Consider the following 57,671-nt stretch of genomic DNA (forward strand, 5'->3'; position numbering starts at 1 on the left):
AATCTTTCTCTTTCAAAAGAAATTAATAAAATACTTCTACCATATTAACTTTCTCAGGAGAATTTAGGTACATAGGATGCGATTATTGTACCCTGCTTTATTTGTCAAGAAACGTAAGGACCTTATTTGTTAATGAAACTCTTTTATTAGTAAAGGAATGGTCAGTTTGCCAAACATCATATTCGAAGTATATAGGATTTAGATTTCTAATAGCTTCAGCAATTTTTTTATTTCTATCATGCTCGTCAAGCATAATGATTTGTTTTTCTTTTAATGAGCTTATATTCTTTTCCAAATTAAAATATTCGTCTCTTTCCAATACTGGCTTAAATCTATCATTCAGGGATCCGTTTAAAACAAAAAATTTACCCAGTGTATCGGCGTTCATGTTAAAAGCATTTAGCTCTGTTCCGGTAAGCTGCCTTTTGTATTGATTATATATATCCCATGCTGACAAAATAAAAGCCTTCTTTACAGTGGGCAATTGTTGAATTGCTTTTAAAGCTACCCATCCTCCCATACTGTGTCCAAAAAGCACAATATTTGAAGTGTCAATTTTTAATGAGTCTTGATACTTGTCACAAAATGCTACAACGTTAATTACATCCTTTACACAATTTTTAAAAGTAAACTTGCCTTGGCTTCCCCATGAACCTCTGTAATCAAAATAAATTACATTCCATCCATGCGCTCTTACTACTTGAGCAATGTCAAGATTGCGTTCATAGCCAGGATAACCATGTAAAAGCAACAATGTGGGATGTTTTCCAATTCCATTGGCGCTATACATAAGCCCTGCTAAAAGGGCATTATCAGACGGTATAAATAATATTTCAGAACCTGCCGGAGAGTTTTTGTCCCATGATATGTCTTTTAATACAATGCTGTCCGATTGTGCAAAAACGTAAGTTGATATAAAAAGAGTAAGCAAAAATAAAATATGTCTAATCAATCTGGTCATGCTGATAGTTTTAGATATCCGTGAAAAAGTAGCGTACGTCCAGGGCTTTGTGCAGGTGGGAAATTCAACGCCCGTCTGCCCGAACCCTCAGCCGAAGCTAAATGAAAAAGTTGATTATTTATTCGTTTGCTGATAGCATTCGGTCAGCCCGAACTGCTGATGATAGCAGCACAAATGCTGATGTTTATTCCGTATGCCCCACTTGCACAAAACCCCTTGTAAGCTGCAGTATGGTCAACATAATATTTTGTCAAATGAAATTCCTCCACGTTCAGTCAATTCAAAATATTGTCCTGCAGTATATTTTGGATATTGTCTTACATATTGCTTGTATCCTATTGATTTAAAAAAAATCGCCCCTTGTTGCGTGTCAATTGTCCAATCAAATTCTGTGTCAACTTTTATAAAGTCAGCGTTCTTGGGTTTTTGAGGATTGTCACGACTAATTCCATCAATTTCAATACCATCTGATATCCCGTCCATTTGAAATTCCAGGTCATACACATTTTCAAAAACAAGTGTGCATGGCGATACCCAAAACTTAAAAGTTTTTCCAGTCTGAACCCATTTAAAAATATAGTCAATGTCAAACAGTAATTGAAAATTGTCGCCAAAAGAAATTGCAAAAAGCTTACTGTCATGCCAGCCCATCTTTTCAAAGTCTTGGTCAGTCCAAAGAGATTTTTCTAATTGATATGATTTTGAAGATTGTGTCATTTAAATATTGCAGCTTACGTTTGTATTTACGCTATTAGACGCTACTCCCATTTTTACAATTGCTTCATTACCAACATTCACCTTTTAAGTTTTTTTTATTGTCGGGGTGCGTCAATGCAAATACCAAACTAAAGTAAAGCTTTTATTAAGTTCATCCAAAACGTTTGGATGAGTGATCTGATTTTAAAGTTTATTACGGGTACAAGCATTAAATTTTTAATGGTGCGTCTCCAGGAACCGAATGAGGTGGTACCCGCTTATACGCACTATCTTGCCTACGGTGAAACACTTCAGCGGATTGGGGAGGTTGCGCCATTCTCTAAGCGTCGTTTCGCTTATTCTCAATTTGGTTAACACTTCCGGGATGGTGTACATTTTGTTGGGATCAAGCCCATACGTAGGGAATTGCTCTTGATTCATGCTTTCATAATTAATTAGTTCATCCGCAACGCATAGGGTGGGCGTTTTGGCAACGGATGTTGATTTACAACTATAAACTTATGAAACACACTTGAAAAAATCAAATATATTGTCATGAAATTGTATTGCAGTTCCCATATTCAACTTACAAAAGGAGTTTTTGATTTACGCCCACTACCTCTAAAAGGGGAATTCTGCAGACCTTACGGGGCATTGCTGCCCGCCGTTAGTGAGCCTAAATAAATGATTATGAACGAAATAGGCCGCTGATAGGCTGATTTTGTTCCCCTGTTTATGGCAAAAGTATCGGGTTCAATAGCCATTGTTTGCTACATTATGGCAAAAGTATCGGGTTCAATAGCCATTGTTTGCTGTCTTATTGCAAAAGTATCGGGTTCAATAGCTATTGTTTGCTGTCTTATTGCAAAAGTATCGGGTTCAATAGCCATTGTTTGCTACATTATCCCTGCCGGCTAAGTCTCAACGCACATTGTTCCCGCGATTTTTGGTAAAGTTGCGGGTGCAATTGCGTGTGCAGTGGTAGTCATAACGCTTGTGGAATGGCGGCCCAGGTGTTCTCATAACTTTATCCGGTGGCTCAGTTGCCGGCCCCGGCAAAAGCCGGTTGATGCCTCAACCCGTGGGAATGGTGCAATCCACGCGGTGCAGGCCTGCAACCACCCGCATTATTGTTGCCTTCCATCTTTGCAACAATTATTTTGCCCCGCAAGGCAGGTTTATTTCACCTTATAATCTCCTGCACCGTTCACAACGGCAAACCGTATTTAGCCGCGGGTAACATTGCAAAACCACGGGAAACCCCGGGAAGCACCAGGGATTGCGGGCATTTTGAAATAATTTTTGGGGGTGCGTTGTTTTAGGAGTATTAAAACATTAATCACTAAAAAAATTTTTTATGAAAACAGCAAAAGTTCTGCTCGATTTTTCACGCTACACTGACGCTAACTTTCTGCAGAAGTCGCTTTACATTATTACCTGCATGACGGGCAACCCTAACTTTCCCACGCCGGTGCCACCGCTTACCGATGTGCAGGCTGCCTATGACACTTACGGCAATGCACTGGCTGCCGCGGCGGCGCTGGGCAGGCAGGCGGTGCTGGATAAGAATATAGCACGCGAGGCGCTGGAGGGTGTGCTGGCCCAGCTTGGCCGCTATGTAATGTACGTTGCCAACGGCAACGAGAGCATATTAGGCAGCAGCGGCTTTACGCTTGCAAAGATGCCGCAGCCCATGGTGCTCGACAACCCCGGTAATGTAATACTCGAGCATGGTGATAACCCCGGTGAACTGATAAGCCAGGTGCCCAAGCAGAATGGTATGTCTTTCAGCCACCAGATTACCGATGCAGCCCCTACAGAGGACACGGTATGGACAAGCCATACGGTAAGTACGGCAAAGTACACCTTTACCGGCCTGGTGCCAGGAAAGCAGTACTGGGTGCGTGTGGCAGTGCTTGGGAGCCGCAAGCAAATTAAATATAGCACGGTGGCTACGCAGTTTGCCAGCTTATAATATTTACCCGGCAATTGCATCCCGAATGAGAGCCTCCGCGAAAGCGGGGGCTTTTTTATTGGGGGGTGCCAAGAGCATTGTTCACTCATTGGCTCCCGCGGTAAAAGCGCCCTTGAAACTTTTATGAAGCTGGACGCTGTTGTGAGGGGCGAAGAATATAAATGTATATATTTGAAACGCTGATTGCAGAACTAACGGTAGAGTTTAAAAACCACCCCTTATTTAAACTGAATGATTTTTAATATAGAAAATTGTTGGATAACATATAAGCATACACGAAGTTATACAATTGTTTGTATTTGTTTGAGTTGATATTCAATTATGACTCGTTGTCCACTATGAAAATTTATGATTAAGGATTGTCGGGTTAATACATCCGCCAAGAAATGGCGCAGCAATAAGAGGATCGCTCTCATGGACATAAGAAATCAATAATGAAAACTCAGGAGAAAATTGAAAATAACAGAAACAGAAATGCCCTAGTTATTGCGATAATAGGAGGTTTTGCTATAATAGTTGCAGCAATTATTCCCCTATTTAAGAATTCATCTGCTCCCCCTAAACAAAAAGTAGAAATAAAAGCTAACCATAACAGTCCCGTTTCCGGGGATATTCAGACACAGAACAATTATTTTTTGAATGGTTCGATCGATTCAAATAAAAGAAATACCTCACGATCAAAAGGAACTAATATAAAAGCAGAAAAAACATTTCACGTATCTCCGAGTAATTCTGAACTTGAAAAGCTGATATCAGCAAATAATTACATTTTGGCAAAAAGAGAGATTAGGTATTCCATTGAAATTACTTTCAATGGTGAGATTGAAAATGTTCAGAATGATTTATACCGATATAATGGAGGCAATCTTTTAATTAAAATCAATGGAGAAACATGCTCTGTAATGAATGACCTTATGATTACCCCAACGTTTAATGGGGGTAATAGCAAACAAATTGTTCTGAATGAAGTCAATAAAAAAATAAATGAATTAATTTCAGAACATACACCGGCTGTTTACAAGAAAATTATGCAATGCTTAAAGTAACATTTAAATCATCGATTTTATTAATTGTTTTCTTAATTACAAGTAACTGTTATTGTCAGGAAGGTAACCGTATCTTAATCTACTCAAACAAAACAGATTTTTTAGTTCCTTTTATTAAGAGCACTTTAGAAGAAATGGTTAGCAATGAAACAGGTAAAAAGTTATTTTCAAGAGCAGACAATTTAAATTTACTTTTTGTCAATACGGATGCGGACAAACTTCTTCGTAATAATCTAAATTATAATTTTCCCGATCAGTCCTTCCAATCAACAAGAAATACCACTTTACAGGATTCCATCTTTAATGCTTTCGTAAGTAACGATTACTTCCTTCTGGTTAATGAGAATACCTTACAAGATAAGATTGAATTTCAAATCACATTGTACAAAGTAATAAAAGATACACCGAACGAACGGGAGAAACGGAACTATTTTCCGATAAAAAATATTATTACACCTCTTTCCGAAAATGATTTTTTTATCGACATTACTGCGAATAATTATCCAACAATTTTAAAGAATGGTGTTAAGAGGCTCTTTCCTGAATCGAATTTTAATACTCAGTTTAACCTTGATGTTAGCGGAAATGTATATCCTACTTCGTTAGCCAACTATAGCGTTAGCAGAAATGATACGATAACGCTTAATGTTTCAGATATTTATGATGAAGATACACCCGTTGATCAAATTAAATTTTTAATTGAGGTTAAAGATGAACTAACAAATAACAACACTTCATCTTTTTATATTAAAACAACGGGAAAACAATCGAAAATAGTCTTTAGAAATTCTGGACATTATAAAATTTTAGTTTTTGCAGATGATGGCTCAAATAAAACCAAAACTGGTAAAATAATTGATATTAGCGTAGTTGAGACGCCTCAACTTATTGCTATTAAAAATCAGTTCAACTTTGTCTATCCTATGTCCGTTGTTGAAAATAATTCAATTAGAATTAGGGTGCCGGTTGTTGTTAAAAATTCTAATTCAGTTTATCCATTAAATTTTGTGGTTTTAAACCAAAACAAAGTTGAAGTATCAAAAAAGGCGTTTGTTGATTCTATTTTTAATCTGCTAAAGAAAGATAAATCTCGTAGAATCAATTCGAATTCCCGATTTCGAGGACACGATAGTATTTACATTGCTAAAGTTCAAAGATTTGATTCAAACATTTATTTAATTGATATAGTCTTAAACTCATCTAACAGTGATAATCTCCTTTATATTTATGCAATCGCCAATAATCTAAAAACAAACTATGAAATTATAAATGTCAAAATAATTAAAGAAAGTTTTTTCAGTAATGAAGTTGGCATTCAGCATGGTTCTCTTAAAATGGGAAATACTAATTGTTTATGCGGCAATGATAGCACTGAAGAAATTAATTATATACAGTTATATCCTTTAAGTTTCTATGTCAATTTGTATTCTTACAAAGCTTTGTCAGTGGGTTGTTGGCAAAAAGGAGCTTTCACTTTGTCACAAAACATAACCTATGGAAAAAATCCTATTCTGAGAAGTAAGAATCTGTTCGCTACTATCGATGTAGGATTTTTTGCGTCCGCAAGCTTTATGGTCAAATCTTGGTATTCAAATATTCGCTTAAAATATTATGTAAGAACCACCTTTAACGGTTTCGATTCTACTTACAAAGATTTAAAACTTTATAATTTAGGTTATAAGGGGATTTCTTTGGAAGCAGATTTTTTCCCAATAAAACATTCAATTTTTGGGATTTCATTTGGTGTTAATGTAGTTAAAGATAAGTTTAAATACCTCTTATTTAATGAGTTTGGATACCATGCCGGCTTAGTTATGCACCTTCAGGATTTATAATCGAACCCGTACGCTGTGCTTAGAAAGTGCCATCTCAGCGGAGTTTTAATTTCCATCCTAAATAAAACTAACAGTTATGGATAGCCGGAAATGAAACGCCGCTGCATGAAAATTCTTCAAATTAGAAAAAGCTTCTTTCCTAAACATTATAAAGATTTGTAAATTAGCTTCACACTAATTCAGTGTTAATGCGTACATCGGGGTTTCACGCGAAAAATATTATGGTTAAAAGTTTATGCCGTGAAAACCCGCTGGGAAAGTAAATAATCCGCCGATCATTCGCTGCGGAGGGATTTTACGGGGTTAGCGAGGGCCGCCCGGATGGTCTGAATACTGACCGTCAGCAGGGCAATGGCGAGGGTAACGGCGCCGGCCACGAGGAATATCCACCAACTGATCTCCGTGCGATAGGCAAACGTCTCGAGCCATTTGTACATAGCCCACCACGCGACGGGGAAGGCGATGAGCGCAGCGATGCCGACAAGCATCGTGAAGTCTCTGCTGAGCAGACCGACGATACCACTGACGCCGGCGCCGAGGACCTTGCGAATCCCGATCTCCTTGGTGCGTTGTTCGGCAGCATAGGTAACCAGGCCGAACAGGCCGAGGCAGGCAATGAGGATGGCGAAGACGGCGAAGCTGATGAAGATCTGCCCGGTCTGCCGCTCGGCGTGATACAATTTATCAAAGTCGTTATCCATGAAGGTGTAGCTGAAAGGCACTCCCTGCTTAACGGCATGGAACTTACTTTCCACCTGCCGGACGAGACTGAAGACGTCATTCGTGTGGAAGCGGACGGCCATGGTGCTCCAGTTATACGTGTTGACCACCATAACAAGGGGATGGATCTTGTCATGCATGGAGTTATAGTTGAAATCCTTTACGACGCCGACGACATGATAGGTGATAGTATTGAACAGATCATCATGATTGTAGAGGACCAGATTGAGCGGGTCCTTCACGCCGAGCGTCGCTACGGCGGCTTCATTGAGGATGATGGCGGTGGAGTCGGTAGGAAATTGCGCGAGGTCGATGTTGCGGCCTTTGACGATCTGCATGCCGAGGGTGGGAATATAATGGTCGTCGACCCTGAGCGTGGTCATGAGGATCGATTTCCTGGCGTCAAGCGAGGCATCCCGGAACCAGCCTTCCTGCCAGTACAGGTCCTGGACGGTGAGGATGTCGGGGGTGGCGGTTGCATCGGTGACCCCGGCAAGGGTGAGCAGGTTCTTGCGAAGATTGGTCGTACCCTCCCGGCCGAGCGACCAGGTATCATGGATAACGAGTACCTGATCCCGATTGAAGCCAACTTCCTTATTTCGAATATAATGCAGCTGGCGATAGATGACGAGGGTGCTGACGATGAGGCCAATGGAAATAAAAAATTGAAAGACCACCAGGCTGCTTCGGAGCCAGCTGCTCTTGAAGCCCGCGGCTATCTTTCCTTTCAATACATCAATCGGCTGAAAAGAGGAAAGGTAGAAGGCTGGGTAACTTCCCGCGAGACAACCCACCACCAACACCAGGAGGATGAGGATGGGCAGGAACCGGCCGCTGAAAAGCGCGTCGGCATGGAGCGATTTGCCGGCAAGCTGATTGAACATCGGTAGCAGCAGGACAGCGATTACAAGGGCGAGGACGAGAGAGAAGAGGCTGAGAAGGATGGACTCGGTGAGGAACTGGATGATGAGGTGTCCTTTTGTAGAGCCGGCGACCTTGCGGATGCCCACTTCCCTGGCGCGGTTGGCGCTGCGGGCGGTGCTGAGGTTCATGAAATTGACGCAGGCGATCAGGAGGATGAGCACGGCGATGACGGAAAAGATGTATACATACTGAATATTGCTGTTGGCTTCCAGCTCACCAGACTTATTGGAATGGAGGTGCACGTCGGTGAGGGGGAAGATGCGGCACCGAAAATGATTACCCGCTTTCTCGAGGTCGGCGCCCGAAGTGTGGAACATTGCCTGGAGGGCCGGGCTGATATGGAAGTTGACGACTTCGTCTACATCCTTCTGGACCTCGGCTCGCGTGGTGCCGGGTTGGGCAAGGATATAGGTATAATAAGAATTGCTTATCCAGTCGTTGTCACTGGGGTCATTAAAGGAGTAGGCTTCGCGGATGGGCCGAATGAAGCTGAAATGGAACTGCGACTGTTCCGGCATGTTCCGGATGACCCCGGTGATTTGGAGAGGTGTATTATTAGTACCTATCTCCAGCGTCCGGCCGACGACGTCGGTGCTGTTGAAATAGCGGCGGGCGGCACTTTCGTCGATCACGATGGAATGAGGGTTGTTGAGGGCGGTATTGGGGTCGCCGGCGATCATGGGCAGGGTGAAGACCTTGAAGAGCGTGGAGTCGGCGAAGGTGAAGTGATGCTCAAGGATGTGGTCGTTGCCCTTCCTTACCAGCTGGTCGCCGGGGTTGCGGAACCTGACCATCTGCTGGATCTTCGGATAGGAAGCGACCAGCGTCGGGCCGAAAAATTTGGAAGTGGTGACAGCGTCGTACTGGGTGTTATTTAAGTAGATATCCTCATCGATCCGATAGATGCGGTCGGCGTTGACGTTGTAGCGGTCGTAACTGAGCTCATCGGTGACGTACAGGACGATCAGCAGACAGACCCCGAGGCCGGCAGCGAGGCCAATAATGTTGAGGGCGGTAAAGCCCTTGCTTTTCCTGAGGCTGCGGAAGGCGATCTTGAGATAGTTGCGGAACATGGGATGGTCGGTATTATATGACGAATAAGGCGGCCAAATCATTAGGGATGATCCCAAAAGAGTGCCGGGTTTATAAAGTTTTGAAAATCATTCTTCTGTCAAAGTCCGGCAGAGACAGTGATGTTCGGTTTCGATACAGTAATTGTGCAGCAATGAACATCGGCGGGGGTATTTGGGGCATTTGTAAATCCGCGTTCTCTTGTTGTCACTTTACAGATTGAACAAGATTGTGTCTCTACTCCAGGCCTTGTGCTGGTGCAGGACACGGCTGTGCAGAGTTACGGTTCTTGCATCAAATATATTGCTGTCTCAGCGGGGATTTCATTTCCATCCGAAATAAGGCTAACAGTTATGGATAGCCGGAAATGAAACCCCGCTGCTTGAAAATTCTTCAAATAGAAAAAGGCTTCTTTCCTAAACCTTATAAAGATTTGTAAATTAGCTTTACAATAATTCAGTGTTAATGCGTACATCGGGGTTTCACGGGAAATTATTATGGTTAAAAGTTTATGCCGTGAAAATCCCACTGGGAAAGTGATGGCATCGCCAATGCTTCAATAACTTTCATTAATCATCTTTTGTGCATATCTTCATCAATAGTTTTTCAATTGGGCTAACGGTTTGGGCTGAACGATATAAAATTCCAGCACGGCAGCAAGTCCTCACGTTGTGCGTCATGCTATTTGGCACCCTGATAAATTGAGCGTTTAATAATTTTAATAATGAAAAATAAAATCTTAATAGTCTTTTTCAGTTTCTTCTTTTCTTCTGTTGCTGATGCCCAAACAATTTATTTTCCTGATACAATATGGCAGGTTAAAACACCGGCAGAAATGAAGATGAATCAGGTATTGTTAGACAGTGCAGTGAAATTTGCACAAGCAAATGAAAACAAAAAATTTGATAGGGATATGCGTATTGGCACTTTAAAAGCTTACGCTGATGAACCCGACTTTAAGATAATTGGTCCGACTAAAGAAAGAGGTGGTCCTGCGGGTTTAATAATAAAAAATGGTTACATCGTAGCACAATGGGGTGACATTAACCGGGTAGATATGACCAACAGTGTAACCAAAAGCTTTCTTTCAACTGTTGCAGGCTTAGCCGTTGACGAAAGGCTCATAAAAAACGTTACAGATAAAGTAAATACCTACGTTTGGGACGGCACTTTTGAAGGGCCACACAATTCAAAAATCACCTGGGATAATTTACTCACTCAATCTTCTGATTGGAGTGGAACACAATTCGGCCTGCCCGATTGGGCAGACAGGCCACCAAAAGAAGGTAGTATTGATGATTGGAAAAACAGGAAGCTTAACGAACCAGGTACTGTTTTTAAATACAATGATGTAAGAGTAAATGTACTGGCTTATTCTTTATTGCAGGTTTGGCGAAAACCTCTGCCAATGATACTCAAAAAAAAGATTATGGATCCCATTGGTGCATCTACAACCTGGCGTTGGTATGGATACGACAACTCATTTGTGAATATAGACGGGATAATGATGCAATCGGTAAGTGGTGGCGGTCACCATGGCGGAGGTCTTTTTATTAGTGCTTCAGACCAGGCCAGATTTGGATTGCTCTTCCTGAGAAAGGGGAAATGGAAAACTCAACAATTAATATCAGAAAAATGGGTCAAAGCTGTACATCAATCTTCATCTGCAAATAAAGCCTACGGTTATATGTGGTGGATTAATTCCAGTAAAAAATGGAAAGATATTTCACCTGAAATTTATTATGCTGATGGAGCTGGTGGTAATTATATTGTTATTGATAACGAGCATGACCTAGTCGTAGTTACCCGATGGATAGATGAAAGTAAAATGGACGAGTTCATGAATCTGGTTGAACAATCAATAACAAATCAGTCCAACCGCAACTAAGCCCCACTGTTAGCCCACGGATAGCGCAACTAACGGTTATGAGCACACTAAGTGTAGCGGGGGGTTGGATAAACAGGAAGAAATCGGGGGCGTTATGAGCAGGAATGCTTATTAGATTTGGAACTGGAACACCTGCAGAGGCAAAAGCAGCAATTCATGCCAGCATCTTTTCGGACTAGAGTTATTCGTTGCCTGAAAAAATGGTTTTACAGCCTTTACAATTTATTTTTACTAACGGACGATAAAAATTATTACCAGTACCGAAACGTTATCGACAACTTTTAACATCTCTAATTAAATAAACTCTTATGGCTTCTCGCAGACAATTTTTCAAACAAGGAAGTTTAGGATTACTTTCCTCTTTAATACTTCCGCTTCCGGTTTTTGCAAAAGACATGTCAGACTTCAATGGAGTAGTAATTAATGAGGGTGAAGGTGAAGCATTTCAAATGAGAGACGGAACGGCAATCGTAAAAATAAAAATAGCGAAAGCCCAAGGTGCAGAATCAATCTCTTTTCTTTCTGAATCTTTCAAACCCGGTGACGGTTTACCTGTGCATAAACATTTAAACGAAGATGAGCTTATTTTCCTGCATAAAGGTTCTGGTTTATTTACGCTTGGCGACAAGCAATATCAAATTAAAGAAGGCGCTGTGGCTCTCGTACCTAAAGGAGTTTGGCACGGTTTACAAAATACAGGTAGTGAAAATATTGAAATGAGGTTTGGTTATACTCCATCCGGATTCGAAGGTTTTTTCAGGGAAGTAGGAACCCCTGTGGGACAAGCCTTCATACAAAAGACTATGAATGAAAGAAGAGCAATAGCAAAAAAATGGGGTATGATTTATAGAGACTAAAGTTTGCAGATAAGCTATAGAATCCAACATACAGTGGGTGCCAGACTCATGGCGGTGAAAATCTTGATATGGATATAACGGTCCGGCACAATCGAATACATACAATCCCGGCCTTAAAGAGTCTTTCTATAAAATAAAGCGATACTTTGAACTATTTGATTTATTTTATACACTTGGTTTTGTGGGGGCGTTGCAAATTTGCCTATGGAGGTAGACTTCCGTTTTACGTGCGCAACTTATAAACAAAAAAGGCAGATCGCGAAACCTGCCTTTCGACAACTGGTACAGTTGAGAAATCTTTTAAAATTTAATATTCTGCACCAATTTATTCTAATCCGCCCATCGTCCTGGTTATCTTAACAGTTTTTATGCTGCGTTTCAGTCAGTCAGTTTACTGTCTTTTAAACAGCTATATCTGTCCTCCTTTTATAACCGACCTAACCCGGATTAATTTGATGTAAAGATATATCGACACCTAAAGATGAAGTATGCCTGTTGTCAGTACAAGTAATGATTGTGGTCAGGGAGATTACATTTCGATTAAATGGGTCAAGGGACATCAGCGGCCGGCAGGCCCCGCCGCGGGGAGATTCTTCAAATTGGCAAAAGACTTTCTTCGTAAACATTATAGAGATTTATAAATTAACTTCACAACAATTCAGTGTTAAGCGTACGCCAGGGTTTCACGGGAAGAATATTATGGTTAAAAGATTATGCCTTTGAAACCCCGGGGCGAATGAAAGAAATGTTGATTTGCGAGCGAAGGCGTGGATAGCCGAAAGTAGACATAAACTTCTACCTTCAATAACTGATTATAAATATTATACAATGCCTGACAAAAACCAACAAATACAAAAACTTACCGAACACAATGATGAGTTAGAAAACTATTTTAGGAATACAATAATTCCGCAACTGTTTGTAGATGGAAAATTAAAGCTGCAGAAATTTACTCCTCCTGCTATGAAACAGTTTACGCTATCAGCCAGGGATGTGGGAAAACCCATAGATGACATAAAAGATAATTTCCGTTATCCCACCATTGTAGAGGATATTGAGCAGGTTATTAAGAGCAATGAAATTCTGGAAAAAGAAATACAAACTACTGACCTTCGCTGGTACCAAATGAATATTATTCCCTATGTAAAAAAGGAGAATAATAAGACGGATGGCGTGATTATAACTTTTGTTGAAATCACCACGCGAATAATGGATTTGAAGGAACTGGAAAAATTAGTTGCTGACCACGAAATTTTATTGGATACCATTTCCCATGACATAAAAAATCCACTTGCGAATTTAGCAATCGCGATAGAGTTGTTTAAAGATGCACCTCTGCATGATGAAAAAGAATTTTACTCCCTGCTTAAAATTGTTGACAATGCATTAATAAAGATGCACAAGCTCATTAAAGAGTTGACCGAAGTAAGAAAAGGTGACCATAAATATAAAGCGGAAGAAGAACTGCTGCGTTTTGAGGATATACTGGAAGATGTCAGGCTTACATTGAGCGATAATATTAATTCCGCAAATGCAATAATTACAAGTAAAATTAATATCTCAGCAATTACTTTTAGTAAGAGAAAATTAAGGACCATTGTGTATAACCTGGTTAACAATGCAATAAAATTCAGGGCTGCAAAAAGACAACCTAAAATTGTAGTTACTACTAAAAAACAAAAGAATTTTATGATCATATCTGTAAAAGATAATGGCATAGGTATTAAGAAGAAAAATTTAGAATCAATTTTTTCAAAGTATTACAGGTTAGAAAATGCTATTGAAGGATCAGGCATAGGATTATATTTAGTAAAAGAAATCGTAACTAACGCAGGAGGGAAGATTTTGGTAAAGAGCCAGGTAGGTAAGGGCACAGAGTTCCAGGTTTACTTAAAGAACTGAATGTCTTAAAATCGTGGCTGTCAAAAGATGCTAACTTTCTTCCCGCTCTCCCTTCCGGACGTTTAGAAAGTACGGTGAGCATTTCAACCTCCGTGGGTGTTCCGTCTTTCGCAAGCTCACATCAACCGCCCGTAAGAGCCGCCAATCTCCCGACCAACGGCCAACCTTTGTAGCGCTTCTGCTCTTGTTTAATTGAGATTAAATCATTAATTTTTAGCTTATTAAAATGAAAGAGGAATAGAACGTATGTCCAATAAAATATCCTATAAACGCTTCGATTTCCTTCAATCCTGGTTCAGTATAGTTATTGCTTTTATAGTTACCATCTGCCTTGTAAGAATATTTGAATACACTGCCGTAGCCTCTAAGTTTTTTATTGCGAATGCTTTTCGATACGAATTGGTGGGCTTATTGTATGATGTATGGGCCTGCTTAATTTATAGTGGCGTATTACTCTTTCCCTTTCTGCTTTTATACTATATAAATAAACGTTCCGCAGCTTTTGCGTTTCATTTTGTAAATGTGTTATTTATTATCATGTACCTGGCTTTGCTGGTTGTTTTTTCTGAACGAACCCGCCCATTTGATCATGAATTTTTTACAAGAAATGCAGCTGATTCATGGCTTACCAGCAAGCAAATGCTTACCAGCGGATTCAAACTATACATTCCTTTCATTATTTATATTGCTTTGTATTTTGTATTGTATTACCGGGTTTTTAAAAGAACAGGTGTTAAGAGATACCTGCCGGTTTCTTTAATTTTTCTTTGTCTGGTTTCTATTTTTCTTATACAGTTTGCGATGCCTTCACAAAACAATTTTATTAAGGCAGGTGGCTATTATCTCGAATGTAATAAGTTTAGCTTTTGGATAAAAGATAGCTACAACTATTTCAAAACAAAAGATAAAAATACCGTTAGTAAGCTGGACAATAAACAACTTGAAAGCGAAATAAACTTTTATCAAAAAGAACATCCTTTTCAATTTACAAGTACAGAGTATCCTTTGTTGCACTTAAACAATAGCAAAGACGTACTGGGTAGTTTTTTTAATCTCAATAAAACACCTCCTAACATTGTGATCCTTGTAGTAGAAGGACTATCACGCGATTTCAGCGGTGACAAAGCTTATGCTACCAGCTTCACTCCTTTTTTGGATTCGTTATCTACTAAAAGCCTTGTATGGGATAATTTTTTAAGCACGGCGCCAGGTACGTTTGCAGCACATCCTGCCATCTCAGGCTCGTTACCTTATGGCAGGCGTGGGTTTTCATTAATGAGTGTAATGCCCAATCATTTATCATTGATTAAAATACTACGGTTAAATGGTTATCGTACCAGTTTCATGATTGGCTTTAACCCCGACTTCGATAATATGGGAGGTTACATCCGCCTGCAGGGAACTGATTTTATTCTTTCTCACTATGGTCCGAAGTATAAAGAAATGGGAGTTGGCTCTGGAGGATGGTCAATGGGCTATCCCGACGATGCCTTATTCAGCCGGAGTTTTGAGGTGATGGACTCTGTTCCAAAAACACCTTATTTAAATATTTATCATACCGCCACTTCTCACGAACCTTATTTGTTTGAGCAAAAACCAAAGTATGAAAAGTTATTTGATGAAAAGTTGAAAACGATTGTAGTTTCAAGAGATATAAGAAGAACGTTGAAAGCTACCAAATATGTGCTGGTAACTTTTATGTTTGCAGATGATTGCATAAAAAAATTCTTTGCTGATTATGCAAAGCGGCCCGAATATTCCAACACCATCTTTTTTATTACCGGCGATCATCATATTGGTTCGTTCCCTTCAACCGGTAACATTGACGATTATCATGTGCCTTTAATTATTTACTCACCCATGCTGAAAGCTGCAAAGAAATTTTATTCTGTTAATTCACATAATAACCTGGCGCCTACCATTACTTCTCTTGTGTTAAATAATTATAAGCTGCCTTATAATCCTAAGGAAGTACATTGGTTGGCGAATGTTTTGGATACATGCGCCTCATTCAGGAACATACAATCCATGCCCTTTATGGCATGGAGCCGGGAGATCAATGATTATATTTATAAAGACTATATGCTTTCTGAAGGCCAGTTATATAAGCTAACTCCTGAATTATTGGAGGAGCCATATACGAATGATTCCATTAAAAAACATATCACGCATTTGCTGGAAAATTTTAAGATCATCAATTCCTATGTGTGTGACAGCAATAAAATTTACCCCCCGGAACAGAACCTGATGCCGGGAACGAAAGAACTGCTTGTCTCTTTTAACGACTCTGTTCCAAAAACTATTTTTACAAACAAACACGATACCAGTTTGATGCCTGACTTTGTTATTTCAAGGCAATATAAATACCTATATGTTGAAACATCTGCCGATGTATATCTCGCATCACCGGGCACAGAAAATCAACCTGATTTTCGTTTAGCCCTTGTCGATAGAAGCGGCTTAAATAAAAAATATCTCTATTGGAGTAAGCGGGATATTGTTTTGATGACCAAAAACGATTACCAGCCTAAAAAGTGGAACCATGTTTCCACGAACGATATGTTTACACTTGATGATTACAGGAATTACAATAACGTGGTTTTTGAATTGGCATTATTCAATGTAAGAACGCCGATCAATTTAAAGATGAAAGGATTGAAAGTTAATATTTATGGAATAAAGTAAAGCTGTTTTCAACCCATGTTACTTCAAATGTTCATTGAAAAAATCAATGGTACGCTTCCGGGCAAGTTCTGCGTATTGTGATAATAAATTATGCTGAGACCGGCAACTGAATCACAAACTCTGTAAATTCTCCTTCAATTGTATTCACCTTAATCTCCCCACCATGTGCTTTTACAATATCATAGCTTAAACTCAACCCCAAACCTGTTCCTTCACCCGTTGGCTTTGTTGTAAAGAAAGGCTGGAATATTTTATCAACTACTTTTTGCGGGATACCATTGCCGTTATCCTTCACCGTTAGTAATACTTTGTCACTAATTTTTTTTGTACTTACCCATACCGTCGGTACGTACCGCGTTGCCAACCGTTGTTCAGCTGCTTCTTTTTGCTTCTGCTGAACAGCATAAAAAGCATTGTTGTATAAATTTAATAGCACTCTTCCAATATCCTGCGGAATGATATTAACTTTTTCTAACGTTTCATCAAAATCAGTTTGCATCTCCGAATTAAAACTTTTGTCTTTTGCCCGTAACCCGTGATAACTTAACCGTAAATATTCATCAGCCAAAGCATTAATATCTGTTGGCTCTTTTACACCTGTGCTTACCCGTGAGTGTTGCAGCATTCCTTTTACAATTGCATCTGCACGTTTGCCATGATGATTTATTTTTTCTAAGTTCTGAATTACATCATTGGCAATTTCTTTTGCATCGTCTGCATTACCATTATCCAATTCTGTTTTCATTTCGTCAAGCAACTCTTTACTTACTTCAGAAAAATTATTCACGAAATTTAAGGGGTTTTGTATTTCATGAGCAATGCCTGCTGTGAGTTCACCGAGACTTGCCATTTTTTCAGATTGAATCAGTTGTTTTTGCATAGCCCGAAGTTCATTAAGTGCATCCTCTGTACGTTTTTTTTCTTCTTTTAATTTTATCAAATCAAGCTCTACCTGTTCTGCATGATGCTCCGCTATTTGTAAATCATTAAACCGGGTATAAGTAAGATTGAATACTGCAGCAAACCGTTCCAGTAAAAAAACCGTTTCTTCCGGCTGGGGATCTGGCGAAGCCATACCTATAAATCCTTTGGCGAAGTAAGCAATGTTTTGTACCCTGCGTTTTTGTGAAAGCCCAAGCTTAAAAGGCACTTTAAGGTCTTCACTCAGGTAATGAAAATAATCGGTTAATTCCTTTCCCTGCATATCAATGGTAATTGATTTTTTCTGCTCCATCCATCCATCATACATTTTTTGAATGGTAATATTCTTCCTGATATTTCCGGTAAACTGTGTGTTTACCTTACTTCCATCTTCATCGGTTGCCCATAATGCAATATCCCCGCTATCATCTCTTATAACGCCAATGTATAAACGATTGGGAGCAATACCAAGGTTTATCAATTGCCTGAAAACAACTGCAGCAGTCTCGGCCAGTTCATTACTTTTCTGCATGGCGAGAGTGCGGCTTCTTACTTTTTCCAAAGCATTCTCAATCTGCGCTTCTCTTACCTGTGCTTCCGCCTTTTGTAGATCGAGAAAACGGGTATAGGTTTGTTCAAATACTTTGGCAAATCTTTCCAGAAGTCGAATGCTTTCACCAGACGTTGATTCAGTGGATTGCACATTTAGAAGACCTTTTGAAAAGAAAGCGACATTGATAATACGCCTTTTCTCAGCTTTATTATAAACTGCGCCTCCCATGCTGGCCCGATATGTAGAAAAATCGTACAGTTCTTTCCCGCTAAGATCTATGACCAATGAAGTTTTCTGTTTTTTCCACCCTTTATATATTTTGTTGGTTACATTCGGTTCATCAATAGAGAATTTATAAACCTTTTTATTTAAATTCCCGTACATAGTAACCCAATATTCGATTACCCATTCCTTTTCATTTATGATACCAATGGTGGCCTGATCAGGATTTTCGCCCAGTCCCTTAAATTGCTGAAAAAGGATATGTACCGTTTCTGCCAACTCATCACTATGTTGCATAGCCATGGTTCTTGCACGTACTCTTTCCAGCGCTAATTGTATTTCCGCTTCCCTGACCTGGGTAATGGCCTGTTCGATATCCAGGTACCTGGTGTATGACAATTCAAATACATTCATGAACCGTTGAAATAATTTCAATTCATCGCCTCTTAATGGAACATAAGTGGAAATACCCAACGCAACCGGGCCAAGTGAATGCCAATAGTAGCAAAGTGAACTTGCTTTTTCCAGGAACCTATCAATAAACACATTGGTGGTTTTCTGGTAGGCAAGCCATTCTTTAACTTTTTTGCCTTTGATGAGGGTAGTAGAAATTTCACCTTTGCCTTTTAGCATTTTTGCAGCAAAGGCTTTCGCTATTTTATGATTGGTATAAATCGTTTCGGTAATAAATGTTTTTTTATGCTTTGCATAATATTCGTAGTTCATGTATGTACCCCGGCTCACATAAAAGATGGCTGTTTGCACATTGCGGATCTCTTTTACGCCCAACGATTGTAACTGAAGAGAAATAGTCCGGCACACATCCAGCATATCATCAGGCCTGTTCATATTCATCGCAACTGCTCGTACCCTTTCGAGTGAAGCCTGAATTTCCAGCTCCCGATTCTTTACCGTTAGTTCTTTTTCAAGCGCTGCATTTTTTTTAAGCAGTAATTCTTGTTGATTATTCATATCAACTTATTGGTAATTGTATCATAAAAATTGTTCCTGTATGCTCTTCACTTTCCACTTTTATTTCACCACCATGTGCTTTTACAATATCATAGCTCAAACTCAAACCCAATCCTGTTCCTTCACCTGTTGGCTTTGTTGTAAAGAATGGATGGAATATTTTATCAACTACTTTTTGCGGGATACCGTTGCCATTATCCTTCACCGTTAGTAATACTTTGTCAGTAACTTTTTTTGTACTTACCCATACTGTCGGTACGTACCGGGTTGTCGACCTTTCAAAAGTTGGCAACCGTTGTTCAGCTGCTTCTTTTTGCTTCTGCTGAACAGCATAAAAAGCATTGTTGTATAAATTTAATAGCACTCTTCCAATATCCTGCGGAATGATATTAACTTTTTCTAACGTTTTATCAAAATCAGTTTGCATCTCCGAATTAAAACTTTTGTCTTTTGCCCGTAACCCATGATAACTCAACCGTAAATATTCGTCAGCCAAAGCATTAATATCTGTTGGCTCTTTTACACCTGTGCTTATCCGTGAGTGTTGCAGCATTCCTTTTACAATTGCATCTGCACGTTTGCCATGATGATTTATTTTTTCTAAGTTTTGAATTACATCATTGGCAATTTCTTTTGCATCATCTGCATTACCATTATCTAATTCTGTTTTCATTTCGTCAAGCAACTCTTTACTTACTTCAGAAAAATTATTCACGAAATTTAATGGGTTTTGTATTTCATGAGCAATGCCTGCTGTGAGTTCACCGAGCGAAGCCATTTTTTCTGATTGAATGAGCTGCTTTTGTGTGGATTTTAATTCTGATAAAGTGGTTTGTATTTCTTCTTTTTGTTTGCTGAGAAGAAGATTTGCTTTTCGTTTGTTGCGAAGATTTCTTGATAATAAAAATGCGATGACCAGGAATACCAGGATTATTGCTGCAAGGATATAAACTTTTATTTTGGTTTTGTATTGTTGTTCGGCTTCTTTTTTCGCTTGTTTTATTTGTTCTTGCTGTAGCGTTTCATTAAAAGACAAGTTCTGCGCCTGCGCTATTTTTGCCTGGTTATATATACTGTCTTTAAGGGTTATGTAATTTTGAAGATAATTGTAAGCGCTGTCATACCTGTGGCCTCTTTGATATAATTTTGAAAGAAGCGAATATGCATCCATCATTACATTAGGTTCATCTGTTTTTCCTAAATCCTTTAATGATTGCCGGGCATAATAGAGCGCAGAATCCAATTGGTCTTTTTTATGAAATAAAGTAGCAATGCCCAATTCAGATGCTGCAACTATATCCCGGCGACTTACTTTTATAGCATAAGGAATACTGTTTCGATAAAAGAAAAATGCTGAGTCGTTATTTCCTTTTTCGGAATAACTATCACCAAGGCCGCCGGTTGCGAGTGCGAGCCACATAAGGTCTTCATTCTTCAAGGCAGATTTATAAATCAAAAGCTGGTAATGCAGGGCAGAATCCCAGACGTGCAGGCTTGAGTAGGCTAAAGCCATGCAATTATCCGCAGTTGTGGTGGTGATTTTTTGTCCGGAGCCCTTGTAACTTCCTGAATGCGCTAATACCTCTAATTTTTTTGAATAATCCAATTGTTTCTTATTATCTCCCATACTACCATATATCCATCCTATCAGTCTTGTTTGATAAAATAGCGCATCATACTGGTGATACTGTTCATCAATCTTTAAATTTTCTAATGACATTTTGAGCGCCTCAGGATAATTACCCGTATATCTCAGAAAATTGGTCATTTCCTGGCGGGCGTAAATTTCACCCTTGCGATAATGAATTTTTTTCGAAAGTGCCAGCGCTTCCTGCAAATACCATAAAGCGGAATCGTTCTTCGCCCGGCCAAATCCAAGTCTGCCCATATTGATAAGCAATTTAATCCTGCCGGTATCCGTCTTTTCTTTGCTCAACTGAAGTTTCAGTTCATCTAATTTTTTGTTTTGTGCAAAAAGATTGCTTACACTAAAAATTATAAGAATGAAGGTGATTAATTTTTTAATTGCTTCTATATTCAATTTTGTTTTATTCATAAGCCAATTATGTTATTTAACCTAAATAAGAATCTTCGTTATTCTTTGTTTACTTCTGTTCGAACCATGATTTTCAGGATTAACAGATTATAGGATTTTAAACTACCAGTCATAAAGGCAATTGAATAATAAACTCCGTTCCTTCACTCTCTTTACTTTTTACTTTTATCTCCCCTCCATGTGCTTTTATAATATCTTAACTTATACTCAATCCTGTTCCTTGTCCTTCCGTTTTACATTAGGGGATTAGCAATTATGAACAATACTACTTTTTTGGAATTAAATCAGGTGGTGGAATAAAAGTAGCGAGATTTAACATGAAATCAATTTTACTCTTCAATGAATTTTGATTTACGGAAAATAAAATGATCTCAAAGATTTTTTGATTGTGGATTTGCGATTTGTTTCTTTGAGAGATCATCAAAAACATTTGTACAATCTTTATGGAATCCTTTGCTTTTTCTTGCCAGGGTCGGGTTAAGGCATAATCCATTTACATTCCCGTTCATCTTTATAACGGTATAAATAGTGGATGATCGATTTTTTATGAAACCTGCTCATGAAGCGTGAAATTCTGATTCATCATAATCTAAACTTGCTCGCAATGTTATAAGAACATGAGCTACTCCGTTTTGATCGTGAAGCAGATGATACGTTCCCTTAACCATATCTGAGAGTCGTTGTATTTTGGCCAGATCCGCTGCAGAAAAGATACTCAGCCTTTGGGGGTGTTCCTTTCTTTCCAGCGGCCTTAGAATGTTCAATAAGAAAATACTTTTATCGGTATTGTAGGCTTGACCAGCATCTTTGAACTTTAGTAAAAACAATGAATTTTTAATTATAAATTTAGTAGCGGTTGTCGGCAGACGAAAGGAAATATCCCAACGTCATAAAGCCCGGTCCGTTAGGGCCCAGGCTAAAATATGACCGTGAGTATTGAATAGGCTAATCAATTCTATATTTAAATGACATTAGAAGATTTAGGATATAATGGTAAACTTGAAAAATTAAGGAATGAGAATAACCTTAAAGAGTTTGAGATTGGAAGAGTTATATCGGAACATAAGGAAAGGTATATTGTAAAGACGGAGAAAGGAGAATTTGAAGCTGAGATATCAGGGAAGTTGCGGTTTTCATCAAAAAGCCGTGAAGATTTTCCTGCCGTTGGTGATTGGGTTGCTATAACCATTCATGATTCAGATTTTTCCATTATTCACAGCATATTACCGAGATCCTCTGTTATTTCGAGACAGGACGTTGGTAAATTCAGAGAGATACAAATAATAGCAACAAATATTGATTATGCATTATTGGTGCAAGCCGCTGATAGGGATTTCAATATTAATAGGCTTGAAAGATACCTGACCATTTGTAATGCATCAAAGGTTAGTCCTATTATAGTGCTCACTAAGATTGATTTAATTGATGAACACCGGACTTTTGAGATATTGGAGAAAATAAAAGCCCGCATTAATAATGTTCCCATTATTGCAATAAGTAACGAATCACAAGCTGGGTACGACAAACTAAAAGCGATTATTGAAAAAGGTAAAACCTATTGTATGCTTGGCTCTTCAGGTGTTGGAAAATCCACTCTATTAAATAATCTTTCCGGAAAATCTATAATGCGAACAGATACAATTAGCGAGAGTACAAATAAAGGGAAACACGTTACAAGTCATAGAGAATTAATTATTCTTGAAAATGGAGGAATATTAGTTGATAATCCGGGAATGAGAGAAGTAGGTATTGCCGATGCAACAAGCGGATTAGAAATTACATTTGATATGATTACCAGGCTTTCTCAGAACTGTAAGTTCAAAGACTGTACCCACACCAATGAGATAGGTTGTTCTGTTATTGAAGCCGTTGAAAAGGGAGAAATAGACCGGGCTTCATATGAAAATTACCTGGAATTAGAAAGAGAGAAAGCTCATTTTGAATCTTCGGTTGCTGAAAGACGGAAAAAAGATAAGCAATTCGGAAAAATGGTGAAGAATTACAAAAAGGACATTAATAGGAAAAAATGAAGTTCTAAGAAAAGAAGCTAATCCCAGGCCGTGATTTTGATAGAAATATTTTGGCTTTTGCCTGGTTCCGGAAACGACTCTTTTAATGCTGTGTCGTTTTATACCTATTCCTTATTTTTTTGATAAATCCCGGCTCTGCTTTTCCTGTTTCAATTTTACCAATCAGGAAACCATACGGTTTTAGCGGGTCGATATGGTCGCATACAATTTTAACCATAGCAGTAAGAGGAATGGCGAGAAAAACTCCCGGAATGCCCCAAAGCAATTCTCCTAATACCAGCACTATAACGGTTGCGAAAGGATTGATCTTTACCTGCGGACCTAGAATGAGCGGTTCCAATACCCACCCCTGTATAAATTGTATTATTGCGTAAGTACCTATAATACCAACCAGCATAGGAATGCCTGCTCCCTGTACAAGAGATACCAATGCAGTGAGTGTAGTGCCTGTTATATTGCCGATGAAAGGAACAATTTCCAGGAGGCCGCAGAGGATTGCAAAAAAGAAAGCATTTTTAACTCCCATAATGGTAAAGCCGATACTGTACATTATCCATAAGCAAATGATCATTTTAGCAAGCCCCAGCATGTATTGCTGAGATACATGGGAGATGCTGTAAAGGATCTGCCGCATTTCAGTTTTTTGGCCGGGTATTGAAAGTTGAAGGAAGAAATTTAAGATGTGACCACGATAATACAGGAAAAGAAACATATAAGCCAGCACAAAAATAAAATTGATAAAAACAGATAAAAGCGAGCCTGCTACCATCTTCATAATCGCGGTAACTCCCGGTTGATCCTGATTGAGAATCTGCGATTGCTTTTCTGTTGAAATGCCTATATGATTAAATATATATTCCTGGAGGTGGTTGAAAGTTTCTATGGATTTTTGTTTTAACAGGGCGAAATCCCTTGCCAGTGAAGCAACCTGCCATCCAAGCAATGCTCCTACAAATGCTATGGTCAATAAAAATAGAAGGAGGCAAATTAAAACCGCCAGGCCTTTGGATACTTTCTTCGCTTCCATTCGTTTACAAACAGGTAAAAACAAAGTGGCTAAAACACCGCCAATTGCCAGGGGAATCAAAAAATCTTTAGCATAATATAACCCGGCGGCAACAAGAAAAACAATAAGTAGTTTCTTTATAATTAAAGTTGCAGAAGTTGTCATATTGCATTCATAAATTTTTTCCCCGGAGTGCCTTCATTATATCGTATAGTTTTTGGATTGCTGCCAATACATAAATATACGCACTATTAAAGATCCTTCGACGTCTATGTTTTACCGTTAGTTACAGGCTTAAGTAAATGCCTGTTCCAAGACAGGTACTGAAGCCTTAGTCTCCTTTGTGCTTAATATAAAATTGGTTATTGAAGTTCTTACCATTAAATGATGACCCATATGTAAATGACCCCCACTCTCAATTGTTACAAATTTTGAACGAGGTATTTGTGCGGCTATTCTTTTGGCCGTTTTAAAAGAAGGCATAGGGTCGTCAACCGCATGAATAATTAATGTGGGTATCGTCAATTCCTGAAACGGATAACCCTTGTTGAGATCCGGATTCGTTACCCATATATCGTTGATTATCCCGTTTACCCGTAATCGCACGGGCAAAAAAGAAAACATTGTATCATCCAGCCATTCTTTATCAACAGCAGAAAGCCGTTTTTGAACAGGTTTTGGCACGCCCATTAGGCGCATCATAATGGATGGAAAATATTTGATGAGGATCCAAAAAATAAAGTCTGAACCAAAAAATATCTTGGCAATAATCCGGAGAATGTGGGGAGGTTCCGTGTAGGGTGGAACGGCCCCCGATAGAAGTATAAGTGATGAACAGCGATCGGGATGTCGTAAAGCAAATTGCAGGGCAGAAGGTGCGCCTGATGAAAAACCTACCACAGCAACTTTTGGAATCTTCAGCGCATCAAGTAAGGCCGCATATAGATCTGCCTGTGCAGCCGGTGTAGCATTCACGGGTAGCGGACTGCCTATATATCCAAACCGGGATACGGCAATAATCCTGAAATCTCTATCAACCAATGGCTCGGAGGAAATGATTCCCTGGTCAGCTCCGCCCACAATTCCATGAATCCATAATACCGGCAATCCCTTTCCAAAAGCTATGTATTCAATTTTACCCAGCCTCGTATTTGCCGTTTTGATTCCTGATGCTAATATTCTTTCTCTTGCTGCAGATAAATTTTTTTTGAAAAGGGCGTAAAACATTAAAAGCTTTTGAAATTTAAAATTAAAGAGATACAATGCACCATTCAATGATGTTGATCATTCTGCCAGCCGGGTAATTTATGCACCCCCTTGCGGTAAATGCCGGTTTCCTTTTAATTTCTGGTATTCATTTTCCGCGGTGTGGCTGAATTTGTATACACCGAAATAATTAAAAATTACGCCAATGCCCCAGCCCACCGTTGGCCATATCGGCCAGGCATATGAATTTACACCGGACGTAAAGAACCATAGTATCCAAAGCATGCCGTTTATAATAAGGTAGGTTAGGAGATGTATTTTAAATCCTGCCCTGTCCTTCGCCTCCTTCCAGAGTTGATCATCTTTTTCGTCTTTCATGATAGTAAGTTTTTAGTTTATTATTCCGTTCTTTATTTCACACCCGTAAAGTTCACATGTATTCAATTTTAATAAAATGATTACTGACAGGGCATTTGATGATTCGGATCAACACATGAGAACCACCGCTGGGGCGGCATGGCCTGGTATTAATTACCAGGTGCATATTTTTTATAATATTGCGCTCCTTCAAATACCAGCATAATTGAAAAGCAATCCGAGGCTGTCCTTAGAATGTTTCAATAAGAAAATACGTTTATCGGGCTATCTCGTACAAGGTTTAAATAATTAGGGATATACTTTGAATATACTTATAGCAGTCCCTGAAATTATTATAGAAAGCAATTCGGGCTCATTGAAATTTTGTACCTAAGTTCTCTTGAGAAAGTTAGTGTCGTAGAAAGTGTTTACTTCAGGTGGATGCTCCCTTTCTTTCGTAAGCTCGCGTCATCCGCCTGACTATGAGTTTCTCCTACGCTTAACAAACGCATAATAAAACGTCTACCCTTCACCGTTATCATTATTTGATCGCAAGAGTAAAGCAATAATATTATCGTTTGATAATGCTTGCCGGTGATATGCTTCATACAATACATTTGAATACGTTTTCTTTTCAACTGCCCGGTCGGGTGTTTGATGAAATATAAACCGGACCGGCTGCGTGCGCTCCCTGTTATTAGGCGAATCGGCATTCATTTGTTTCCAGGAATTTTTAAAAGATTCGCCAAGGGCAACGAGGTCTGTTTTACTATTTATAAGTACCACAAAATTTTCAGTTGCAATATGATTGATGATCTGCCCGATCTCCCACTGTAGCCCGGCCCGTTCGTTTGTATAATCGCTTGCATCAATAATCGAAAAATCCGTTTTGGCAAATAACAATGCCACACACTGCTGCCACACAGCATCCGTACAATAAAAAACATTAGAAGGATAAGCGCCCGCAAAGTAATTCTCGGTCATTAATCCCTTTGTTTTAGGAGGCAACGGTTTCTCTGAAATGTTGTCGATTGCTTCAGCTAATTTTTCCGGTGTGGTAATTAATAGCTGGCGCATTATTTTTGTTATAGAAAACATATTCCAGAGTTTACTGAAGCCAATGTCCTGTGGCGAACCGAGAAAAAAAACGGGGCCATGTCTTTGAAACCCGCCGCTCGTTTTGTTGATAAGAGAACCGGAAGAATAAAAATTGAAAAAATAAAATATGTGTAACGGTTTAATATTAAAAATATTTTTTTCTTCAGTAAGATTCGGGTTCAGTGTAAAAGAATGAGCGGGCAATTCATTTTGTTCATATACATCTAATTGAAATGGTGGGATTGTAATTGCTTTAGCAGGTTCCCGCAAAGGTTCAGCACCTGTTGCGACGGCACCTGTGTTTTGTTGCGATGTATTAATCTTTGTATTCATCATATTAGCTACCCTCTGTTGAATAAGCGTTTGTATAAGCCCAAGGGTAAGCATCAGCGCGAGTATGGCAGCAACAATAAGCTCAGCATTACTTGAGGCCAGGTATCCTGTAACTGCAAAAAACATTACCACTCCAAAAAATAAAAGAAATGATACGTACTTATTTTTAATCTCTTTTCCTTCCCGCTGCTTAGTTTCCTGTTCCGTTATATGTTCCTGTGCAATGGGTATAAAGGCATCTTTTTCATAAAATGTTTTCATTCAAATTTTCAGGAATTATATGTTACTTTTTTCCGTTTCCAAATCTAATACATTGTCATCTTCATTGATAAATATTATAAATCTTTCCAGCTGACTCCCGGCTATTTTGGAGCTATTTGCCATGGGAATTCCCATGGCAAATAGCAAGGAATCTGCACTGGAGTATTTCTTAGTCAAAAAAGGGGACATCCGCACATAAAAGCCAATTGCAATCCTTTAATGGAAAAAAGTAACCACGAACCAGTTGGGCGTTACAGGCCGGAACATTTATTAAATTTGTAACCGGAAACCTGCAAAGGCATAAAACAGCTGTTAATTTATAATGCAACTTGCCCTAAATTTTACCTTCATGTGGATCGGATGGACAGCTATTTCCGCAATTGGTTCATTACTGGCAGCAATTGTAGCTGGGGTTTATACTTATTTTACCTATCATTTATTACAAACCAATCGTAAAGCAATTGATAGAAGTAATCGCTTGTATGAATTTCAGTTTTACAAAGAGATATCAGAAAGATTAAACTCGCAGGAGGCCCGGAACTTAACGGATCTCTGTCAGAATAATTTATTGAAAATAGATTATTCAATTGGGGCAAAAGACATTGTTGGGAATACAGTGAGTGCAAATTATTTAAACCGGATTCTACTGAATGAATTGGAAAGTATTGCCGTCTTTTGGAAAAGTGAATTAATTAATATCATCACTGTAGATACGGGATTTGGGTATAAGATATTAGCCATAGGAAACAGCCAGGCCATTGTAGATCATGTAATCAAGAGCAGAGTAACCTATCCTCATACGTTTTCTCAATTTGAAGATTTGTATAATGAGATCTATAAAATATCAACTGCTGAAGGAAAAACGGGATACCGGGCCAGGTTTATCCATTAATTTTTATAATGACCGGCTGCCTGCAACATTGCTCAATCACAATTTTTATCACCACTACAACGCTGGAAAAACTAACGGTCACGAGCACACTAAGTGAAGCGCAGTTGAGCGTCTGCCCGTATCTTTGCTTACATTAAGAATATATTTAAATAGCCGAAATTAAAGCGTGCGGATTATGTCGTTTGTTTTCAATAAATGAAAGCTTATTTAAGCAGGCTATAGTTTATTAAATGTGACAGCAGACGCTAAACAAAGAAAATATCCAATGAAAAAAGAATCGCAAAAGACCTAAAGAACAATATGACTTTGACAATTATTTTAATCCTTGCCATTAGTTTTATTGCTTCACTTGTCAGGTCTACCCTGGGCTTTGGTGAATCCTTATTTGCTGTACCACTGTTTCTCTTTTTTCTGCCTGTTGAAGTTGCCGTCCCCTTATCCGTAATGCTTTCTATTACAATTGCCCTGGTGATTGTTATCCAGGACCATTCAAGCATTCACTTTAAAAGCGCAAAATGGTTGATTGTTTATGCAGTACCCGGAATACCAATAGGATTATTCATTTTAATATACGGAAATGAAACTTTTGTAAAAACGGGGCTTGGATTTTTAATCATCATCTATTCTCTTTTCTCTTTATTTGGAAAATCAACATTCACTTTAAAACAAGACAACAAATTATGGCTTTTTATCTGTGGTTTTTTGTCTGGGATACTCGGCGGAGCGTATGGCCTTAACGGACCTCCTTTGGTTGTTTACGGAAACTTAAGGAAATGGACAGCAAAGCACTTTCGGGCAACGCTGCAGGCCTACTTTTTGCCTGCGAGCCTTATCGGTTTTACCGGCTATTATATAAAAGGCCTGGTAACTGCTGAAGTAAATCAATACTTTCTGATCTCTTTAATAACTGCACTTCCGGCAATATTTTTAGGACGATATTTGAACCATAAATTAAATAACCAATCATTTTTTAAGTACGTTTATTGGGCGCTTATCATTATTGGAATAATATTGATAGTCGTTTCAATAAAAAATACAACCTCACTGTACACGCGGGAATAAGATTAATACATGCACTTGTGCCTGCGTTAAAAAGAGGTTTAAACACCGATTCAAAAAAGTAGAAAAATTTTACAATACAGCCTGATTCGTATGGGCTAATAGTTATTTCTTGCCATCATTTTTTCTCTGGAATTCAAGAACAGAACGTGCGTCTGTTTCTGAAAGATTTTGATTGGGCATTTGCACTAAACACACCTCCAGCAGGTTTTTTGCTGCGGTATCTGTTTTCAACATTTCTTCGGTATTTGTAACGAAATTCATTATCCACTCAGGAGTTCTTCTGTCCGTAACGCCCTTCCAGCCTGGTCCTACAAGCTTTTCGCCGGTTAATTTATGACATGAGGCGCATTTCACATTGTAAACCTTTTCACCTGCTGCTACCATCTTTTCGTCTAAAGGATGAGTAAGTACAACATTTGTGTATTTGCCCACGCCTTTAGGATTGGTGCTTTCGGTTGAAGTTTCATTTGAAGAAGAAGGTGCAGTGCTTGTATCTGAGGATGTGGCGGCGTTATTTGCATTTTGATTACCGCAACTAAAACCAAGCATGATGCAACTAAAAAATAACACGAGATAAAAAATTTTTCGTTTCATAAGAAATATTTTTAAAGTGATAGAATAAGATTTTGATTTACTTAATAAAAATAGTGCCATACTATTGCTGGTTGATTTTTAATATTCCGTCCATACCGAAAGATGCGCTATAATACATGGTTAATTCTGTTTTATTGCAATGGACTTTGCTTGCGTACTACTTTCATCAGGCTGCTGTCCCACTTCCCTTCTACTTTTACCTGGGCTACTGCTCCGTAAGCAAATGCTTCTATCAGGTTGTGATCCAAAAGAGCATAAGTTCCCGGCTCTCTGAATCGGTACAGTACAGCTGCGGCGGACCCTCCGGGTACCTCCCATGTTTCAAAATCGGTAAAGGGTTTATTTGAAAATTTCCCTCCCGGCCAGTAAAGATCAGCATGTCCGCCGATAAGATGCATGCGGGTGTCGTTGTTGGCATCCGAAGTAATGAACAACACCTTCTCACCCACTTTTGCTTTTAGCGCATTGGGGCCTAACAAGGCGCCTTGTTTTCCATTGAAAACAATATTGGTTGGCTTAAGTGTTTTTATAGATTCTCCGAGTGCCTGTATGCTTTGCTGAACGGTCGCGAAATTTTCTGTTTTGCCATCTTTATCTTTTGGAAAATAAAAATCCTGTTGTGCAATATAATAAGCCCTGTCGAAAGTAACCGGGTTGCCATTTTCATCTTTTAATCCATCTTTTGGGAGCACCATAATGGCGCCATTCATCCCGGCCGTAACATGGATCGGAACCATTAATCCGCCCGGAGCGCAGTGGTAAACAAATACACCGGCTCTCGTGCATCTGAACCTGAAAGTGACCTCCTGTCCCGGGTTAACAAGAGATACATCTCCACCGCCCATAGCACCAGTGGCGGCATGAAAATCTATATTATGCATTTGAGTATTGGTGGCGGGGTTTTTCAATGTCAATTCTACAAAATCTCCCTGGTGCGCAACTATCATCGGTCCCGGAACGGTGCCATTGTAAGTAAACGCCCAGATAGAATCGTTGGGTGCGACTTCTATTTTCTTTTCTTCTACTGTAAAAGTTACCAGTATCACTTTGGGTCCGCCATTTTCCACCTGGTCAAATTTTGGCAACATTGGCGGTGGAACCATCACTTGCGTTACCTTAGGTAAATCATCGCCGTTGCCTTCGTAAGTTTTGTCCAGGACTGAATTTGAACTGCTGTTTGTTTTACAGGCACTTAAAAACAGCACGGAGCCTATAATAAAAAAATAAGTTATTTCTTTGTTTACTGTCTTTAATACATTTTTCATCTTTATAGTTTTTAAAAGGATTAGAAATTGCTTAAGATTTTTCTGTTGCTCAAACCGGGACTACCGTAGTTACCAACTATCCCCGTTCGTGTCTCAATCGGTATGACCGTAGTCTCTAAGGTACGCCTTCATCTTATTTAAAATTTATTTTAATATTTATATAATGAAATCTTGAATTATTTATGACTTTATTGACCCAGTTGTTAAATTCTTCCAAAGCGATGGGAGGATATATTTGAAGGTATTCTTAAACAAGCTTTCAATGTGTTGCATAAAAAGGTAAATGTAATAAAGAGCATTTGCAAAACGTAAGTAGATGTTATTAATAATTTTTATCAAATTCCCTGTTCGCACGTCCGCTTCCGCCAATAACCAATTTTCCGGCGCAGTGCTTTAATATAACTGTTACCGTTATTCGCAATTAATGTAAAATTGCCTTGCCCGATTTAACTTCATATTACAAAATTGTAGGAAAATGCAGTATAAAAAAAGGCTATGTTTGTGAGGATGATACCAGAAAAAAAATATCAGCCTTCCAGTCGCCTACATACTTTTCTCATAGTTGATATGAGTGATTGTTATACGTGGTCATTTCCTGAATTCATTCCTTTCTGTTCACAACTTTATTACTTCTCCAATTATAAAGACTTCAACAAGTCTGCCCGGGCATAATTTGTGCTTACCGGGAATCTTACTTTAATTTTCTCCTGGTAATTACGCGTTCAATTTATTAGCGCTTTATTACCAGATCTGAAAAGATATCTATTTGTTTTAATGATATCCAGGCTGCCGATTATAGAAATTAATAAGCAGCCGTTCATTAAGTCATTATAAATCCTACAAAAAAATATTATGTCAACCTTACTCATAGCAGCAGTGCTGATAGCGGCTATTATAGCCATTGTGGTGTTCCTTATATCAATTGATAAAAAACAAAAACAAAATGCCATGAATACTTTTTTCAATTGCCTGAGCAAGACCGGATCGCTAAACAAATTAAACTTTACAAGCCAGGAATTTTTAAACAATATTGCCATCGGGTTAGATGCTCCGCAACGGAAGCTATTAATATTAACCCGGGTTGACCGTGATGTATACAGGGATAGAATTATCAACCTGGACCATGTACAATGCTGCTCTGTAAAGAAAAATTATGACTATATAAATGCCGGCGATTTAAAAACTAACAGGCTGGAAAAGCACCTGGAAGAAATTGTGCTGCATATGAACCTTTATGATGGGAGCAGCGCAGATATTCCATTTTACAGCCATATTAATGACCACATTTCGCGGGTAATTGAAACGGAAGAAAAAGCCAAAAGGTGGGAGGCTATTATTAGTTCGTTATTAAACGACCGTTTTAAAAAAAATAATTTAAAAGTGGTGTAAATAGAAATTGTTGCCTGCTGTTAGCAAGCATAGGTTTAGAACTAACGCAGGGTTTATAAACCCGTGGGTAAGAACGACCAGTGGTTGGAACCGGGCGAGTACCGCCGGGGCATAAGATGCAGACCACGAAAAGCATTTACCAAACCTGGTAAATTTCCCTTGAACCTGTAAGATACTTATCCTGGTAGCCCTGCATTTTTTCTTTCATCTTTTTCGTTTCTTCGTTATCCTGCATGTACTTCTGGAAGCTTTGTTCAAAAGCAGTGAGGTTGTCGTACTTGCTTACCATAATTACCCGGTTATATGCACCGGTCATGTCGGTCATAATGTTAACCATATTAGGATCGTTTGCCATTGCTTCTTTAAACATTTTGGCAACTTTAGATGCATTACCCGGCTTGCAGATGAATGTATCATGAACCATGATCATAGCTGTAATTTTTATAATTGTGTAAATAATTAGAGGAGTCTTTATAGGAGAGCAGTACCAAGTTAGGCAATATTTACATTTTAATCAATAGGGTAAGCCCAAGGGTTTGCCTGAACTTTCATTAAAAAGGGCCGTAAAGAAGGGAAATTAAAATTTACGTATATCAATTGTCGTCTGTAAATAAGAATTAGTTTAGGCAGTCTATAGTTTATTAAACCGTGGATATGGAAAGCATTACTGATGGTCTTACTAATAAATTATCTTTTTCTAACTGAGAATATTGTTTAATATTGATCTTCATTTATAGGGGAATACGACTGATAAATATTCTATTGATTTTTTTCTTCACACTAATGCATTTTGCTTTATGGTAAAAAAAATACTGCTGGTTTTATTGATTATTCTTATTGTAATTCAATTTATAAAGCCACAAAAAAATATCCATCCCGGCCCGCAGCCTGCAGACATTTCTACCCTATATCCTGTTCCGGCAGATGTTGATTCGTTACTGGTGGTAGCCTGTAAAGATTGCCATACTAATAACACACGCTATCCCTGGTATAACAACTTTCAACCTGTTGCGTGGTTTTTAGCAAATCATGTTAAGGATGGAACAAGGTCTTTTAATTTAAATGAGTTTGCAACTTATCCTGTGGCAAGGCAGTACGATAAAATAGAAGAAATAAAAAAACAAATTGATAAAGGAGATATGCCTCTTTCTTCTTACACAATTATACATAGAGATGCAAAGTTAACCGATGCCCAAAAAAATACAATTATTACATGGAGCGAAAATATCCGTAAGGATATGGAAGCGAAATATCCAAAAGACAGTTTGATAAGGAAAAAGAAGCCTGTTCCACCAGGTGCCGGTTAATATTTAGCGTTTGGCAACATAGACTTTTCTCCATGCCGGGCTGAGAATGTTTAGATAAATAAAATCGTCTCCAACGGTGTAAGGATCTTAACGCAAGCGTGCGCCTGTAAATCATGCAATCAGCAAAGCCTTCGTGAACTTTCAATTTCATCTTTTATTCCTATCTTCATAAATAGTTTTTTACCTTGACTAACGTTGAGCCTAAACGATATAAAATCGCCGGTACAAAAACAGAACTAACGTTAGCGGCTATCCGATGAGAAGTGGATGCAGTTATATTAAACATCAATAAAAAACCATAGTATGGTTTCAACTATTCAAAAAGAAAAAGCCGAACTGTTCCTGAAATTTCACCAGGACAAAGAAATGCTGGTTCTGTTAAACTCGTGGGACGCCGGAAGTTCGAAATTAATAGAAGCATGCGGCTATAAAGCAATCGCAACAACCAGTATGGGAATAGCTGCCTCTTTAGGGTATCCTGACTGCCAGGTTATACAATTGCCGGAAATGATTGAAGCTATTACACGAATCGTAAATGCAGTACAAGTTCCGGTAACGGTGGATATAGAAGCAGGCTATGGAAATAATTTAAATGAAATAATTGATTCAGTTAAGAAGATCATTGAAACGGGAATCGTTGGAATAAACATTGAAGACAGTATTGATTTAAATCCAAGATTAATCGACGAGATGGAGTTTTGTGAAAGGATATCAGCTATTCGTGCCTTATCAGATTCATTGGGCTTTCATTTAGTAATTAATGCCAGAACGGATTCATTTTATACTTCGACAGGTTCGTCGCAGGAAAAATTATCGGAATCAATAAAGCGTGGCAATAAATACCGGGAAGCGGGAGCCGACTGCATATTTGTACAACCTGTATGGGAAAAAGAAATGATTGCTACATTGGTTAAGGAAATTAATGCCCCAATTAATATTCTTTCAAACCCGGCATTTGGTGGCGGAGGACTGCTTCCATCTGTAAGTGAACTGCAGGATTTAGGTGTCGCCCGTTTAAGCCTGGGTTCGGGTTTGATGAAAGCTACTTTAGCTTTAATTAAAAAAGTTGCTGATGAACTATCTGAAAAAGGAACGTACGATCTGTTACTAGATACTTTAACACCGCTTCCCGGGGCTGCAATGGCCTATAAAATGGCAACACGGTTACATAAATGAAAATGAGCCACTAATATCATATCCCATTATTGGTGGTAATTTTTAACGACTGAAAACTATATAATAGCTTAACGTATGACAATGAAAAAACCTGGCTTAATAATGTTGTTATTAACATTCGTACTGCATCTTTTCCGCCAAAATTCCGGCAGTCAAACTCAAATGTTGGGAGGGCAATTCTAGTTCATACTGCAGAAATTAATGCTGCCGAAGAAACAGGCAGGGGACGTGCCGTTGCAGACTCTGTTCTTCATGTAGTTTCAATTGAAGGCAAATATAATGTTGGTGTTTCTGTAGTAAGCCGGTCAAAAGTAAATGGTAAAACGCCGCCGGATGCAATTATACATGATGTAGTTACTGAGGTATATCACATCATTGAAGGAAGGGGAATTTTAGTGGTAGGAGGAACGCTTGATTCATCAGTAAGAATTCCTGCTAACAATCCAATAGTTGTTAAAATAACAGGTCCGAGTTCCACAGGTAAACATATTATTGGCGGCACCCGGTACGAAGTAGGACCTGGTGATATAGTGGTAATTCCTCCAAACACGCCGCATGGATTTGTGGAGCTTAAAACAGGTATCATTGTATATACTCTTATACGCATTGACCCTGAAAAGGTGCTTGAGATAAAAAATTAGCGTGAAAAAGAATATACATCTCTAAATAAAATAAGAATAGTAACCCCACTGCTGCCCCGGCAATTGCGTATATGCTGAATAGTTAGTTTGTTAAAGAGTGGTAATTTTTTCGCAAAAAGCCGGGCAGCGAACTCTTTACATCTTGTCTAGATGAGACTTACAGCGACCTTCTTTAAAATTAACAACCCATCTTTTTAGTTTTATTTATTAAAATATATTAAATTAGTACTATATCAATTTTTTTTTGAAGTACTAATCCATTAAGATTATGGCTAAGGAAACGGGCGTTGAGCGTGCCCCACGCCGGGCAGTTTCAACACCCAAAAAAAAATTAAATACCCCCAAAGCTCCTGCAAAAGCTACATCAATAACTGCACAGCACGTAGCGAAAGACCAGGCTTTATTGTATCCCCAACCAGTTCTTTCGGCTGAATTACAGGGAATGATTAATGAGAAGTGGGACGCCTGCTGGCCGGTAAGCACATTAAGGCCACTGGCACTACTTGATTTACTTTGCTATTTGCTTTTTATACAAAAGCTGGAAGAAAAAAGGCTTATAACGGTGTCCCATGCACGAAGCAGTGAAAACAGTGCTGCTGTGAGTCCGCTAAGCTGGAACGGTTGTAAAGATTTGAGTGCACAGGAATTAGAAAAACATTTTACCGGCGAAAACGGTATAATTGATTTAATAAAAAATTATGGACTCACTAATCTGCGGTACAGTGCCTTTTTAAAAGGTCCGCTGCTTTTAACTCCGACGGCCAGGTTGCTATTGAACATAAGGGATATAATTAAATTAATGGATGCAGAAGGAAGCGTTACTAAAGTAGCCCTGTTTGAAGATTTGTTAAATAGAGTCGAGATAGCAACACAAAACGGGCAGGTGTATGCACCAGCGAAGGTTGTTAAGCTTATAACGGAATTAATGCAGCCTCGTGAGAAGGACGTAGTATGGGATCCTTCATTGGGTAATGGCAGTTTTTTGGTAAACAGTGCATTGTATATAAGAAGCAAAAACGCTGGGATGAACAGTAATATGGAGGATGATTTTATCGCACACCATTATACCGGCTTTGACTCCGATCCTGTTCAACTTCGCATTGCAGCCATGAATATGATTCTTCACGGTATTGACGACCCCAAACTACGGTGTAATCCAAAGCCCGGTTCGGGTGAGCAACCAAGCCTCGTGCTTTCAAATTTATTTTTTGATGGTGTAGCTCCTATAAAACAGGTAGAGGGAAGCACATCAATACCAGTGCATGAGCGGCCCGAAATCTCCCTGCTAAAACTTATTTTACAAACGCTGAAAAAAGGAGGAAGAGGAGCGGTTATTGTTAAGGATTACATCTTATCCAATTACACAGAAGAAATAAAAACGCTGCGCCGGGAGATTATTGAAAACCATAACCTGCAAGCCGTAATAACTTTGAGTAGCACCGGTGGCTCACTTTTTTCCGGTGCCAGTATTCTTATTTTCTCCGATGGTAATACGGGGGTGAAAGATAAAGTATGGTTCTATAAAATGAAACCGGGTATAAAAAAGAATGAAGCTTGCTCATCGGCTTGCAGAGAAAATGGAATAGATGAGTATGATGAAATGGCTGATATAATAAGCCGGTGGAAAAATTTAGCGGGAGAAAATACAAGGATGAGAACTGAGGATAGTTTTTTTGTTACTATCGATGAAATAAAATCTAATGATTTTAATCTTTGTTTTAACGAATATAGAAAGATAGAAAAAATACCTGCACCGTCTACTCCCCCTGAAATTTCAATAATTAAAAGAGAAGTTATTAATCCTAACCCGGTAAAGAAAAACATAAAGCCTGATTTTGCTGCGCTAAAAAAAATATATACGCTTGCCAGAGTTGCTATTAAAAAGATTTCGCTAAATATAATGGTGCAGGTGCAGCTGCTTATTAAGAAAGTGTCACTACAGTTGCAAGCATCGGTGCACCTCTTTAAGAAAAGGCTCTCTCCGGGTTTAATTCCGCCAGTGCTTATTGGTTTAGTTGTAATGATGTTCTTTTTAATTTTTATAAATACATATGATACTCCTTTAATTGGAGTAGCAAAAACCTACAAAATACCTGTTGAAGAAAAACCAGGCGGAGCTGCAGCTAAAATAATTACCGGCACTAATGCGACAGGTATGTTGTCGCCGGAACAAATTAAAGCAATAGTGTATGATACAACCGGCATTATTCATTTCCACGAAGACACTTCACCAGCCGTTTCGCTGGAAGATTCAATTGACGCTGCCCTTGCAGGCGACGATGATATTGCGATTAATAATAATTCTTTTGAAGAAAACGGATCCAAAACGGTTAATAATGCCAGCCCGGCAAATTATACCGTTAGAGATACCGCATTTTTCCATAACCAGCCTGATGAGCATTCGGAGAGAAAGACATATCTCGACCCGCTTAAGAAAAGTATCCTGAAACCGATAGACGAAAAAAACGGTTTTATTTATATCGTTTATACCAACCAGCTCGGACGCACGTCAAAAGGATGGATAAATAAAAAAGATTTGGTTCCATTGAGGTAATATAAAAGCCTGGAGTAAACTTTCATTTAAAAACATATTCCCGCCAAAAACAATCATACACTTGTGTGATTAAAATCATATTTCAGGAAATATATCGCATAACATTATTTACTACCTTTCGTTTATAAATATTCCTGCTCAACAAATTGATTTTAAGTATGGGATCTTCTTCAATGATTGTTTTAATAATAGCCGCACTCGCTTTTTCATCTATTGCTATTCTTATCGCTAAAATTGTTACAAAGTCTACGACCAATCCACAAAAGGGAGAGCCTTATGAATGTGGCATTCCTACGCATGGAAAAACATGGAAGCAACTGAACGTGGGCTATTATTTATTTGCATTGATATTTTTAATTTTTGATGTGGAGCTGGTATTCCTTTATCCATGGGCGGTTGTGGCAAAACATGTAGGATGGATGGCATTGATTGAAATTATCATTTTCTTTTTTATATTATTTATGGGATTTTTATACGCACATAAAAAAGGCGCCTTAAAATGGAAGTAAATTCAAATACGGATAAAAAAGATTTTCCTGGGCAAATACATGAAACTCCCGGAGGTGGCATTGTATTAAGTAAACTGGATGATGTGATCAACTGGGCACGTTCTAATTCATTATGGCCATTAACGTTTGCTACTAGTTGCTGTGGTATAGAAATGATGTCGGTTGCCGCTGCTAAATATGATTTCTCGCGTTTTGGTTTTGAAGTAGCAAGAGCTTCACCACGCCAGGCAGATGTGATAATTATTGCCGGAACTATTGTAAATAAAATGGCGCCCGTTTTAAAAAGATTATACGACCAGATGGCTGATCCTAAATATGTAATTGCCATGGGTGCGTGTGCTATCAGCGGAGGACCATTTTTTTATAATACTTATTCAGTAGTAAAAGGTGCAGACCATGTGATACCGGTAGATGTATATGTAGCAGGTTGCCCGCCAAGGCCGGAGGCATTGTTGCATGCTTTAATAAGCTTGCAGCAAAAAATAAAAAGCGGTTTAACAAGGGAACAGATAAAGACAGGTAAAGAATAATTATGAACAACGAAGAGCTGAAAACCACGATAACAGCATTACTTCCTTCTGATACTTTTGAAGAGGGTGGTGAGTGGCTGAATATAAACGTAGAGCCGAAAGACTGGTTGCCATTAGCACAGCAATTGCGTAATGATGCATCATTATTCTTTGATTATCTCTTTTGCCTCACCTGCATCGACTGGAAGACGCATCTTACCATGGTGTATCATTTATCGTCTACGCGATGCCGTCATAACATTGTTGTAAAATCCAAACTTGACAGGAGCAATCCCGAAATAGAAACAGTTAGTAAGATATGGAAGACAGCAGAGTTTCATGAAAGAGAAGTGTACGAAATGTTTGGGGTAAAATTTCTCAATCATCCTGATTTACGGTTATTGATTTTACCTGATGGATGGGAAGGAAAAAAACCAATGCTGAAAGATTTTGAAGACGCGGTAAATATGATAAGGCTATAAAAATAATGAATAACGAACAAGGAATATTGAATGATGAAGTATGAAGCGCTTAAAAGATCAGTGTTCGTTATTCCTTGTTCAATATTCGATATTTAAAAAAATATGGTTGAAGAAATAGGCACAACGGAAGAAGGTGATTTAATAATCAATGTGGGGCCACAGCATCCTGCCACCCATGGCGTGTTGCATTTGGTGATTACATTAAATGGCGAGACCATAAAAAAGGTTGAACCTCATCTTGGTTATATTCATCGTTCCATTGAAAAAATGTGTGAGAGCTTAACCTATCGGCAGTTTATTTATGTTACCAGCAGGATGGATTATCTCTCTGCTCACATTAACAACCACGCGTGTGCGTTATGTGTAGAAAAAGGCCTTGACGTAGAAATACCGCGGAGGGCGCAGGTAATAAGAGTATTGATGGATGAGCTGACAAGAATTGCATCGCATGAATTGTGGTGGGGAGCTATGGCTATGGATTTGGGAGCATTTACTCCCTTCTTTCATGCATTCAGGGAGAGGGAAACGATTAATGATATTATGGAAGAAACCTGTGGCGCAAGATTAACCATGAACTATATGGTCCCGGGTGGTTTGATGGCTGACCTCCATCCCAACTTTCAGAAGAGAGTAAAAGAATTTATCACTTTATATAAATTAAAGATTAACGAATACGCGGAGCTTGTTACTGGTAACATTATATTTCAAAACCGGATGAAGGGCGTGGGATATTTATCTGCTGAAGATGCAATTTCGTATGGATGCAGCGGGCCAACAGCAAGAGGGAGTGGAGTAAGTTGTGATATCCGCAAATTGTATCCTTATGAAGTATATGATAAACTGGAATTTGATGAAGTGCTGGAAACGGAAGGTGATTCATTTGCCCGGTACATGGTGCGCATAGGAGAAATGAATCAATCGATAAAAATAATAGAGCAATTAATCGATAATATTCCCGATGGTGATTTTCAGGCCAAGACAAAGGTGGTTTTAAAATTACCTAAGGGAGAATTTTATTCAAGAGTAGAAACAGCAAGAGGTGAGTTGGGTGTATACATTGTGAGTGAAGGAGGGACTACACCTTATAGAATTAAATTTCGTTCGCCGGGATTTTCAAATCTTTCTGCTTTGGATCATATGGCAAGAGGCAGTAAGCTGGGTGATTTGGTAGCGATGATGGGAACATTGGATTTGGTGATACCGGATATTGACAGGTAACCCCTAAATCCCCTAAAGGGGACTTTGGGAATTCTTTTAAAATTTAAATTAATTAGCCCCTTTAGGGGTTGGGGTATATGTGGAGCTTTAGTAAAATAGCAGACTTAGTTCATCAATCGTTGAATCACACATTCAGCCCGACATTGGCTACCATTATTGAAATGGTGATTGTTGGTGTTTGTGTTATTGGATTGTTTGCTGTCTTAGGATTAGTATTGGTGATTATGGAACGAAAAGTTTCTGCATGGATACAAATAAGGCTGGGGCCAAATCGTGTGGGCCCAAAAGGGATGTTCCAATCATTGGCAGATACGGTGAAATTATTAGTGAAAGAAGGAATGACTCCATCAGGAGCTGATAAATTTTTATTCAACCTTGCTCCTTATATAGCGTTGATAGTTGCGATGTTGCTGATGGCTCCCTTGGCTTTTGCAAAGGATTTCCAGATGTGGGATTTGAATATTGGTGTGTTGTATGTATCTGCCATTTCATCGGTTTCGGTCATTAGTATTTTAATGGCAGGATGGTCCAGCAATAATAAATATTCTTTGATGGGTGCAATGCGCAGTGGTGCGCAAATCGTGAGTTATGAATTATCAGCAGGATTCTCTGTTCTCTCTGTGGTGGTGCTGGCCGGCAGTTTAAATCTGAATACTATCATTCAATCGCAGGCAGATGGATGGTGGATATTTAAAGGGCATATACCGGTAATGATTTCATTCGTGATTTTTATAATAGCAGTAACAGCAGAAACAAACAGGGCGCCTTTTGATCTGGCAGAAGCTGAATCAGAATTAACCGCGGGTTTTCATACAGAATATTCAGGGATGAAATTCGCTTTGTTCTTCCTTGCAGAATATGTGAATGTTTTTATTGTATGTGCTATTGGCGCAACATTATTTCTTGGAGGCTGGATGCCTTTTCATATTGGCCATTGGGACGGGTTTAATCATGTGATGGATTATATCCCTTCGAGCATTTGGTTTTTTGGTAAGACGTTCTTTTTAATATTCCTGATCATGTGGTTCCGGTGGACTTTTCCCAGGTTGCGTATCGATCAGTTATTAAATCTTGAATGGAAGTATTTGTTGCCCATTAGTTTGTTTAATATTTTATTGGTAACAGCGATGGCAATATTAGGATGGTATTTTTAAAATTAAAAATGATGAATAGCGAACAAGGAATAGCGAACAAAGAAGTAAAAAAGTACATGCATTCATTATTCCTTGGTAATTATTCGATATTATAAAAAATGTTTATAGTTAAATACATAAAGGAAGTTTTCAATGCTGTAAAATCATTGTTTGTTGGCCTGAGGCGAACAGGATATTATTTTACGCATCATAAAGAAATCATTACACAACAATATCCTGATAACAGGGACACATTGAATTTGCCTGAAAGGTTCAAAGGTGAAGTGGTAATGCCGCATAATGAAAACAATGAACATCGTTGCACCGGTTGCACTGCTTGCGAACTGGCTTGCCCCAATGGAACTATTAAAGTAATTACAAAATTTGATATAGGTACCGATGGTAAAAAGAAAAAAGCCATTGATAAATTAGTATATCACCTGGAGCTGTGCACCATGTGTAATTTATGTATAATCGCCTGTCCTTCGGATGCCATTGTGATGGCGCAAACATTTGAACACAGTGTTTTTGATCGTGCCGAGTTAACTAAAATATTAAACAATCCCGGTTCTAAAATAATGGAGGGCGTAGAATAATGAGCGGATCAACGATTATATTTTATATGCTGGCGGCGCTTACTTTGGTGAGTGGAGTTTTTGCTGTAGGTACAAGGCAAATATTCAGGGCTGCAATCTTTTTATTGTTTTCTTTAATTGGCGTTGCGGGATTATATTTCTGGATGCAATATGAATTTATTGCAGCAGTTCAAATAGTGGTGTATGTGGGTGGCATAACAGTATTGATCATCTTCTCTATTTTTTTAACACAACAGGCCGGAGACAAAATGCCCAAACAAAAGATAGGGCGACAAATTTTTTCAGCATTGGCAGCCTTTTTCGGATTTGCTTTGATTATGTTGCAACTGTTTCAACATACATTCACCGGCACTATTAATCAGCCAATGGAGCCGGGAGTTACAAACATTGGTACACAAATGCTGGGAGTGAATAACGGCGGCTATGCGTTACCGTTTGAAGTAGTTAGTATGTTGTTGCTGGCCGCATTAATTGGGTGTATTGTAATTGCGATGAAAACGACTGGGGGAATATCGAACAAGGAATAACGAATAACAAACAAGGAATATCGAATAATGAGGTAAAGAAAATACAAATGAATACTGAAAGGAAATATGACCTGGAAGATAGGCTGATTGATTTTGCTGTTTTAATAATACGAATAACAGAGAACTTGTTTAATACAAAGGCTGGGAATTATATAGGTGGACAATTAGTAAGATCGGGTACTTCTCCTGCATTACATTACGGAGAGGCACAAAGTGCAGAATCAAGAAATGATTTTATTCATAAACTTAAAATACTCTTGAAGGAATTAAGAGAATCGAGGAGTGCAATGAAGATTATTAAAAATGCTCCTTTAGCAGAGAATATGGAATTGGTAGAAAAAGGATTACTTGAATGCAATGAGTTGATTTCAATTTTTGTAAAAAGTATAGAGACAGCGAAAAAGAATTTGGAGAATGAGAAATTGAAGAAATAATAAAAAATAATATGAATATAATGATGGGATTTTGATTAAGAGTTGGGCTTTTCCCTTCTACATTCATTATTCCTTGTTCAATATTCGATATTATGTTTAAATATGAAAACCGAAAGGAATAAAGAATAACGAACAAGGAATATCGAATAATGAAATAAAGAAACAAAATTGAATTTAATGTTTACACCCGGACTATATCATATTTTATTTATTAGTACAGCGCTTTTCTTTATTGGTGTATTTGGTTTTCTTACAAGAAAAAATTTAATCACCATCCTGATGAGTGTAGAATTGATATTGAATAGTGTGAATTTAAATTTTATTGCATTCAATAAATACCTGTGGCCTGATAAATTAGACGGATTATTTTTTACCATATTTATAATTGCGATTGCTGCTGCAGAAGCCGCAGTAGCTATTGCAATCATAATTAATTTATATAGAAGCCATCATTCAATTGATGTGGATAATGCGGAAGAAATGAAATATTAAAATACAACATCAAACTAAATGCTTAATGCAACTACCATAGCACTGATCCCTCTGCTGCCACTGGCAGGTTTTTTAGTCCTTGGATTATTTGGAAGAAAATATTTTAAGAATTCATCCGGTATCATTGCAACTATCTTGTTACTGGCTGCAACTATTTTAGCAATCTATACCGCTTATGGTTATTTTTTCGAGTATGGCAAAGTGAATGGAGTTTATGAAAAATTTATTCCGCTAAAATATACATGGTTGCAATTCTCCGAAGGTGTTTCCATTGACATGGGTATAATGCTCGATCCCATAACCTGCATGATGCTGGTGGTGATAACTTTTGTTTCATTAATGGTGCACATCTATAGCCTGACCTACATGAAAGGAGAAGAACGATTTGCAACTTACTATTCTTTTTTGGGATTGTTCACTTTTTCCATGCTGGCATTAGTAATCTCTTCCAATGTTTTCCAAATCTATATTTTCTGGGAACTGGTGGGCGTTTCATCTTTTTTACTGATTGGTTTTTATTACGATAAACCCAGCGCTGTAGCGGCTTGCAAGAAAGCTTTTATTGTAACACGTTTTGCCGATTTGGGATTTTTAATCGGCATCTTAATACTTTCATTTTATTCGGGCACATTGGATTTTAGTGCCCTTATTCAAAGGTTAACAACACCGGGGTCAGCAGAATTAAGTGCCGCATTGTCTTCATCGTTTATGGGCATCTCTGCATTAACATGGGCAATGGTATTGGTTTTTATAGGTGCCGCAGGAAAAAGTGCGATGTTTCCTTTACAAATCTGGTTACCAGATGCAATGGAAGGACCTACTCCTGTTTCTGCATTGATACATGCTGCAACAATGGTGGTAGCGGGTGTATTTTTAGTTGCAAGATTATTTCCTGTTTTTGCATTATCTGCGCCGGATGCCCTGCGGTTAGTAGCTTATGTGGGAGCTATCTCCGCTTTGTTAGCGGCAATAATTGCGTGTACGCAAACCGATATAAAAAGAGTGCTGGCATTTTCAACCATATCGCAAATAGGTTATATGATGTTTGCATTAGGCGTCTCAAAGTATGGTGGCGAAGGCGGATTAGGTTATACCGCTTCCATGTTTCATTTATTTACGCACGCCATGTTTAAAGCGCTGTTGTTTTTGGGGGCAGGTTCCGTTATACATTTTATTCATAGTAACGAAATGAAAGATATGGGTGGATTGAGAAAATATTTGCCGGTAACGCATATTACTTTTTTAATCGCCTGTCTCGCAATTGCAGGGATACCACCGTTTGCGGGCTTTTTCAGTAAAGAAGAAATTTTATCCGCGGCTTATCAAAACAATATGATTATTTATTGGATAGCCTTGTTTACTTCAGGACTTACTGCTTTTTATATGTTCCGTTTATACTTTGGGATATTTTGGAATAAGGCTCCCTCTCTGAAGGAGAGGGCGGGGGGTGAAGCTCACGCTCATGGCGAAGGAGGATTTGCAATGATGCTTCCATTGATTTTATTAGCCACTGGCGCAGCAGCAGCCGGGTTTATTCCTTTCGGAAATTTTGTTAGTTCAGATGGAAAGGGTTCAGAAAGTGCTTTTCATTTACAGTTTTCTATTGCACCGGTTTTGTTTGGTTTAACAGGAATTTTTATAGCGATGTGGTTGTATAAAAAGGAAAATAATAAACCGGATATAATTGCAGCGTCGATGAATGGCTTATACAAATCAGCATGGAATAAATTTTATTTTGATGAAATGTATTTATTTGTCACCAAAAAAATATTATTCAATTTGGTCGCAAAACCTGCAGCATGGATTGATAAAAATGTGGTTGATGGTTTGGTGAATGCAACGGGTAATACCACGATGTTTATTTCAAAAAAGATAAAGGGTATTCAATCAGGTAAAGTACAGCAATATGCAGCTTACTTTTTAGTGGCTGCAATAGCAGTGGCAGTGCTGTTTATTTATTGGTGGAAGTAAAAATAATTTGCAAAAGAATGAATCTAACGTTACTCATATTAGTTCCATTAATTACCGCAATTGCTTTGTTGCTGATGCGTAATAAACAACAGGTAAAATGGCTGGCCTTGACCGGCGCTACTGTTCAGCTTGTTTTGGCATTTGTATTATTATTTACTTACAGAAATGAGGTTGCCTCCGGTAATGCGGAACAATTTTTATTTCAGCAACAATATGATTGGTTTCCTTCCTGGTACATCAGTTTTCATTTGGGAGTAGATGGTATTTCCGTGGCTATGATCTTATTGACTGCTTTTGTTGTAATTGCAGGTGTATTGGTTTCATGGAATATAGACAGGATGCCAAAGGAGTTTTATTTTCTTCTTATTTTATTAAGCTTTGGTGCTTATGGTTTTTTTCTTTCACTGGATCTTTTCATTCTTTTCTTCTTTTTGGAAATTGCGGTTATTCCAAAGTATTTATTAATTGGTATTTGGGGAAGCGGCAAAAAAGAATACGCGGCCAATAAACTGGCGCTGATGCTAATGGGTGGCTCTGCATTGGTTTTGGTAGGACTGTTGGGTTTATATTTTAGCAATCCGGAAAGAACTTTCGACTTAGTAAAATTATCTCATCTGGATATCCCGGTTTATATACAAAAGATTTGTTTCCCTTTGTTGTTTGTGGGTTTTGGTGTATTCACTGCTTTGTTTCCTTTTCACACATGGGTTCCCGATGGGCATTCATCTGCTCCTACCGCAGGTTCTATGTTTCTGGCCGGCATATCCATGAAGTTGGGAGGCTATGGCTGTTTGCGGGTAGCCGCCTACGTTATACCTGAAGGCGCTAAGGAATATGCCGATATTATTATTGTACTTTCTACCATTGCAATTTTATATGGAGCCTTTGCTACAATGATGCAGAAAGATTTGAAATACATGAATGCTTATTCATCGGTTAGCCATGTTGGGTTTGTTTTATTTGGAATTGGTATGTTAACCAAAACTGCGATTACGGGCGCCGTTATACAAATGGTTAGTCATGGATTAATGACAGCCCTTTTCTTTGCTGTGATAGGAATGATTTACGAACGTACGCATACGCGGGAGGTAAATGAAATGGGCGGACTGCTGAAAGTAATGCCCTTTATTACAACGGTATTATTTATTGTTGGTTTGTGTTCGTTGGGATTGCCCGGCCTTAGTGGCTTTGTAGCTGAGGTAACAGTGTTTATGGGAGCTTGGGAACACCCGGATTTCTTTCATCGTTTTGCAACCATACTGGCGTGCATGAGCATTGTGGTAACGGCGGTTTATATTTTGCGGGCCATCAGCAGGACTGCGATGGGACCTATTAAAGAAAGCTATTCCAATTTAACCGATGCCAGGTGGAATGAAAAATTAGCTGCCATTATTTTAATAGCAGGCATTATAGCCATTGGCGTGGCACCTTTCTGGCTAAATAATTTAATAAGCCCGGGTGCAGAAATAATTATGCAAAAATTTTCAGTGGCGCCTTAAAATAAAAAACCGGATGAATGAATTTTTAACATTGATGAAACCTGAATTGCAGATAACAATTATCATCTTCCTGCTGCTATTTATAAAGCTAAGCAAAGGAATAAAAAATGATTTGTTGTTACTGATCATTCAGAATTTATTATTGTTGAATTTTATAGCAGGATTTTTTTTCAATGCACCGGGTAATTTATTTGATGGCATGTATCAAACCAATACGTTGATTGCCTTTCAGAAAAGCATTTTGAACCTTGGTATTTATCTCATCTCATTATTATTTACCGGGTGGTTCAGGAAGACAGAACATTTGCCCGAATTTTTTATATTGATGTTATCCGCATTGCTGGGTTTGGATTTCCTTATATCGAGCGGTAATTTTTTAATATTCTTTTTATCATTGGAACTGGCAACTATTCCAATTGCAGCAATGGCCAATTTTGATTTGGAGAAAAAAATATCTTCCGAAGCTGCTATGAAAATGATTTTATCATCAGCTTTTTCTTCAGGTATATTATTGTTTGGTATTTCTTTGATCTATGGCGCTACCGGCACCATCAATTTTGAAGCATTGCCTGCACAGCTTGATGGAAGTACTTTACAGATATTGTCTTTTGTATTTCTAATTACTGCATTTGCTTTTAAATTATCAATCGTTCCATTTCATTTATGGACAGCAGATGTTTATGAAGGCTCGCCAATTGCGGCAACTTCTTTCCTGTCTGTAATTTCCAAAGGTGCAATGGCATTTGTTTTTATTTCGGTATTGTATAGAGTATTTCAGCCAATGCACCAGGTATGGTATAATATGGTAATGCTCCTATCAATTATCACCATGATCATTGGCAATCTTTTTGCTTTACGGCAACAGAATATCAAAAGATTTCTTGCATTTTCTTCCATTGCACAAGTGGGTTTTATTTTGGTGGGCATAACGGCTAATTCACCGGAAGGAATATCTTCTGTTGTTTATTTTATTTTGATCTACACTGTTTCCAATCTCACCGCATTTGGTGTGGCAGCGGCTATCTCATCACAAACAGGTAAAGAGAAAATTGAGGACTATAAAGGGTTGTATCAAACAAATCCCTTGCTGAGTTGGGTGATGGCGCTGGCATTATTCTCGTTGGCAGGTATTCCACCCACTGCGGGTTTTTTTGGTAAACTATTTTTATTAACTGCGGGAGCATCCAATGCCAATTATGGTTTCATTCTTATTGCAGCGTTAAACATGATCGTCTCGTTGTATTATTATTTGCGTGTGATACGATCTATATTTATGGATAAAAATGAACAGCCCATTGAAAAAATAAATATCCATCCGTCAACAAAATTTGCATTTATTATTTGTTCTGCAGGCATTGTATTAATAGGAATGTTGAGTTGGATTTACGATTACATACAATCTTTAAACCCGTAGGTTATGGCCATCAACAAAAATCATTTATTTGAAGAATTGGACGGTGTAAAATGTGGTATCGTTGAAAAAGAAGTATCTGCAGACAGAGCATCCTTCTTAAAAAACTTATTAGAGTATAATAACTTTAATGTAATAGTAGTTCCCGCTCCTCCGCCAAAAGCTGTATCAGCCGCGGTTGTTAAAGCAGCAGATGGAACAATAATCCCTTCACTTCCGCCACCGCCAGTGCCAGAAACATTTACCGTCGGAGTAACTGATTATACTTTCAATCCGATCAATGCCATTTTTGGAAGATTGTTAAAAACTCCCGATGGCCATGTAGTTACCCTTGCTTATTGGGAACAGAAGGAAACCGTTAGCCATGATGAGGTTCCTTATTACGAGACCAGTCATTAATATAACGGATAAGCCTATCCGTTTTTTACCGTTCTGGTCTGAAAATATTTTATATTTGGAAGTAGAATAGTAATAGTGGATAAAAGAGAACCATGATATATAGTTAACGTCCCACAATTGCAGATCGATCAACATGAGAAATATCAATACCATCAAAGTCAATTTCAAGGGAGGCATTATTCCCTGTAAAGATCTTTACAATATATTGCTGGCTGCCGGTAAATCAGGCCTGCTTTATGTTAGGTTTGGTTTGCGCCAGCAACTTTTACTTGATGTAGAAATAGAAGAACTGGATAATTTAACTGCGGAACTTGAAACGTTAGGTATCGATTATGAGGTAAACAAAGAAGAATTTCCAAACATTATTAGTTCTTATCCCGCAGAAGAAGTATTTATTATTAATACCTGGCTGAAGGCAAATGTGTATGATGAAATTTTTGAATCGATTGATTATACTCCACAATTGAAGATAAATATCAGTGATGCCAACCAGACTTTTACTCCCCTGTTTACAGGAAATATCAATTGGGTGGCTTCACCTGGTGACCCGCATTTCTGGCATTTGTTTATCCGGTTTCCAAAAACAAATATTGTTTATGAATGGAAAGATCTCGTTCATACAGAGGACGTAGCCAGTATGTCATTACGCATTGAAGAAACAATCCTGCACGATAAGGGAAAGTTCTATGATAATAATGAAGCTAACGGGAACGAATTGTATGAAAAGATAAACATGGATGCATTCAATATAAAGCCGGCCGTTACTCCCCTGGCGTTGCCACCTTATAATCTTCCTTACTATGAGGGGTTCAACCGCTACAATAATAAATACTGGCTGGGTATTTATAGGAGGGACGAGTTATACAGCATACAATTCTTAAAGGAAGTATGCCTGCTTTGCATGAAAACGGAAGTCGGCCAGTTGTGCTCTACGCCCTGGAAAACTATTATCATAAAAGGGATTGGGGAAAAAAACAGGAAGGACTGGAATCATCTGCTTAATAAATACCAGATCAACGTGCGCCATGCCGCTAATGAACTCAACTTCCAGGTGGAGGATAACAGCCCGAGAGCTTTAAAGTTGAAGCAGCACCTGGTAAAGTACCTAAACGATGATGACACCAGGACGTTTGGTATTTGCATCGGCATAAAAACCCGGAAAAAGAGTGAAGTCTTCAGCAGCATATTAGTGCGGCGTAAAGCATTATTCACAATTGGAAAATGGGGCTTTTTTTACACATACGATATTCTGTGTGCAAAAGAGTATAACCCGAATGAACGCACCGATTTTGTATTCAGCAGCGACAATCCGAAATTTTTGCTGGCCGAACAATTACGCCGTGCTGTTCTCTCTTTTTATAAATATCCCGACACAGGTGGAGATGAAGAATAAACTATCGCTTATTTATAATTATAGAGATTTTTTGGAGCCAGACCTCTCACGCCGGAAACCGATGGTTATTGAAAAATTTGATTTTCTTTACTATGAAAAAAAGTCATTAATAACGGGTAAGCCTACCTGTTTCTCTCCCATTTGTTTAATATTTAGTATCAATTCGCCTTTCTCCCGAAGATGATTAAAATCATTATCCGGATTGATTTTCATCCTCGTTATTCATTATATAATTATCTACCTATGCATTGCTTAAAATAATTATTTATGAACAAGAATATCGGGTCAGAAAAATATGTATACTTCTTTGGCGGTAATAAAGCTGATGGCAATGAGTCAATGAAAAACCTGTTAGGTGGCAAGGGTGCTAATCTTGCGGAAATGGCAGGTCATCCAAAACTTCGTTTACCGGTTCCTCCCGGGTTTACCGTTACTACAGAAGTTTGCACTTATTATTATCAAAACAAAAAAACCTATCCCAAAACTTTAAAGCTGGAGTTGGAAACAGCGCTGGCTAAAATGGAAAAACTAACGGGCAAAAAATTTGGTGACGAAAAAAATCCGCTATTGGTGTCCATTCGATCCGGCGCACGGCGTTCAATGCCGGGCATGATGGAAACTGTATTGAATGTTGGGCTTAATGAAAAAACTATTAAAGGAATTATTGCGCAAAGCGGCGATGAGCGTTTTGCTTATGATGCTTATCGAAGATTAATTATGATGTATGCAGATGTTGTAATGGAAAAAGGTGATGGAGCAGAAGTGAAGAATGGAAAAGGAATTCGCAAAATGCTGGATGAAAAACTGGAACATATCAAAAAAACAAAGGGGTATGCAAGTGATACTGACCTTACGGTGGCAGAACTGAAAGAGTTGGTAAAAGATTACAAGCAAACAGTAAAAGAAGTTTTGGGCAGCGATTTTCCTGATGATCCATGGAAACAGCTCTGGGGCGGCATTGGGGCAGTTTTCAGTAGCTGGAATGGAAAAAGGGCAATAGAATATCGCCGTATAGAAAAGATACCCGATGAATGGGGAACTGCAGTAAATGTGCAGGCAATGGTATTTGGCAACATGGGTAACGATAGCTGCACTGGTGTAGCTTTTACAAGAAACCCAGGTACAGGCGAAAATAAATTTTATGGTGAATATTTAGTAAATGCGCAAGGTGAAGATGTAGTGGCCGGTATAAGAACGCCTGCTCCCGCTAATGAGTACTCGAAGAATGCGCAAAGCAAACAGTTTAAAACATTGGAAAAAACAATGCCTGCTCTCTATAAAGAATTATTCAGTTACCAGAAGAGATTGGAGCAACATTATAAAGACATGCAGGATATTGAGTTCACCATCGAAAAGGGAAAACTTTATATGCTTCAATGCCGCGTTGGAAAAAGGAACGGTATTGCGGCAGTAAGAATGGCTACAGAAATGTATGCGGAAAAACTTATTGATGCAAAAACTGCAGTGAGCAGGGTTGCGCCTAACCAATTAGTGGAATTATTATTACCAATGCTTGATCCAAAAGCTGAACTATTAAATACAGTAATTGCAAAAGGTCTACCCGCCGGTCCGGGTGGTGCCAAAGGACGTGCGGTATTCTCTTCCAGTGAAGCAGTAGAATGGGCACACAGGGGCGAAAAAGTAATTCTTGTTCGTGAGGAAACATCACCTGAAGATGTAGATGGCATGCATGAAGCTGAAGCGATCTTAACTACAAAAGGCGGAATGACATCGCACGCGGCATTGGTTGCAAGAGGCTGGGGTAAATGTTGTATAGTAGGTTGTAGTGATATTGAGATACATCACGACACAAAAACTTTTCATGCAAAAAATGGAGCGGTCATTAGAGAAGGCGACTGGCTTACTTTAAATGGAACTAAGGGTTTGGTATATGAAGGCAGTTTACCGTTAGTAGCCATTAATCTCGATAAAAATGCGTCTTACAACAACCTTATGAAACTGGTTGATAACATAAAACAGATTGGTGTTCGTGCCAATTCAGAAACGCCGGAAGATGCCGCACAGGCTTTAAAATTTGGAGCCGAAGGAATCGGGTTGTTCCGCACCGAGCATATGTTTTATGGTGCCGGAAGTGAACAACCATTATTTCTGCTGCGAAAAATGATTGTAAGTAAAACTATTGAAGAAAGACAACAGGCGCTGGCCGAATTATACATCCATGTAAAAAAAGATATCAAAAATACCTTGAAGGTAATGAATGGATATCCTGTTACGATTCGTCTATTAGATCCGCCTTTGCACGAATTTGTTCCCCACAATAAAGAAAAATTACTTCAACTCAGTAAAGAACTTGGTATTAGCATGAGCATTTTAAGAAGAAGGGTATTGGCATTGCATGAAAATAATCCGATGCTCGGTCACCGTGGGGTACGCCTTGGCGTTAGTTACCCGGAAATAACTGAAATGCAGGTGAGGGCCATATTCGAGGCCACAGCTGAATTGATTAAATCCGGTAAGAGAGCGTTCCCTGAGATCATGGTTCCGGTTACCTGTACCGTAAACGAACTCATACATCAGAAAAAAATTGTTGACAGAGTTTATAAAGAAGTATGTGAGAAAACAAAAATGCAGAGGATTCCGTATCTCTATGGTACGATGATCGAAATACCAAGAGCAGCAATAAGAGCTGATCGCATGGCAGAAGTTGCTGACTTCTTTAGCTTTGGTACAAATGATCTTACACAAATGAGTTTTGGATTCAGCCGTGATGATATCGGTGGATTTTTGCCAAATTATCTTGATCTGAAAATATTGAAGGATGATCCATTTCAAACAATTGACCAGGATGGAGTAGGGGAACTAATAAAAATAGGAACTGAAAGAGGCCGCAAAACAAAACCCCAGCTTAAGGTGGGTATTTGCGGGGAACATGGGGGTGATGCCGAGAGTGTAAAATTCTGCCACCGCATTGGAATGAACTATGTAAGTTGTTCACCCTTCCGTGTGCCAATAGCAAGGCTGGCAGCAGCTCATGCGGCAATAGAATCTCCACGGAAATGAAATGGACCTGATAACTAGGAAGGATACACGAAAATTTTGTTTTCGTATATCCTTCTTTTATTAATCAAACCTCATGAAAACTATTTTCAGGAAATGATTAAAATCATATTTAGTAATATTTTACTTAACTACTTTTAATTATAAATTCATTCATGAGCATCTGGAAAAATATTATCAGGAAACCCAGCTAATTGCTCCACTCATTTTACTCCTTAAGTATTCAATTTATTATAAACATTTACCGGTAGTAATACTAATTAATTATTCATGTATGAACACAATCATAGAACCATTTCGGATTAAATCCGTTGAACCCATTTATTTTAACAATAAAGAAGAACGTATTGCCATTTTAAAAAAGGCATTTTATAATCCTTTCCTGATTCATTCAAATGATGTTTTGATTGATCTGCTGACTGACAGCGGCACCAGTGCCATGAGCAGCAATCAATGGGCGGGCATCATGCAGGGGGATGAATCTTATGCTGGGAGTCCCAGTTTTTTTCGTTTTGAGGAAACTATACAACAACTTACAGGGTTGCCTTTTGTGATACCTACGCACCAGGGAAGAGCATCGGAAAAAATCCTTTTCAGCATCCTTGGGGGGAAAGGTAAATATATTGTAAGCAATACGTTGTTTGATACAACCCGTGCCAATATTGATTTTTCAGGAGCGGAAGGAGTTGACCTAATATGTGAAGAAGGGAAATATCCAACGATTCCCGCACCATTTAAGGGAAATATGGATACTGGGTTATTTGAAAAATTCATTGCAGAAAAAGGAGCAGCTAATATTTCCGCATGTATTATCACAGTAACCAACAATTCCGGTGGAGGGCAGCCTGTAAGTATGGCCAACATCAGGGAAATAAAAAATATTTGTGTTGAATTTAATATCCCACTTTTTATAGATGCCTGCAGGTTTGCTGAAAATTCTTATTTCATCAAATTGAGGGAGGAAGGCTATGCGGATAAATCTGTTACTGAAATAGCCAAAGAACTTTTTTCCTATGCTGATGGTTGTACCATGAGTGCTAAAAAAGACGCCTTTGCAAATATTGGTGGTTTTCTTGCCATGCATAATGAACAACTTGCAAAGGAATGCCGTAATCTTTTGATTATGACGGAAGGCTTTCCAACTTATGGAGGGCTTGCGGGGCGTGATCTTGAAGCCATTGCAATCGGATTGCGTGAAGTGTTGGATGAACATTACCTGCAATATCGAATCCGTAGTATTGAATACCTCACGAATAAATTGATTGATGTTGGTGTGCCCGTGATGCAGCCTGCCGGTGGTCACGCAGTATATATTGATGCAAAGGCATTTCTTAACCATATTCCGGTTGATCAATATCCCGGACAAGCGTTGGTTGGTGCATTATATGTTGAAGGTGGAATCCGAAGTGTTGAAATTGGTTCCTTGATGTTTGGAAAGTATGATGAAGATGGAAAATTAATTCCCTCGCAAATGGAATTAGTTCGTCTTGCAATTCCAAGAAGAGTATATACACAAAGCCATATCGATTATGTGGCAGAAGTAATCATTGAAGTTTTCAATAAGAGAAATGAAATAAAAGGATTAAAAATTATTGAAGAAGCATCAACGCTCAGGCATTTTACTGCAAAGCTTGAAACTATTAATTAATTCAGCAAAAGAAATAGAAATGAAAAAAATTATAAAAAGAAGCTGGGCCGAACCTTATAAAATAAAAATGGTGGAGTTGCTCGATTCTTTCTGTCATGCTACTTTATTTAACTCCTTCCAGTATTTTAATATAATTGGCCCTTTGATAAGCAGTAGGGTCAGAAATTTTTTGCTGGCTCATATTCCCTTTAAATGAATTAATATCATCATAGCCCATCATATACATCCATTCCTGTAATTCCTTGTTCATAGTTTTTAAATAAGGAATATCATTTTTATATAAAGAAGAAGCTGTCATCACTACATCAGCACCGGCAAGTATATATTTTATTACTTCAACAGCGCTTTGTACACCGGTAGTAGCAGCAAGTGAAAGATCTACTTTTCCATACAATAAACCAATCCATAATAATGGCAACCTTATCTCATTAGATTCGCTATAATTCAAATCAGTTTTAATAATCATTTCATTGATATCAAAATCAGGTTGATAGAAGCGATTGAATAAAACCAGTGCATCTGCGCCCGCCTTTTTCATCCGCAATGACATATTCCCCATAGCGCTGAAATAAGGACTTAATTTTACAGCAACAGGAATTTTTACGGTATGCTTTATGGATTCAATAATATTCAGATAGCGGTGTTCTACCTCTGCAGAAGACATACTTATTTCCCCGGGAATGAAAAATATATTTACTTCAATAGCATCAGCACCGGCCTGTTCCATTTGCTTTGAATAATTAATCCATCCTTCATTGGTAATGCCATTTAAGCTGCCGATAACTGGAACGTGTACACGTTCTTTTGCTTTGCGTATATTCTCAAGGTAATCATCAACACCTACATTAAAATCATTAAGGTTGGGGAAATAGTCTAATGCTTCCGCAGACGAATTATTGGTTTTGGACATTACAAATTTTAACCTGGCTTCTTCTTTTCGTATCTGTTCTTCAAACAACGAAAACAATACGACAGCGCCTGCGCCATTATCTTCCATCTTCACAATATTATCTGTTTTCTCGGATAAGGTGCAGGCGGATACTACAATTGGCGAATCCAATTTAAGTCCCATGTAGGTTGAATGTATTTTCATGTGCTTATATCTTTTGACTAAAACTATTTTGTTTAAATACACCTGCCTGCCCGAAGGCAGACAGGTGGTCTCCTCGTTGATTTGGTTAATCCTCCATAAGCTTATATGGAGGTTGCACAAGTCAAATATTCTTATTTTCCAACTGGAACAAAATCACTTGCTTTCTTTGTTGCCAGTTCTTCGTAAGTTTTCCATTTCAGGTTCACCAAGTCCTGCGCTTGTTTCATCAACCTATCTGCTGCTTCAGGATTTGTTATCGTCAAAACTTTATATCTTAATTCATTGTATGCATAATCTTTTAATGCCATATTTGGCCTTGGTGAATCCAGTACAAATGGATTTTGATTTTTCTTTCTTAGGATAGGATTATATCTCAGCAAAGGCCAGTGTCCGCTGGCAACTGCTTTGTGTTGCTGGTCTAATCCATTTTTCAGATCATATCCATGAGCGATACAATGGCTGTAGGCAAGGATAATTGAAGGTCCGTCATAAGCTTCGGCTTCCCGCATTGCTAATAATGTTTGTTGTGGATTAGCACCAAAGGCCACTCTTGCCACATACACATTGCCGTAAGAAATAGCTTGCATCGCCAAATCTTTTTTACCACCGCTTTTACCACCTGCCGCAAATTTTGCCGTTGCTGCTGTTGGTGTTGATTTTGAAGATTGACCACCTGTATTTGAATACACTTCTGTATCGAGTACTAAAATATTTATGTTTCTTCCGCTGGCCAATGCATGATCCAACCCTCCATAACCAATATCATAAGCCCATCCATCGCCACCTACTAACCATACACTGCGGCGAACCAGTTGATCAGCTACTGATAAAAGAAGATTGGCTGCAGATGACGTCATTGTTTTCAATTTTTCTTTTAATCCATC

General features: G+C 38.5%; 48 protein-coding genes (1 of these 48 running past the window's edge). 32 read left to right on the top strand and 16 right to left on the bottom strand.

Translation table 11 applies throughout. The features are described 5' to 3' along the window. Positions 1-97 precede the first annotated feature (97 nt). Both FW778_RS14535 and FW778_RS23165 read right to left on the bottom strand, forming a co-directional pair. On the bottom strand, positions 98-961 hold the full coding sequence (locus tag FW778_RS14535; RefSeq protein ID WP_150415502.1) for an alpha/beta hydrolase family protein: 864 nt from the start codon (positions 959-961) through the stop codon (positions 98-100). A 234-nt stretch (positions 962-1,195) separates the two neighbouring features. Next, on the bottom strand, positions 1,196-1,678 hold the full coding sequence (locus FW778_RS23165) for a hypothetical protein (protein ID WP_202552265.1): 483 nt from the start codon (positions 1,676-1,678) through the stop codon (positions 1,196-1,198). A 1,336-nt stretch (positions 1,679-3,014) separates the two neighbouring features. On the opposite strand from FW778_RS23165, the gene FW778_RS14545 reads away from it, so the two are divergent. From FW778_RS14545 to FW778_RS14555, 3 genes are all read left to right on the top strand, one after another. Further along, positions 3,015-3,632, top strand: coding sequence for a hypothetical protein (locus FW778_RS14545; protein ID WP_150415504.1), 618 nt, complete (start codon positions 3,015-3,017; stop codon positions 3,630-3,632). Between the two features lie 434 nt (positions 3,633-4,066). Further along, the gene (locus FW778_RS14550; protein WP_150415506.1) at positions 4,067-4,678 is read left to right on the top strand and encodes a hypothetical protein; all 612 of its coding nucleotides are present in this window, start codon (positions 4,067-4,069) and stop codon (positions 4,676-4,678) included. Further along, positions 4,666-6,513 carry a hypothetical protein gene (locus FW778_RS14555; RefSeq protein WP_150415508.1) on the top strand — a complete coding sequence of 616 codons (1,848 nt, stop codon included), beginning with the start codon at positions 4,666-4,668 and terminating at the stop codon, positions 6,511-6,513. Before FW778_RS14550 ends, FW778_RS14555 begins: the two co-directional genes overlap by 13 nt. A 275-nt stretch (positions 6,514-6,788) precedes the next feature. Here FW778_RS14555 and FW778_RS14560 read toward each other — a convergent pair whose 3' ends face one another. Beyond that, positions 6,789-9,230 carry an ABC transporter permease gene (locus tag FW778_RS14560; protein WP_150415510.1) on the bottom strand — a complete coding sequence of 814 codons (2,442 nt, stop codon included), beginning with the start codon at positions 9,228-9,230 and terminating at the stop codon, positions 6,789-6,791. A 722-nt stretch (positions 9,231-9,952) separates the two neighbouring features. On the opposite strand from FW778_RS14560, the gene FW778_RS14565 reads away from it, so the two are divergent. The 4 genes from FW778_RS14565 to FW778_RS14580 all read left to right on the top strand — a co-directional run bounded on the left by FW778_RS14565 (position 9,953) and on the right by FW778_RS14580 (position 16,560). After that, entirely contained in the window at positions 9,953-11,116 is a 1,164-nt protein-coding gene (locus FW778_RS14565) for a serine hydrolase domain-containing protein (protein ID WP_150415512.1), read from the top strand. Between the two features lie 308 nt (positions 11,117-11,424). Beyond that, complete coding sequence (locus tag FW778_RS14570) at positions 11,425-11,973, top strand: cupin domain-containing protein (RefSeq protein ID WP_150415514.1); 549 nt, start codon at positions 11,425-11,427, stop codon at positions 11,971-11,973. Between the two features lie 828 nt (positions 11,974-12,801). Then, positions 12,802-13,875 carry a sensor histidine kinase gene (locus FW778_RS14575; RefSeq protein ID WP_150415516.1) on the top strand — a complete coding sequence of 358 codons (1,074 nt, stop codon included), beginning with the start codon at positions 12,802-12,804 and terminating at the stop codon, positions 13,873-13,875. Positions 13,876-14,121: 246 nt separating this feature from the next. After that, positions 14,122-16,560, top strand: a complete 2,439-nt coding sequence (locus FW778_RS14580; RefSeq protein WP_150415517.1) for an LTA synthase family protein — start codon at positions 14,122-14,124, stop codon at positions 16,558-16,560. A gap of 88 nt (positions 16,561-16,648) precedes the next feature. Here the strand turns inward: FW778_RS14580 and FW778_RS14585 are convergent, their stop codons facing one another. Both FW778_RS14585 and FW778_RS14590 read right to left on the bottom strand, forming a co-directional pair. After that, entirely contained in the window at positions 16,649-19,228 is a 2,580-nt protein-coding gene (locus FW778_RS14585; RefSeq protein ID WP_235906265.1) for a sensor histidine kinase, read from the bottom strand. 1 nt (position 19,229) lies between these two features. Next, entirely contained in the window at positions 19,230-21,284 is a 2,055-nt protein-coding gene (locus FW778_RS14590; protein ID WP_150415518.1) for an ATP-binding protein, read from the bottom strand. Positions 21,285-22,249: 965 nt separating this feature from the next. Here FW778_RS14590 and rsgA point away from each other — a divergent pair. Next, complete coding sequence (gene rsgA, locus FW778_RS14600) at positions 22,250-23,314, top strand: ribosome small subunit-dependent GTPase A (RefSeq protein ID WP_150415520.1); 1,065 nt, start codon at positions 22,250-22,252, stop codon at positions 23,312-23,314. A gap of 82 nt (positions 23,315-23,396) precedes the next feature. On the opposite strand, the gene FW778_RS14605 is transcribed toward rsgA, so the two are convergent. The 3 genes from FW778_RS14605 to FW778_RS14615 all read right to left on the bottom strand — a co-directional run bounded on the left by FW778_RS14605 (position 23,397) and on the right by FW778_RS14615 (position 25,904). Beyond that, entirely contained in the window at positions 23,397-24,485 is a 1,089-nt protein-coding gene (locus FW778_RS14605; RefSeq protein ID WP_150415522.1) for an AI-2E family transporter, read from the bottom strand. Between the two features lie 129 nt (positions 24,486-24,614). Further along, on the bottom strand, positions 24,615-25,547 hold the full coding sequence (locus FW778_RS14610) for an alpha/beta fold hydrolase (RefSeq protein WP_150415524.1): 933 nt from the start codon (positions 25,545-25,547) through the stop codon (positions 24,615-24,617). A 78-nt stretch (positions 25,548-25,625) separates the two neighbouring features. Beyond that, positions 25,626-25,904: a 2TM domain-containing protein gene (locus FW778_RS14615; protein ID WP_150415526.1), complete on the bottom strand. Its 279-nt coding sequence runs from the start codon at positions 25,902-25,904 to the stop codon at positions 25,626-25,628. A 76-nt stretch (positions 25,905-25,980) separates the two neighbouring features. Here FW778_RS14615 and FW778_RS23585 point away from each other — a divergent pair, with 76 nt between their 5' ends. After that, positions 25,981-26,109 carry a hypothetical protein gene (locus FW778_RS23585; protein ID WP_262714414.1) on the top strand — a complete coding sequence of 43 codons (129 nt, stop codon included), beginning with the start codon at positions 25,981-25,983 and terminating at the stop codon, positions 26,107-26,109. A gap of 296 nt (positions 26,110-26,405) precedes the next feature. Here FW778_RS23585 and FW778_RS14620 read toward each other — a convergent pair whose 3' ends face one another. Beyond that, positions 26,406-27,575, bottom strand: a complete 1,170-nt coding sequence (locus tag FW778_RS14620; protein ID WP_150415528.1) for a hypothetical protein — start codon at positions 27,573-27,575, stop codon at positions 26,406-26,408. A 322-nt stretch (positions 27,576-27,897) separates the two neighbouring features. Here FW778_RS14620 and FW778_RS14625 point away from each other — a divergent pair, with 322 nt between their 5' ends. Together FW778_RS14625 and FW778_RS14630 are read left to right on the top strand one after the other, a co-directional pair. Then, positions 27,898-28,467 carry a hypothetical protein gene (locus tag FW778_RS14625; RefSeq protein ID WP_150415530.1) on the top strand — a complete coding sequence of 190 codons (570 nt, stop codon included), beginning with the start codon at positions 27,898-27,900 and terminating at the stop codon, positions 28,465-28,467. A 300-nt stretch (positions 28,468-28,767) separates the two neighbouring features. Continuing rightward, positions 28,768-29,529 carry a sulfite exporter TauE/SafE family protein gene (locus tag FW778_RS14630; RefSeq protein ID WP_150415532.1) on the top strand — a complete coding sequence of 254 codons (762 nt, stop codon included), beginning with the start codon at positions 28,768-28,770 and terminating at the stop codon, positions 29,527-29,529. 102 nt (positions 29,530-29,631) lie between these two features. Here FW778_RS14630 and FW778_RS14635 read toward each other — a convergent pair whose 3' ends face one another. Continuing rightward, positions 29,632-30,123: a c-type cytochrome gene (locus FW778_RS14635; protein ID WP_150415533.1), complete on the bottom strand. Its 492-nt coding sequence runs from the start codon at positions 30,121-30,123 to the stop codon at positions 29,632-29,634. 131 nt (positions 30,124-30,254) lie between these two features. Next, the gene (gene nirK, locus FW778_RS14640) at positions 30,255-31,388 is read right to left on the bottom strand and encodes a copper-containing nitrite reductase (protein WP_150415534.1); all 1,134 of its coding nucleotides are present in this window, start codon (positions 31,386-31,388) and stop codon (positions 30,255-30,257) included. Between the two features lie 852 nt (positions 31,389-32,240). On the opposite strand from nirK, the gene FW778_RS14645 reads away from it, so the two are divergent. Continuing rightward, entirely contained in the window at positions 32,241-32,777 is a 537-nt protein-coding gene (locus tag FW778_RS14645; protein ID WP_150415536.1) for a hypothetical protein, read from the top strand. A 136-nt stretch (positions 32,778-32,913) separates the two neighbouring features. Here FW778_RS14645 and FW778_RS14650 read toward each other — a convergent pair whose 3' ends face one another. Next, the gene (locus tag FW778_RS14650) at positions 32,914-33,207 is read right to left on the bottom strand and encodes a hypothetical protein (RefSeq protein WP_150415538.1); all 294 of its coding nucleotides are present in this window, start codon (positions 33,205-33,207) and stop codon (positions 32,914-32,916) included. 367 nt (positions 33,208-33,574) lie between these two features. Here FW778_RS14650 and FW778_RS14655 point away from each other — a divergent pair, with 367 nt between their 5' ends. Together FW778_RS14655 and FW778_RS14660 are read left to right on the top strand one after the other, a co-directional pair. Beyond that, positions 33,575-34,084 (top strand): heme-binding domain-containing protein, encoded by a 510-nt coding sequence (locus tag FW778_RS14655; RefSeq protein ID WP_150415540.1) that lies wholly within the window; start codon positions 33,575-33,577, stop codon positions 34,082-34,084. A gap of 303 nt (positions 34,085-34,387) precedes the next feature. After that, entirely contained in the window at positions 34,388-35,260 is an 873-nt protein-coding gene (locus FW778_RS14660; protein ID WP_150415542.1) for an isocitrate lyase/PEP mutase family protein, read from the top strand. A 367-nt stretch (positions 35,261-35,627) separates the two neighbouring features. Here FW778_RS14660 and FW778_RS23500 read toward each other — a convergent pair whose 3' ends face one another. Then, the gene (locus FW778_RS23500; protein ID WP_235906266.1) at positions 35,628-35,846 is read right to left on the bottom strand and encodes a hypothetical protein; all 219 of its coding nucleotides are present in this window, start codon (positions 35,844-35,846) and stop codon (positions 35,628-35,630) included. Here FW778_RS23500 and FW778_RS23740 point away from each other — a divergent pair. The 16 genes from FW778_RS23740 to FW778_RS14740 all read left to right on the top strand — a co-directional run bounded on the left by FW778_RS23740 (position 35,797) and on the right by FW778_RS14740 (position 51,028). Beyond that, positions 35,797-35,901, top strand: coding sequence for a hypothetical protein (locus FW778_RS23740; RefSeq protein WP_394349802.1), 105 nt, complete (start codon positions 35,797-35,799; stop codon positions 35,899-35,901). The genes FW778_RS23500 and FW778_RS23740 overlap by 50 nt on opposite strands. Positions 35,902-36,169: 268 nt before the next feature. Further along, positions 36,170-38,455: an HsdM family class I SAM-dependent methyltransferase gene (locus tag FW778_RS14670; protein WP_150415545.1), complete on the top strand. Its 2,286-nt coding sequence runs from the start codon at positions 36,170-36,172 to the stop codon at positions 38,453-38,455. A gap of 158 nt (positions 38,456-38,613) precedes the next feature. Beyond that, positions 38,614-38,964, top strand: a complete 351-nt coding sequence (locus FW778_RS14675) for an NADH-quinone oxidoreductase subunit A (protein WP_150415547.1) — start codon at positions 38,614-38,616, stop codon at positions 38,962-38,964. Beyond that, the gene (locus tag FW778_RS14680) at positions 38,955-39,494 is read left to right on the top strand and encodes an NADH-quinone oxidoreductase subunit B (RefSeq protein ID WP_150415549.1); all 540 of its coding nucleotides are present in this window, start codon (positions 38,955-38,957) and stop codon (positions 39,492-39,494) included. The genes FW778_RS14675 and FW778_RS14680 overlap by 10 nt, the downstream gene beginning before the upstream one ends. 2 nt (positions 39,495-39,496) lie before the next feature. Next, positions 39,497-39,955: an NADH-quinone oxidoreductase subunit C gene (locus FW778_RS14685; RefSeq protein WP_150415552.1), complete on the top strand. Its 459-nt coding sequence runs from the start codon at positions 39,497-39,499 to the stop codon at positions 39,953-39,955. A 102-nt stretch (positions 39,956-40,057) separates the two neighbouring features. After that, the gene (locus FW778_RS14690; protein WP_150415554.1) at positions 40,058-41,173 is read left to right on the top strand and encodes an NADH-quinone oxidoreductase subunit D; all 1,116 of its coding nucleotides are present in this window, start codon (positions 40,058-40,060) and stop codon (positions 41,171-41,173) included. A gap of 119 nt (positions 41,174-41,292) precedes the next feature. Next, complete coding sequence (nuoH, locus tag FW778_RS14695; RefSeq protein WP_235906267.1) at positions 41,293-42,327, top strand: NADH-quinone oxidoreductase subunit NuoH; 1,035 nt, start codon at positions 41,293-41,295, stop codon at positions 42,325-42,327. 98 nt (positions 42,328-42,425) lie between these two features. Then, positions 42,426-42,902, top strand: coding sequence for a 4Fe-4S binding protein (locus FW778_RS14700; protein ID WP_150415558.1), 477 nt, complete (start codon positions 42,426-42,428; stop codon positions 42,900-42,902). Further along, complete coding sequence (locus FW778_RS14705; protein WP_150415560.1) at positions 42,902-43,429, top strand: NADH-quinone oxidoreductase subunit J family protein; 528 nt, start codon at positions 42,902-42,904, stop codon at positions 43,427-43,429. The genes FW778_RS14700 and FW778_RS14705 overlap by 1 nt, the downstream gene beginning before the upstream one ends. Positions 43,430-43,476: 47 nt before the next feature. Next, complete coding sequence (locus FW778_RS14710; protein WP_150415562.1) at positions 43,477-43,863, top strand: four helix bundle protein; 387 nt, start codon at positions 43,477-43,479, stop codon at positions 43,861-43,863. A gap of 177 nt (positions 43,864-44,040) precedes the next feature. Then, a complete protein-coding gene (gene nuoK / locus FW778_RS14715) occupies positions 44,041-44,355 on the top strand; it encodes an NADH-quinone oxidoreductase subunit NuoK (RefSeq protein WP_150415563.1) in 315 nt (104 codons plus the stop codon). Between the two features lie 18 nt (positions 44,356-44,373). Then, positions 44,374-46,326 carry an NADH-quinone oxidoreductase subunit L gene (nuoL, locus tag FW778_RS14720; protein WP_150415566.1) on the top strand — a complete coding sequence of 651 codons (1,953 nt, stop codon included), beginning with the start codon at positions 44,374-44,376 and terminating at the stop codon, positions 46,324-46,326. Between the two features lie 17 nt (positions 46,327-46,343). Next, complete coding sequence (locus tag FW778_RS14725) at positions 46,344-47,825, top strand: complex I subunit 4 family protein (protein ID WP_150415568.1); 1,482 nt, start codon at positions 46,344-46,346, stop codon at positions 47,823-47,825. Positions 47,826-47,838: 13 nt separating this feature from the next. Continuing rightward, a complete protein-coding gene (locus tag FW778_RS14730) occupies positions 47,839-49,239 on the top strand; it encodes an NADH-quinone oxidoreductase subunit N (RefSeq protein ID WP_150415570.1) in 1,401 nt (466 codons plus the stop codon). A gap of 3 nt (positions 49,240-49,242) precedes the next feature. After that, positions 49,243-49,635: a hypothetical protein gene (locus FW778_RS14735; RefSeq protein WP_150415571.1), complete on the top strand. Its 393-nt coding sequence runs from the start codon at positions 49,243-49,245 to the stop codon at positions 49,633-49,635. Positions 49,636-49,768: 133 nt separating this feature from the next. After that, the gene (locus tag FW778_RS14740) at positions 49,769-51,028 is read left to right on the top strand and encodes a rubredoxin (protein WP_150415573.1); all 1,260 of its coding nucleotides are present in this window, start codon (positions 49,769-49,771) and stop codon (positions 51,026-51,028) included. 90 nt (positions 51,029-51,118) lie between these two features. Here FW778_RS14740 and FW778_RS23590 read toward each other — a convergent pair whose 3' ends face one another. Further along, positions 51,119-51,241 (bottom strand): hypothetical protein, encoded by a 123-nt coding sequence (locus tag FW778_RS23590; RefSeq protein ID WP_262714415.1) that lies wholly within the window; start codon positions 51,239-51,241, stop codon positions 51,119-51,121. Between the two features lie 54 nt (positions 51,242-51,295). On the opposite strand from FW778_RS23590, the gene ppdK reads away from it, so the two are divergent. Then, positions 51,296-54,049, top strand: a complete 2,754-nt coding sequence (ppdK, locus tag FW778_RS14745) for a pyruvate, phosphate dikinase (protein WP_150415575.1) — start codon at positions 51,296-51,298, stop codon at positions 54,047-54,049. Positions 54,050-54,320: 271 nt separating this feature from the next. Further along, entirely contained in the window at positions 54,321-55,694 is a 1,374-nt protein-coding gene (locus tag FW778_RS14750; RefSeq protein WP_150415577.1) for a tryptophanase, read from the top strand. A 103-nt stretch (positions 55,695-55,797) separates the two neighbouring features. Here the strand turns inward: FW778_RS14750 and FW778_RS14755 are convergent, their stop codons facing one another. Both FW778_RS14755 and nifJ read right to left on the bottom strand, forming a co-directional pair. Further along, positions 55,798-56,787, bottom strand: coding sequence for a dihydroorotate dehydrogenase-like protein (locus FW778_RS14755; protein WP_150415579.1), 990 nt, complete (start codon positions 56,785-56,787; stop codon positions 55,798-55,800). Between the two features lie 131 nt (positions 56,788-56,918). Next, positions 56,919-57,671: the final stretch of a pyruvate:ferredoxin (flavodoxin) oxidoreductase gene (gene nifJ, locus FW778_RS14760; RefSeq protein ID WP_235906268.1), read on the bottom strand. The gene runs 2,904 nt beyond the window's last position; 753 of the gene's 3,657 nt are visible here — the last part of the coding sequence; its start codon lies beyond the right edge, outside the window; the stop codon is at positions 56,919-56,921.

The organism is Ginsengibacter hankyongi (genome assembly GCF_008710285.1).
GTDB lineage: Bacteria > Bacteroidota > Bacteroidia > Chitinophagales > Chitinophagaceae > Ginsengibacter > Ginsengibacter hankyongi.

What these genes read in the sequence shown, in the direction of transcription:
- FW778_RS14535 (WP_150415502.1), bottom strand. Translation starts at nt 961, where the DNA reads ATGACCAGATTGATTAGACATATTTTATTTTTGCTTACTCTTTTTATA.
- FW778_RS23165 (WP_202552265.1), bottom strand. Translation starts at nt 1,678, where the DNA reads ATGACACAATCTTCAAAATCATATCAATTAGAAAAATCTCTTTGGACT.
- FW778_RS14545 (WP_150415504.1), top strand. Translation starts at nt 3,015, where the DNA reads ATGAAAACAGCAAAAGTTCTGCTCGATTTTTCACGCTACACTGACGCT.
- FW778_RS14550 (WP_150415506.1), top strand. Translation starts at nt 4,067, where the DNA reads ATGAAAACTCAGGAGAAAATTGAAAATAACAGAAACAGAAATGCCCTA.
- FW778_RS14555 (WP_150415508.1), top strand. Translation starts at nt 4,666, where the DNA reads ATGCTTAAAGTAACATTTAAATCATCGATTTTATTAATTGTTTTCTTA.
- FW778_RS14560 (WP_150415510.1), bottom strand. Translation starts at nt 9,230, where the DNA reads ATGTTCCGCAACTATCTCAAGATCGCCTTCCGCAGCCTCAGGAAAAGC.
- FW778_RS14565 (WP_150415512.1), top strand. Translation starts at nt 9,953, where the DNA reads ATGAAAAATAAAATCTTAATAGTCTTTTTCAGTTTCTTCTTTTCTTCT.
- FW778_RS14570 (WP_150415514.1), top strand. Translation starts at nt 11,425, where the DNA reads ATGGCTTCTCGCAGACAATTTTTCAAACAAGGAAGTTTAGGATTACTT.
- FW778_RS14575 (WP_150415516.1), top strand. Translation starts at nt 12,802, where the DNA reads ATGCCTGACAAAAACCAACAAATACAAAAACTTACCGAACACAATGAT.
- FW778_RS14580 (WP_150415517.1), top strand. Translation starts at nt 14,122, where the DNA reads ATGTCCAATAAAATATCCTATAAACGCTTCGATTTCCTTCAATCCTGG.
- FW778_RS14585 (WP_235906265.1), bottom strand. Translation starts at nt 19,228, where the DNA reads ATGAATAATCAACAAGAATTACTGCTTAAAAAAAATGCAGCGCTTGAA.
- FW778_RS14590 (WP_150415518.1), bottom strand. Translation starts at nt 21,284, where the DNA reads ATGAATAAAACAAAATTGAATATAGAAGCAATTAAAAAATTAATCACC.
- rsgA (WP_150415520.1), top strand. Translation starts at nt 22,250, where the DNA reads ATGACATTAGAAGATTTAGGATATAATGGTAAACTTGAAAAATTAAGG.
- FW778_RS14605 (WP_150415522.1), bottom strand. Translation starts at nt 24,485, where the DNA reads ATGACAACTTCTGCAACTTTAATTATAAAGAAACTACTTATTGTTTTT.
- FW778_RS14610 (WP_150415524.1), bottom strand. Translation starts at nt 25,547, where the DNA reads ATGTTTTACGCCCTTTTCAAAAAAAATTTATCTGCAGCAAGAGAAAGA.
- FW778_RS14615 (WP_150415526.1), bottom strand. Translation starts at nt 25,904, where the DNA reads ATGAAAGACGAAAAAGATGATCAACTCTGGAAGGAGGCGAAGGACAGG.
- FW778_RS23585 (WP_262714414.1), top strand. Translation starts at nt 25,981, where the DNA reads ATGATTACTGACAGGGCATTTGATGATTCGGATCAACACATGAGAACC.
- FW778_RS14620 (WP_150415528.1), bottom strand. Translation starts at nt 27,575, where the DNA reads ATGAAAACATTTTATGAAAAAGATGCCTTTATACCCATTGCACAGGAA.
- FW778_RS14625 (WP_150415530.1), top strand. Translation starts at nt 27,898, where the DNA reads ATGCAACTTGCCCTAAATTTTACCTTCATGTGGATCGGATGGACAGCT.
- FW778_RS14630 (WP_150415532.1), top strand. Translation starts at nt 28,768, where the DNA reads ATGACTTTGACAATTATTTTAATCCTTGCCATTAGTTTTATTGCTTCA.
- FW778_RS14635 (WP_150415533.1), bottom strand. Translation starts at nt 30,123, where the DNA reads ATGAAACGAAAAATTTTTTATCTCGTGTTATTTTTTAGTTGCATCATG.
- nirK (WP_150415534.1), bottom strand. Translation starts at nt 31,388, where the DNA reads ATGAAAAATGTATTAAAGACAGTAAACAAAGAAATAACTTATTTTTTT.
- FW778_RS14645 (WP_150415536.1), top strand. Translation starts at nt 32,241, where the DNA reads ATGTCAACCTTACTCATAGCAGCAGTGCTGATAGCGGCTATTATAGCC.
- FW778_RS14650 (WP_150415538.1), bottom strand. Translation starts at nt 33,207, where the DNA reads ATGATCATGGTTCATGATACATTCATCTGCAAGCCGGGTAATGCATCT.
- FW778_RS14655 (WP_150415540.1), top strand. Translation starts at nt 33,575, where the DNA reads ATGGTAAAAAAAATACTGCTGGTTTTATTGATTATTCTTATTGTAATT.
- FW778_RS14660 (WP_150415542.1), top strand. Translation starts at nt 34,388, where the DNA reads ATGGTTTCAACTATTCAAAAAGAAAAAGCCGAACTGTTCCTGAAATTT.
- FW778_RS23500 (WP_235906266.1), bottom strand. Translation starts at nt 35,846, where the DNA reads ATGATACCTGTTTTAAGCTCCACAAATCCATGCGGCGTGTTTGGAGGA.
- FW778_RS14670 (WP_150415545.1), top strand. Translation starts at nt 36,170, where the DNA reads ATGGCTAAGGAAACGGGCGTTGAGCGTGCCCCACGCCGGGCAGTTTCA.
- FW778_RS14675 (WP_150415547.1), top strand. Translation starts at nt 38,614, where the DNA reads ATGGGATCTTCTTCAATGATTGTTTTAATAATAGCCGCACTCGCTTTT.
- FW778_RS14680 (WP_150415549.1), top strand. Translation starts at nt 38,955, where the DNA reads ATGGAAGTAAATTCAAATACGGATAAAAAAGATTTTCCTGGGCAAATA.
- FW778_RS14685 (WP_150415552.1), top strand. Translation starts at nt 39,497, where the DNA reads ATGAACAACGAAGAGCTGAAAACCACGATAACAGCATTACTTCCTTCT.
- FW778_RS14690 (WP_150415554.1), top strand. Translation starts at nt 40,058, where the DNA reads ATGGTTGAAGAAATAGGCACAACGGAAGAAGGTGATTTAATAATCAAT.
- FW778_RS14700 (WP_150415558.1), top strand. Translation starts at nt 42,426, where the DNA reads ATGTTTATAGTTAAATACATAAAGGAAGTTTTCAATGCTGTAAAATCA.
- FW778_RS14705 (WP_150415560.1), top strand. Translation starts at nt 42,902, where the DNA reads ATGAGCGGATCAACGATTATATTTTATATGCTGGCGGCGCTTACTTTG.
- FW778_RS14710 (WP_150415562.1), top strand. Translation starts at nt 43,477, where the DNA reads ATGAATACTGAAAGGAAATATGACCTGGAAGATAGGCTGATTGATTTT.
- nuoK (WP_150415563.1), top strand. Translation starts at nt 44,041, where the DNA reads ATGTTTACACCCGGACTATATCATATTTTATTTATTAGTACAGCGCTT.
- nuoL (WP_150415566.1), top strand. Translation starts at nt 44,374, where the DNA reads ATGCTTAATGCAACTACCATAGCACTGATCCCTCTGCTGCCACTGGCA.
- FW778_RS14725 (WP_150415568.1), top strand. Translation starts at nt 46,344, where the DNA reads ATGAATCTAACGTTACTCATATTAGTTCCATTAATTACCGCAATTGCT.
- FW778_RS14730 (WP_150415570.1), top strand. Translation starts at nt 47,839, where the DNA reads ATGAATGAATTTTTAACATTGATGAAACCTGAATTGCAGATAACAATT.
- FW778_RS14735 (WP_150415571.1), top strand. Translation starts at nt 49,243, where the DNA reads ATGGCCATCAACAAAAATCATTTATTTGAAGAATTGGACGGTGTAAAA.
- FW778_RS14740 (WP_150415573.1), top strand. Translation starts at nt 49,769, where the DNA reads ATGAGAAATATCAATACCATCAAAGTCAATTTCAAGGGAGGCATTATT.
- FW778_RS23590 (WP_262714415.1), bottom strand. Translation starts at nt 51,241, where the DNA reads ATGAAAATCAATCCGGATAATGATTTTAATCATCTTCGGGAGAAAGGC.
- ppdK (WP_150415575.1), top strand. Translation starts at nt 51,296, where the DNA reads ATGAACAAGAATATCGGGTCAGAAAAATATGTATACTTCTTTGGCGGT.
- FW778_RS14750 (WP_150415577.1), top strand. Translation starts at nt 54,321, where the DNA reads ATGAACACAATCATAGAACCATTTCGGATTAAATCCGTTGAACCCATT.
- FW778_RS14755 (WP_150415579.1), bottom strand. Translation starts at nt 56,787, where the DNA reads ATGAAAATACATTCAACCTACATGGGACTTAAATTGGATTCGCCAATT.